Here is a 57671-nt window from a genome sequence, read left to right on the forward strand (position 1 = left end):
GCAGCAATTGCTGGAAGAGCAAGCCCGAACCAATCAAGCTTTAGTCGATTGGCAACGTCTCAGTAATGGCCGTGAGCCAACCGCATTGGTGTTGCGTGAGCCACAACTTGCCGCAGCAAGAGCGGCAATGTTGTCAAACCAGGCATCACTTGAAAAAGCCAACCTTGCGCTTGAGCGTACCCAAGTTGTCGCACCGTTTTCTGGCCGTATTTTAGAAAAGCATGTCGATGTTGGCCGTGTTGTTTCAACCAACGCCCAACTTGCGACAATTTATGCAACCGATTATGTAGAAATTCGCCTACCGATCAATAACAGCGATTTGGCCTTAGTCGAATTGCCTGAGCAAGGTAAGTCAGTGGTGGCTAAAGTTTCTTTTGAGTCTGATTTAATTGGACTACAAAAATGGGAAGGACAGCTGATCCGCACTGAAGGTGCGATTGATAGTAACTCACAGCAGCTTTATGTTGTAGCGCAAATCGATGACCCATTTGATTATCAAAGTAATCAAAAAATGCCATTGAAAATTGGCCAATACCTAACAGCAAACATTGCAGGTAAAAAGCTAAGTCAGGTGTTAGTTATTCCTACGAAATCGATTTATCAGGGCTCTTATGTTTATGTAGTCAATGATGGCGTGTTATTACGTAAAGACGTCTCAATCAGATGGCAAAATAGTCAAGACTCAGTTGTGAGAGCGGGGCTTAATAATGGCGACGAATTAGTCACCACTTCACTTGGTCAAGTCAGCTCTGGTACTCCTGTTACGATAATGGGCTCTGAGCCAACAACAAGCCGCCCTCAAGGTGGACCTAAAGCTAACCTTGATGGAAAGCGCCGCCCTAAACCTGACGGCAAACACAACAAACCAGCAGCGAAAGAGGGGGCACAACCATGATTGCTTGGTTTGCTAAAAATCATGTCGCAGCCAACCTATTAATGCTGATGCTGCTGGTATTGGGGTTAGGTTCACTATCGACTCGAATTCCTCTTGAAGTATTCCCAACGGTTGAATCTGAACGCGTTTCGGTCAGCATCTCGCTGCGTGGTGCAACGCCTGAAGATGTTGAGAAGGGTGTTACTATTCGAGTTGAAGAAGCTGTACAAGATCTCGAAGGTATCGAGAAAATTACTTCAAGCTCATCAGAATCATCTTCGCAAGTGACCATTGAAGTGGAAAGTGGTTATGACCCTCGTGAGATGTTGGCAGATATTAAAAGCCGAGTCGATGCGATTAATACTTTTCCTGTCGATGCAGAAAAGCCGGTTATTGCGTTGGCCCAACGTAAGCGTGAAGTGATTGCTGTAACGGTAACGGGTAAATACAGTGAAAAAGAAACCCTTGAATTTGCCGAAGTCGTGCGTGATGAGTTATTACGTCTTGAAGGTGTTACCCAGCTAGATTTAAGCGGGGTACGTAACTATGAAGTGTCATTAGCCTTATCGCAAAACAAGTTACGCCAATACAACCTAACGTTGAGCGAAGTATCAAAAGCCATTAATGCCTCCAGTACCGATATCTCTGCTGGTAACCTAAAAACCCAAGGCGGTGACATTTTACTTCGCTCAAAAGGCCAAGCTTATTATAAAGATGAGTTTGCCAATATTGCGATTAAATCAGCTGCCGATGGCACGATTATCCGCTTAGGCGATGTCGCTGATGTGGATGATGGCTTTGAAGAAACCCCAGTAAGAACAAGATTTAATGGCCAGCAAGCAGCATTTATTGATGTTTACCGTATTGGCCAGCAAAGCGCTATTGATGTGGCTGATAAAGTCAAAGGGTACATTGACTCACGACAAGCGACATTGCCAGAAGGCTATGGCTTAAGTTACTGGGATGATGATTCTGAAATCGTTAAAAACCGTATTGCAACCTTAACTGGTAGTGCGTTGCAAGGCGGTATATTGGTGCTGTTATTACTGACCTTGTTCTTACGCCCATCAATTGCCATTTGGGTGTTTATTGGTATCCCTGTGTCATTTATGGGGGCCTTCATTTTTATGCCATTTTTTGGCGTATCTCTAAATGTCATGAGCTTGTTTGGGTTTATTTTAGTGCTGGGGATTGTGGTGGATGACGCCATTGTGACTGGTGAAAATATATATACCCACTTAAAGACAGCACCAAGTGGCGAGCAGGCCGCAATTTTAGGTACTCAAGAAGTTGCAGCGCCTGTTACCTTCGGGATTTTAACCACTGTCACCGCCTTTTTACCTATGTTGTTTATTGAAGGCACACGTGGGGCGATATTTGGGCAGATTGCCATCGTGGTGATCCCCGTATTACTGTTCTCATTAATTGAGTCTAAGTTTGTATTACCAGCTCATTTAAAACACATTAAGTTGCGAAGTGAGAAAGAAAAATACAATCGATTTGAGATTTTTCAGCAGAAGTTTGCCGATGGGTTTGAGCGTGCGATTATTCAATTTTATCAACCCTTCTTGCGTGTTGCTCTAAAACATAAGACAGCAACTTTGAGCTTGTTTTTAAGTGTGTTGTTAGTCATAGCTGCTTTGTTAGCAACGGGCTGGACTAAGTTTACTTTCTTTCCACGTATTCCAAGTGAAACTGTGCGATTGAGTCTGACGATGCCTGCAGGCACGCCATTTGAAGTGACCAATGCGCATATTATTGGCATTGCCGCCAAAGCTGAGGCATTGCAGGAAAAGTATCGTGATGAAGACACCGGCGAAAGCGTCATTATTAATATTTTAGCCACAACGGGTGGCCGAGGTGGTACTTCAAATGCGGGTAGTGTTCGTTTTGAAATGACCCCTGCTGAAAAGCGTGAGTCTGATATCACATCTCGAGAACTGTTAACCGAGTGGCGAAAGAGTGTGGGTGAAATCCCTGGGGCAGAGTCGATGACCTATCGTGCTGAAATTGGCCGTAGTTCAGATCCAATTGATGTACAGCTCAGTGCAAACTCATTAGAGACGTTAAGCGAAATTGCAGATCAGGTTAAAGAACACCTCAAAACCTACCCAACAGTATTTGATATCGCAGATAGTTTATCTAACGGTAAAGAAGAGCTGTTAATTGAGCTAACAGAGCAAGGTAAAGCACTCGGATTGACTCGCCAAGAAGTGTCAAGCCAAGTGAGAAGTTTCTATTTTGGCTCTGAAGTGCAGCGCATCCAGCGTGGTCGTGATGATGTTCGGGTAATGCTACGTTTACCATTAAATGAACGCCAATCACTAGACGATTTGAAAAAAGTATTGATTACCACAAGCCAAGGTACGCAGGTTCCTCTTGGCCACGTGGCTAAAATGACCTCGGGTAAAAGTCCTTCTAGCATAAGACGTATCGATCGCTATCGCGTGCTCAATGTGACTGCTGATGTTGATAAAGACAATACCAACATGACCGTACTACAAGCCGACCTCAAAGTATTTCTTGATGGTTTAGTGCAGCAGTACCCTGGCGTAAGGCATTCACTTGAAGGCGAAGCGCGTGAGCAGCGTGACAGCTTTGGCTCGCTCCAATGGGGCTTAGTATTTGTGCTGTTTATGATTTATAGCTTACTTGCGATACCGTTTAAGTCATATATTCAGCCACTAATTGTTATGAGCGTCATTCCGTTTGGCTTGATTGGCGCGGTGTTAGGTCATTGGTTTATGGGCTCACCACTGACGATTTTCAGTATATTAGGTATGTTGGCGCTGGTTGGAGTCGTGGTGAATGACTCATTGGTACTGGTGGACTTTATTAATAAGAAACGTGCCCAAGGGATGGAAATCGCAGAGGCGGTATTAACCGCTGGAGCTAAACGTTTCAGACCGGTTATGTTGACCAGTTTAACCACGTTTATTGGGTTAATGCCTTTGCTACTAGAGAAATCGACTCAGGCTCAGTTCTTAATCCCAATGGCTATTTCATTAGGTTTCGGGATTATATTCGCCACCTTTATCACCTTGATATTAGTGCCAGTAAACTACCTTGTAGTTGAACGTATAAAAGGTAACAAAGTTGATATTAGTCACTTTGATAAGTCCTTAGGTGACACCTTTGGAATGGCGAAAAGTTAATAAAGCAATGAATACAGGGAAGGGTTAAAGCCAATTGCTTTAACCCTTTTTGTTTATGTGATTATCAATCGCGCAAGGCCATGGTTAGGTACTAACAAGTATGGACTTTGCCATTTAGTTTTATTTTATCAATTGTGTAATGTATGTACTGAAAACCGTGTCTTAGGTTAATTCAGTTGTTCTTTATCTAAACCATGAGCATCGCGGCTTATTTTATTAAAGGTAATATCAATGGCTTTAACGTTATTTTATGCTCCAGGAGCTTGCTCTGGTGTCACAATTAATGCGATCCAAGAATTGGGGCTAGAGTGTGATTTTAAGCGAATTAATCTTGCTTCTGGCGAACAAAAGTCGCCAGAGTATTTACAAATTAACCCTTTCGGCAAGGTGCCTGCGCTGGTAACCGAAGGTAAGTTATTAACTGAAAACCCAGCTATTTTACTGTATTTAAATAGTTTGGTTCCAGGCTCTAAATTACTGCCAGAAACTGAAGATGAATATCAAAAGTGTGTATATGCTTCAGATTTAATGTGGTTTTCCAGTACCGTTCACCCATCTGTGCGTCATGTCTGTATGCCCGCATATTACACCGTTAGTAAAGATGTCTGTGATGTCGTAGCCAGTGGTCGTAACATGTTAACCAGTCATTTTGAGAAGGCTGAAAACAGGTTGAAAGCGTCAAATTGGTGGTACGGAGAACAATGGTCAATTGTTGATGTATATCTGCATTGGTGCTACACAAGAGCGTTAAGAGGCGGTTTTTCTTTGGATGATTTTCCTGCGCTTTTAGCACATCAAAAAAGAGTAGAGTCAAAGCCAAGCTTTCAGGGCCGCTTAGCTATAGAGCAAAGCCAGTAAGGCTATTTCATTTCAAACGACATTTTCGAGTTCTATGAGGAATTATGTTCACTCATTTCTTGTCTGACACGCGCTTGTTGTAATAGAAGCCGTGATACTTCTTGTTATAGAAAGCCGTGATACTTCTTGTTATAGAAAGCCGTGATACTTCAATCATTCTGGGGTTAAGGGGAATAGTGCGAATCCCCTTAACACCCCCGCATTACCCTGATGTACTAGTTATTCTCTATGTACTTTGAAAATAGCTAACGTACCCGATGTGGCATTGGTTTTGTTTAAATATGGCCTTACGGCCAAGGTAGGTCGTGGCGCTTCGCCCACACCAGACCAAAAGGGTGTGAACTGCGACACCCTCTTGGAACACCCCGCAGCCCCGACGAAGTGTTGTTCCTCATGCTTATTTAAGTGCATTGACTACCGCCTCAGATTCGCCATCCATGGCTCTCTCTGAGGCTATGTCGGCGTCCTGCCTCCATCACGTCAATTCACTTAACGCATTCGGACACTTCCAACGGGGATTCATTCAGCGTTTGACCTCATTTGCATTGATTGGGTTTAGATTAAGTTTACTCTGACCCTGACGAATCCCCACAAAAAGAACTTAATAAATAATGAGATAGATAGAAAGTTGAGGAACATTCATGCCATTTGGTGATCAAATTTATCGCCAAACAAAAATTACCACGAGTCAATGCCATGAATGCAAAACAAGTTTTATCAAAATGCCTATTGCTTATCACCCCGCTTATGAACAAAATCCGCCGACAGAGATTGTTCTCTGCAATCTAGTTTTTGGGTCAGAGTAAACTAATCCAAAGACCGCCGCAGTCTCCAATATTCCCCATTCCAAGTTGCTGAAATACGGAGATGAAAATGCCGTATAGCCATCATGGATGATGGCTAAGGCTCAGGGGGACATGGATGTCCCATCTGAGCCGTTAGGTATTTTTATTGGAGTATGAGGCTTATTCGCTTTGAAAGAATAACTTGGTTGGGGCGGCAAGGGATATCGAAAAGGGAAATGCTGTTGTTTCCCTTTCGTCGGGTGTGGGCGAAGCGCCACGACGTTAATCAGCCGTTAGGCTGTAATGGCAGCGCCATCATCCAAACGAAGTTTAGAATCCTAATAAAGAGTAACCAAGTGATTACTCAACATCACTATCTATTCTGGATCACTCTTATTCAGGGTCATAGTCCAACACTGGTGCTAGCCAGCGCTCTGTTTCTTCAATACTCATGCCTTTACGAGCAGCATAATCTTCAACCTGATCTTTACCTACATTCGTTACACCAAAATAGCGTGATTTAGGGTGGGCAAAGTACCAGCCTGATACCGCTGCGGTTGGGAACATGGCGTAGCTTTCTGTGATGTTCAAACCAATAGTTTCATCAGGTTTGAGTAAATCCCACAGCAAGCCTTTTTCTGTATGATCTGGGCAAGCTGGGTAACCTGGAGCTGGGCGAATGCCTTTGTATTTTTCACGGATGAGGGCTTCGTTATCTAACACTTCATCTGCTGCGTAACCCCAAAATTCTTTACGTACACGTTCATGCATACGCTCGGCAAAGGCTTCGGCTAAACGGTCAGCTAAACATTTGAGCATAATCGCGTTGTAGTCATCATGGTTTGCTTCAAAGCGTGCCACATGTTCGTCGATACCGTGACCTGCGGTTACCGCAAAGCCGCCCATGTAATCGGCCACACCTGACTCTTTTGGCGCAACAAAGTCGGACAAACAGAAGTTGTCATTGCCTACACGTTCAAGCTGCATACGTAAGTGATGAGTGGTCATTTCAACTTCGGTGCGAGTCTCGTCTGTGTAAAGCTCAATGTCGTCATGGTTGACGGTGTTTGCAGGGAATAAGCCGATGACGGCTTTGGCCGTGAGCCACTTTTCACTGATGATGGTTTCAAGCATGGCTTTGCCATCTTTATAGAGTTTACGGGCTTCTTCACCGACGACTTTATCATCAAGAATGTCTGGGAAGCGGCCGTGTAGCTCCCAGCTTCGGAAAAACGGGGTCCAGTCGATACGATCAACTAAGTCTTCTAATGGGTAGTCATCAAATACTTGACGACCTAATACATTAGGTTTGAATGGTGTGTAGTTATCCCAATCATGCTGGCAGCGGTTTTCACGGGCAGCGGCAATTGACACTATGGTTTTACGCTTGGTTTGTGATAAGCGTTTTTCTCGCATCATGTCGTATTCGTTATACGCTTCATCAATAGTAGCTTGGCGTGTGTCATTACTGATAAGTTTAGACACCATAGGCACGGCGCGAGACGCATCAGCAATGTAAATCGCTCCTGTTGGTGAGTGTGGGGCAATTTTTACGGCGGTATGAATTTTTGAGCAAGTGGCGCCGCCAATGATGGATGGAATGGTTAAACCTGCTTTATGGAAGGCTTTAACGTTATGCACCATTTCATCAAGGCTTGGGGTAATCAGTCCCGACATGCCAATAATATCAACGTTTTCAGCAATGGCGACTTCGATGATTTTCTCAACGGGTACCATTACGCCTAAATCAATCACCTCATAACCATTACAAGCTAATACCACACCAACGATATTTTTACCGATATCGTGCACATCGCCTTTAACGGTCACCATGAGGATTTTACCGTTGGATTGACCTTCCACTTTTTCGGCTTCAATAAATGGGTTTAAATAGGCCACGGCTTTTTTCATCACGCGGGCGGATTTCACCACTTGCGGCAAGAACATTTTACCTGCGCCGAATAAGTCACCGACGACATTCATACCATTCATTAATGGCCCTTCGATCACATCCAGTGGACGGACTGCTTGTAGGCGTGCTTCTTCAGTGTCTTGGTCAATAAATTCGGTAATCCCTTTTACTAAGGCGTGGGATAAGCGCTCCTCAACAGGCCAACCTCGCCATGCTAAATCTTCTTTTTTCGCGACTTGCTTACCGTCACCACGAAACTTTTCAGCGACATCAAGCAGTTGTTCTGTATTGGTTGAATCAGCAACGGGGCAAGGTAAGTTTTGCACCACGTTTTCAACTTTTTCTTTAAGCTCAGGGTCGATATCATCATAAATGGCTAATTGACCCGCGTTAACAATCCCCATGTCCATACCTGCTTGAATCGCATGGTATAAAAACACCGCGTGTATGGCTTCACGCACTGGGTTGTTGCCACGGAACGAGAAAGACACATTCGATACACCGCCAGAGATCATCGCATAGGGTAACGTGGCTTTGATGTCTTTAATCGACTCAATAAAGTCGACAGCGTAATTGTCGTGCTCTTCAATTCCGGTGGCAATCGCAAAAATATTAGGGTCAAAAATAATGTCTTCAGGTGGAAAGCCAACCACATCAACTAATACACGATAAGCACGCGTACAAATTTCAGTTTTACGGGCTCGGGTATCGGCCTGGCCGTCTTCATCAAAGGCCATGACAATGGCAGCTGCGCCATAGCGTTTCACTAAGGTGGCTTGTTTGATAAAGGCTGCTTCGCCTTCTTTCATTGAAATTGAGTTAACAATGGATTTGCCTTGTACGCATTTAAGGCCTGCTTCAATGACATCCCATTTAGATGAGTCAATCATGATAGGCACACGAGAAATGTCTGGCTCTGAGGCGATTAAGTTTAAGAACTTTTTCATTGACTCTGCGCCATCAAGCATGCCTTCATCCATGTTGACGTCGATGATTTGCGCGCCGTTTTCAACTTGCTCGCGTACCACATCTAAGGCTTCTTCAAACTTTTCTTCTTTAATTAAACGTAAGAATTTAGCAGAGCCTGTGACATTCGCGCGCTCGCCAACGTTAACAAATAATGAGTCACCATCGATGGTTAACGGTTCAAGCCCAGATAAACGACACGCAACAGGGATGTCGGGGATAGTGCGAGGCGCGTGGGTGATAACGGCATCACGAATCGCGCTGATATGTGCTGGTGTGCTACCACAACACCCGCCAACAATATTCAGCATGCCTTCTGCTGCCCAGTCGATAATAACTTCGGCCATCTCTTCTGGCGTTTCATCGTAACCGCCAAATTCATTCGGCAGACCGGCATTGGGATGCGCTGAGACATGACATTCTGCAATGCGAGATAATTCTTCTACGTATGGACGTAACTCTTTAGGGCCTAATGCACAGTTAAGGCCAATAGAAATCGGTTTGATGTGGCGCAGTGAGTTATAAAAGCCTTCAGTGGTTTGTCCGGTTAATGTCCGGCCTGAGGCATCGGTAATCGTGCCTGATATCATTACTGGCAGGCGATCGCCTAAAGTATCAAACACGGTTTCAATGGCAAATAGGGCGGCTTTGGCATTGAGAGTATCAAAGATGGTTTCTACCATAATGATATCTGCGCCACCTTCAATTAATGCAGTGGTGGATTCGACATAGGCATCAACAAGCTCATCGAAACTGACATTACGAAAACTGGGATCATTCACATCTGGGCTAATCGAACAAGTACGGTTGGTTGGCCCTAGAACACCTGCAACATAACGTTTAATGCCTGTTTGTGCTTCTACTTCGTCAGCGGCGTCGCGGGCAACTCTAGCGCCTTCGAGGTTGATTTCAGCCGACAAGCTTTGCATGTCGTAATCAGCCATCGCAATGGTCGTGGCGTTAAAGGTATTGGTTTCAATAATGTCAGCGCCCGCTAACATGTATTTAGTGTGAATGTCTTTAATGATTTGGCGCTGGCTTAGTACCAACATGTCATTATTGCCTTTCACATCGCAATGCCAGTCTTTGAAGCGCTCGCCACGGTAATCTTCTTCTTCCAATTTATAGTCTTGGATCATTGTCCCCATGGCACCATCGAGGATCACGATACGCTCTTTTAGCGTATTGGTAAGTTGTTCAAGAACCTGACTGTAGGAAGTCGACTTCGCCATATTTGAGTACCTTTATTGCTATGCTAGCAGTTGCTATTAGCTATTTCTTATTATGTGAATATTCGAAACTTGAGAAATTAGCATACCTTGTTTTGCACTATATAAAAGGCGGCCTAAGTCAAACTCGCTTCGTAAAAGTATTCAGCATTAATATTTGTTTGGACATTTAAACGTATAGACGTCCATAATACGTGAAGTTTGTTTCCAAGAGCAAGTGTCAGAATGCACTAACTCAGTCCAGTATGATGAATAATGCTGAACTTGGTGCAGATAAAAGGTTTTGTGAACGGTGAACGTGCAGGAATGTATAAAAAGGGAGCCTAGAGTGACTAGATTATCACACGCTAAGATAGTATTACTGCGACACGGACAATGTGAAGGCGGCAATATATTGCGTGGAAAAACGGATGTTAATTTGAGCGAACTCGGTGCGGCTACGATGCTAAATCGTATTAAGCAGATTGATTTTGTGCCTCATTTTCCGAAAGTAAGCTTGATAAGCTCACCTTTACAACGCTGCCAGCATTTTACTCATGGGTTATTTACTGAGTTAAATACTGCTAACACTGCCTTAAGTGAAATGAATGATGAGGCTCATCAGTCAGTCAACACGCCATTACCTGCGGTGCAGTTGATGCCTGAGTTGGCCGAAATTGATTTTGGTGACTGGGATGGGGTGTCATTTGATTCTTTATACGAACAGTTTGGCGATAAGATTAATCAATACTGGGACAATCCTTGGCAGCATACACCACCGAATGCAGAGTCGATGAGTGAATTTGAAACGCGTGTCGCATCTGGTTTTAACAAGGTGTGTCAGCAATTACGTCAAGTGGCGAACAGCCCTGAGCTTAAAGGTAACAGCCCTGAGCTTAAAGGTAACAGTCCTGAGCTTCACGTAAATCGTTCTGAGTTAGCAAAAAATGCCCCTGAACCTTTGGCTATTATCGTCACTCATGGTGGTGTCATACGCACCATCATTGCTTTGGTGCTTGGTCTTGAACAATGCCAAGGCATATATAACACCTTATCCATTGATTACGCCGCGACGGTTTCTATTTCAGTTTTTTGGGCAGATGAAAGCAGCGAGCCTAAGTTTCAACTTCATTGGTCTGCATAGAGTCAATAATAGGGGGCGCATCAGCGCGTTTTTGCTGAACAAGCCCTTAATTTAGCGTACAATCTTTACATACTTTTTTACGTGTTATCTTAATCTGTAAGAAAGCATAAAATAGGTCGCGATAGCGGATGGATTATTGTCGCTATCGTTTAAGTATAAATAAAGTTAATCTGTTTTGTCATACTAACGGATGAATAGGGAATCATGGTTCAATTTGACTCAAGGTCAGATTGATTAGCATGAACTGTACCCGCAACTGTAATGTTATTTTTTACAAATAACTAAGTCAGATACCTAGCTTTTTTATGATGGTTCACAGCCTTTTACGCACTGCATTTATTCACTATCCAGTGCCTTTAATCAACCTGAGCGGGTGACTCAGGCGGAGAATTCATGTTTTATACCACTGTAATACATGGCGCTGCATTAGATTGCATTGCGTTTATGTGTCAGAACCTAGTTAGATTAGGTCATTGCTTGTCAGGTAACGTCGCATTAGATGCTCAACGCGTCAGTGTGTGTGCTTTACGTATTAAGTCTGCTTTTCTGGCGACGGCTTCATGACTCAAAATCAGCAGCAACGAGATGGCTCAATGGGTGAGGCGCTTAAGGTGGCTCGACTTTATTGGTCAGTGCAACAACAGGCGATTCTTTCCAATGTCAGCTTTTCACTGCAACAAGGTGAAATGCTGGGACTGATTGGTCCAAATGGCGCAGGCAAGTCCAGTTTATTGCGCTGCTTGTATCGTTATATCTCACCAGATAGAGGCCAGATCACCTTGTTTGGTGAAGATATTAGCCGCATCAGCCAAAAGCATTTAGCGACAAAAGTTGCTGTCGTTCAACAAGAGACTCCGCATTATTTTGCAATGAGCTGTGAACAAATCGTGGCAATGGGATTAACGCCTCATAAAGGGCTATTTGAAACAGATACTCAAGCTGATAAACATAATGTGATGCAAGCGTTAGATAAGGTCGGTTTGGCGTTAAAAGCAAGCCAACAATATGAACAGCTTTCTGGAGGCGAAAAGCAGCGTGCACTTATTGCCAGAGCTATTGTACAAAAACCGCAGTTGTTAATCCTTGATGAGCCAACAAATCATTTAGATATTCGTTATCAGATCCAAATTTTAGAATTGGTGCGCCAGTTGGGGATCAGTGTTATAGCGTCAATTCACGATCTGAACTTAGCCAGTGCAGTGTGTGATAGGTTGTTATTGTTAAATCAGGGCGCGTGTATAGCTCAAGGGTTACCAGATCAAGTGTTAACCGAGCAGATTATCGGCGATGTGTTTGGTGTTTGCTGCCAAGTTAATCGCCATCCCCAACATGGTAAGCCATTGATTACCTATTTTTACGGTTATCAAGATGAGCATCCCCATCATCAAACACGGCAACAAGATAACAAGGAGGGGATTTAATGTTTGCGACTTATTCCCTTCGCCATAAATGCTTATTGGCATTGACAGCATTGATGACCTTAATTACCCCAATTGCAGCAGCCAGTTTTGGTGCGGCAAATATTAGTTTCGGACAAGTTTTTTTACTTTTTACAGAACCCATGTTGGGCGCTTCTGCAAGCACTGATGGCGTAACGACAATAACTGAACGTATTGTGTTTGAGTTGCGTATGCCACGGATTATATTGGCGTTTATTGCTGGTGCCGGCTTAGCTTTGGCTGGCAGCGTGTTGCAAACTGTTACGAGAAACCCATTAGCTGATCCCTATTTATTTGGTATAAGTTCTGGTGCCTCTTTTGGCGCTGTGTTGGTGTTGAGTTTTTTCGGCACTCAAGGCTTAGTGCAGCAATGGCTTTCGCAGTCCGATAGCTTATGGGCTGGCGCGATTTACCGGTCAGGGTTATTTAGTCATGATGCGTGGTGGTCTTGGTCATCATTAAGTCTTCCTGTCGGGGCATTTATCGGTGCGCTTTTTTCAGTGCTATTAGTGCTGTCGTTATCGGGTTTTGGCAGAGCAAGTCAGGTGGAAAGAATGCTGCTCTCAGGGGTCGCTACCTCTTTTATGTTTGGCGCATTAACTAGCTTAGTGCTGTATTTCTCAAGCCCTCAAGCAGCGGCGTCTGTTTTGTTCTGGAGCCTTGGAAGTTTTGCCAAAGCCAGTTGGTCAGGTTTGATTATCCCAGCTGTTGTAGTGTGCTCAAGCGTGATAATTATTCTGGCGTTCAAGCGTCAAGTGATTGCGATACAAGCTGGGGATGAAACTGCCCACTCACTAGGGGTCAATGTTGCCAGATTAAGGCTATATATGTTGATTCTGTGCTCGCTGATTACAGCAACATTAGTCGCCAGTTGTGGCGGTATCGGCTTTGTAGGCTTGATGATCCCTCATACTGTAAGGTTACTCTTTCCTGGCCAGCAACCTATTTTTACAACAGTGTTTGTAGGGGGCTTATTTATGGTGTGGATTGATGTATTAGCTCGTTGTTTGTTGTCCAACCAAGAATTGCCTGTCGGTATAATTACTGCGGCAATTGGTAGTGTGTTTTTCTTATTTGTGTTACGTCACCGCCGCTAGGCGCATTTGGGAGTATGAAGTATGTTCGCAGTTGATCCCGTTAATCATCTTAATGATGAACAGATCCAACATAAAATAAACCAAAAAACCAAACCGCTAGGGGCATTAGGCTCACTTGAGTCGTTGGCAAAGCAAATAGCGCAAGTACAGTTAACTGAACCATTTAATAACCGCCAAAAGTTAGCCATTAATCAGCCAGCAATGTTGGTCTTTGCAGGTGATCACGGCATCGCAAATCACGGGGTGTCGATTGCGCCTAGTGCAGTGACTCAGCAAATGGTGAACAATTTTGCGAGTGGCGGTGCGGCGATTAATGTGTTTTGTCGTCAAATGGGATTGAATCTGGAAGTCATTGATTGCGGTATGTTAACCCCTAGCGACCACCCTAAAGTGACTGATCATAGGCTAGGAACCGGTACTCAGGCTATTCATCAAAAACAAGCAATGGATTTACTCGCAGTAAAAGATGGTTTTAGTTTTGCCAATGACCTAGTGCAGCGACATTTTGATTCTGGCTGCAATCTTATTGCATTAGGGGAAATGGGGATTGGTAATACATCTTCAGCGGCAGCCATAATGGCTGCGATGCTAAAATTAGATGTCAAAGAGTGTGTTGGACGTGGGACTGGCATTGATGATGAGTCCTTTGCACTTAAACGTGAGTTATTAACGGTTGCAATGAATCTTCACCGCGACAAAATTCATGATCCTGTAAATGTACTGGCTTGCTTAGGTGGCTTTGAAATTGTGCAAATGACTGGCGCAATTTTAGCGGCATCAGAAAAGAAAATGCTGGTGGTGATAGACGGCTTTATCGCAACGGCGGCAGCGTTAGTTGCGGTGGCATTACACCCAAGTGCTAGAGACTACCTTATTTTTGCCCATCAATCCGATGAGCAAGGCCACCAAAAAATGCTACAAGCGTTAGATGCTAAACCTTTATTGTCGCTGGGTTTACGTTTGGGTGAAGGCACAGGCGCTGCGTTGTCATTACCTATGATTCAAGCGGCGGTCAATTTTTACAATGATATGGCCAGTTTTGACAAAGCTGGTGTCAGTAATGTGGTTTAAGTTATGGCTTTGCCTGTGCTCAGTTAATGAAGCAACGCTAGCTAATTCAAGATTATACTTAACTAACAAAGGATGATGAATGTCGTTGCAATCAGGCTCTGTAAATCGTGCCAGTTGGTTGAAAAAACAGCTTAATCTATTGCTCATTGCGGTGAGTTTTTTTACCCGTATTCCTATACCTAATTGGGTTGAATTTGACAGTGAAAAGTTAAATAAAGCCAGTCGTTATTTTGGTGTGGTGGGGTTACTGGTTGGCGCAATGAGTGCGAGCGTGTTTTGGTTAAGCCAATTAGTGCTGCCTAATGGTGTTGCAGTGATCTTAGCGATTATCGCCAGCGTATTAATGACAGGAGGCTTTCATGAAGATGGCCTTGCTGATACAGCTGACGGCTTTGGTGGCGGCTGGAAAGTCGCTGATAAGCTACGCATTATGAAAGACTCTAGAATAGGGACTTATGGCACTTTAGCCATCGGATTAACCTTATTGTTAAAATGGCAACTATTGGTTGAAATTGCCCTATACAGCCCACTTAAAGCAGCAATTGCACTAATTGTAGCGCATCCTTTAAGTCGAGTTGTTGCAGCAAGCATGATTTTTTCTGAGCAATATGTCACCGAAGATGACGGCAGTAAGTCAAAGCCTTTGGCTCAATATCAGCACATTAATGATTTATTGATTTTATGTTTAAGCGGCTTTGTCGTGCTGGCTTGTTTAAACGGTGTATTGGCGTTTGTTCTATTATTAGCGTTAGTGGCCACAAGACAATTACTGGTATGGGGATTTAATCGTCAAATTGGTGGTTACACTGGCGACACGTTAGGGGCTGCGCAGCAAGTTAGCGAAATTGTCTGCTACTGCATTATTTTAACCATAGGTTTATCAACATGATACATCTAGTTTTAGGCGGAGCCCGTTCAGGGAAAAGTCGATACGGTGAGTCCATTGCAAAGCAGTATGCTGAGCAAGGTTTTCGTTGTGTTTACGTTGCCACTGCCACAGCCTTAGATGATGAAATGACGGCCAGAATAGCCAAACATCAGAAAGATAGAGTTGACTCCAATCTGCCATGGCAATTAATTGAAACACCAATGGCATTAGCCTCAACATTGCAAAACTACCACGCTGATGATTGCGTAATATTAGTCGATTGCCTCACCTTATATTTATCTAATCACTTAATTGCTAGTGAAGAAACGCACCGTAATGGCGTGGATGACTTATGGCAACAGCAAAAGCAAGCTTTGCTAGCTTGTTTACCGTCATTAAAAGGGCAGGTGATTTTTATCAGTAATGAAGTGGGTTCAGGGATTGTTCCGTTAGGGGAGTTAACTCGTCGTTTTGCTGATGAGGCTGGTTGGCTTAATCAAGCTATTGCTGCGCAAGCTGATAAGGTTAGCCTAGTGGTCGCAGGCATTCCCATATCACTAAAATAATGCGTCAACGTTAAATGACATCATGTCATCACTTACATAACCCAAATTTGAAGGATGATTGGCGTTAATGAGCAATCAAGAAAAGCCCGAAAGTCAGCAGCAACGCCATATGAACACTGCCCCCCAAGATGTGACTCAAGCTGATACTGATGATTCGGAGATACTACATCTGTTGAGTAAGCCCCATTCTTATCAAGCGGGTAAAGCGTTAACCTTAATGGTGCAAGGCACCACATCTGATGCAGGTAAGAGCACCTTAGTGGCAGGCTTATGTCGCTTATTTGCCAGAAAAGGCACGCAGGTTGCGCCATTTAAACCCCAAAATATGGCGTTAAATAGTGCAGTCACAGAAGACGGCGGCGAGATAGGTCGAGCTCAAGCATTGCAAGCGGTTGCATGTCAGCTTGAACCACATACTGACTTTAATCCTGTACTGTTAAAGCCAAGCTCTGATACGGGAGCGCAAATCATCATTCATGGTAAAGCACTGACTTCATTAGAGGCCAAAACGTTTTTTGGCCCAGAAAGTCGCCATTATAAAGCAACAGCGATGAATGCTGTTTTGCAATCATTTGAGCGATTAACGCATCAATATGACATGGTCATCGTTGAAGGTGCAGGTAGCCCAGCAGAGATTAATTTACGTGAGGGTGATATTGCTAATATGGGCTTTGCTGAAGCCGTTGATTGCCCTGTCATTATTATTGCAGATATCGACAAGGGCGGCGTTTTTGCACACCTTGTAGGCACTTTAGCGCTGTTAAGTTTATCTGAACAATCCAGAGTGAAAGGCTTTGTTATTAACCGATTTAGAGGCGACATTAGTTTGTTGCAGTCGGGAATTGACTGGCTTGAAAGTTACACTAATAAGCCAGTATTAGGGGTATTACCTTACTTACATGATTTACACCTTGATGCAGAAGATGCCTTGATTGATAGCCCTTTAAAAACGAGTGACGTTATCGAGCATCAGCAAAAAATCACTGTGCTTGTATTTGTGTTTCCCAGGATCAGTAATCACACTGATTTTGACCCACTTCGCTTACATCCACAGATTGATTTTCATTATATAAGTCAACAAACCCAAGCGAAATCGCTGCCGCCTGCCGCCGACTTAATTATCATGCCTGGCAGCAAAAATGTGCGCACCGATTTAGCTTTCATGCGTGAGCAAGGCTGGGACAAGCTGGTTAATAAGCACTTACGGTATGGCGGTAAAGTCATTGGTATCTGTGGCGGATATCAGATGTTAGGCCATCAAATTGATGACCCATTAGGCATTGAAGACGAAGCCGGCTCAAGCAAAGGTTTAGGCTTGTTAGCATTAAACACCACACTCACTAATGAAAAATTACTCACCATAGTAAGCGGTTACTTACAGCTTGATGACGATAAGGTAGCGGTGTCAGGTTATGAAATTCATTGTGGTGAAAGTCACTTATTGACTGAGGCTAACCTGAATCAACCTGTTGAAATATTTTATGAGCAAGCTGATACCAATGCTAATACCAGCGCTAAAAACAGCGCTAAAAGCAGCGTTAATAGCGTTGCTAATAAGAATATCGGCAATCACGAAGAAGATGAACAAACAGGGGTACCTTCGCTTCGTTTTGACGGACAAGTAAGTCATGATAATCAGATACTGGGATGCTATATGCACGGGCTATTTGACAGCCCCGATGCTTGCCAACTGATTTTACGCTGGGCAGGACTTTCATCTGCTGAGTCGTTGGATATTAATCAAATTCGAGAGCAACAATTAGAAAGATTAGCGGATGTGTTAGAAACACATCTTGATATGGAAAAATTAACAGGAAGTCTTTAATGGAAAAGTCTGAAAATGTCACCAATAACAGCGTTGAATCAACTGAGGTTAACCATGCTGATACTAAGGCGCAACGTCATAAAGCTCGCCAGCAAAAACTCAAAGAAGGTGTCGATGCAAAAATTGCTGCAGCTCAAGATGAAAAGGGCATTTTATTAGTGCTTACGGGCAATGGTAAAGGCAAATCAACGTCTGGTTTTGGTGCTGTGACACGTTGTGTTGGTCATGGACAAAAGGCGGCCGTTGTGCAATTCATTAAAGGTGGATGGGAGTGCGGAGAGCGTAATCTACTGGAAAAAGTTGGGGTTGAATTCTATGTCATGGGCACAGGATTTACTTGGGAAACCCAAGATCGTGAAAAAGACGTGGCTGCTGCGGAGTCTGCTTGGCAAGATGCCGAAAAGTTACTTAAAGATGAATCGATAAACCTAGTGTTATTAGATGAGCTAACTTATATGGTGACATATAAGTATATCGATTTAGCCCGTGTGATAGAGGCGCTGAATAATCGTCCACCAATGCAGCATGTGATTATTACTGGACGTGCCTGTCACCGCGATATTATCGAATTGGCAGATACCGTAAGCGAAGTACAACCGATTAAGCATGCTTTTAATGACGGTATCAAAGCGCAAATTGGTTTCGACTATTAATAAAAAAGCTGTCGATACATCATTGTGTTTATGGGCGGCTGTTCTACAGATTTGACTGTGCCGCCTAAATTAACGCTCAAACTTTCACGGGTAACCTTAGTATGTTTCCAGCTGCTCTTAGCTAATCACATTACCAGCCTTTCTTAACCTAGCCTCTCTTAACCTAGTCTCTCCTAACTTAGTCTCTCTTAACTTAGCCAATCAATTAACATCAGTCCCAACTCTGCGCATATCAAGCAGACTCTTCAATGCCTCATTTACGCTTTATAAATATACATATTCATTTTTAGCGGTATAACCTGGTGCGATTGATCTTCATCTTCTCGCTCTTGTTTTTGGCAAGACGCTAAATTGAATGAATCAAGAGCCTATTTGTTACTGGAAAGTAAAGTTAACCCCCTCGAGAAATTGTTTTACACTTCTAAATTAGATTTTTTGTGTTCTTTTTGTAACTAAATAACGTTGATTTTAATTTAACGTCGCATGTGATGAATATAAGTCTAACTAAATCGATTAAATAACAGTTTGTGTAAATTTGTATCTTATTTAATATTTGTTGAATTTTTATCTCTGTTTTTTATTTCGAACTATATTTGTAATATTACAATTTAAATATCTATCATTGTTTTTGGTTAAGTCTATGTTTGCTTGGTTTATTTTGTGATAGCTCGTAATTGTTGTTTTTATATGGCGCTGTTTTTATTAAAAGTCTCCTTCTTATATTCCTCTATTGTTTTGCAATACGGTTAATTATGTTTAGGTTCTTGTATCACTTGGTAGAAAGTTAAGTGCATATAATGTATAGGTTATTTCTCTTTTGTTAAACTTTGGTAGTGCTTATGTTTTGTGATGTGGATCTCTATCCGTGTCTTGCTATACATATGTAACTTGCTTAATATTCGAATGTTGATTGTGACGACTTCTTATATAAGTTAATCAAACAAATGTAATGACAATGTAAATGCTGAAGGTTTTGAAATGCCGCTTTAAATTGGGTGTTTTTTGTTCAATTCATTCCAGCTTTTTACAAGTTAATATTAACTGGTTATTAACAAATCGAGTGTTAACAGTGTTAATTCACCTCTGTTTTTGCTTGGTTTACATTTCTTTGAATATCTTTTGTTCGGTTTTTATTAATAAGTTTTTTAAATATGAAAACGCTTCCAATATGTTCATCGTCAATAAGTCAACCTCACACAAATAATAAATAAGTCAGAATTCAGCCTTCAAATGAAGTCACTGAAGTTTACTAATGGAAATAAACGCGATGCTTAAAAAAACAACAGTTGCAATCGCATTAGCCTCTTTGTTTTGTATGACAACTGCCAGTGCAGTGACATTACAACAAGAGGACAATGGGGATTACCTTGACCTTTATGGTGAAGTGGGTGTTGGTGGCCATTTTGGTACTAATTCAGATTACAACCATGACGAGTTTTATGACACCAAAGGGTATGTTGATGACAGTTTTGCAACCTTGGGAGTAAAAGGACAGCGCTCAAACTACATATACAGATTGGAGTTGGATTATCAACGTCGCAATTGGCTAGGTGGTGACGGCGAATTTGAACTTGCTATCGACAAAATGTATGTCGGTTATATGTTTGATGATCATCATTGGATTGAACTTGGTTTAACGGATACCGCTTTTGATGAATACGATCATTTCGGTGATTTTACATTTAATAAGTCTGTTGAAACTGGTGAAGCGGGCGATCAAGAAAACACGGTTAAGTACGAAGCTAAGTTCGATCATCTGCTTTACGGCGTTTCTTATTCTTATGAAGGAAAGCATAAGAATGGTTCACCTCAAGGTGACATTGTAAATGGCTACGTCGGTTGGATGTCAGACATTGTTTCTGTTGTTGCTGGTGTTGAAGCGCGTGGCGGTTCAGAAGGTGAATCTAAGTATGGCGAACAGCAATTATTTGGTCTTGGGATGCGTGTTCAAGTGACCTCTGATATTGCATTAGGCTTAAATGGTTTTATTGAAGATGAAGATCTTGCAACACGTAAAAGTGGCGATGTGTATCTCGCTTATGAAACGTTCCGCAATTATGGCCTCACGTTAAGCGGTAAATACCAACTGAATGAATCTTGGGAATTTATAGCTTCAGCTAACCATGAAGAGTATGAGAGTTGGGATGTTGAAAGCCCGAACTATGACTTCACGGAATTACCCGCTGAATATGGCAAAGATCGTCGCTGGGCAAGCGTAGGTTTTAATTACCGCCCAGCAAGAGACATTGTGTTGTCTGTTGAAGGTCGTGTAGGCGAAGCGCCAGAAGCCGGCTATGCATACGTACGCATGTACTTCTAGTTTCATTTTCAGTTAAACAATTATCGAGTTTACTATGAAGAAAAGTTTCCTTTCACTGGCAATCGCCAGTGTCATCAGTGTAGGTGCCAACGCTGGCGTCAACGATCTACTGATCACCGAAATGGTGCAAAAAAATTATGGCGCTGAAGTTGGCTCTGTAGAAATTACGAATACTCACGCAACTGAATCTTTCACTTTTACCGATGAAACTGCCGCATTTATGTGGGGTAATGGTAAATACGAAAATCAAATGTTAACAGCTGAAGGTGAGCCGCTATTAACCGGTATCACAGTTGAAGCGGGTAAATCTGTTGTTGTACTTAATTCGGCTGCGAGTGACGAGTACAAACAAATCATTACTGATAATGGCGGAGCGTTCGTTATTGGTGAAGGTAATGGTAACTACAGTGATTTTTACTTAAGCGGTAATGACGGTTTTTATATTAAAAACGGTGATGTGATTATTGACCGAGTTGGCGCTGCGGATAATACAAGCGTATGGGCTGAAGACACAACTTTACGTCGTCGCCAAGACAGTGAAGGCAATGCGCCAGCTCCGTCAAGTGACTTTGATGCATCGCAGTGGGAAGTGATTACGCCACTGGATATGAGCACAGTTGGTGCGCCAAATCTTGCTGAATCATATGTTCCATTCGTATGTGAAAACTTAACCCGCATCAGTGACATTCAAGGTACTGGTGGCGAGTCTCCACTAAAAGGTGAAGCGGTTGCAGTGCAAGGTGTGGTAACTGCTGTTGTTGACCTACCTAAGAAAGGTTTCTATCTACGCGATGAAGTTGCAGATGGTAATCCATTAACGTCTGACGGTATTTTTGTTGAAAGTGGCAGCGCTGATAGCCAACTTGTCGGCCGCACCGTTTGTTTAGGTAGTGATGTTGCTGAAAGTTATGGTCAAACTCAGTTAAGTGCCGAAAACTGGGAAATCACTAACAGTGACTTTACTGCGACTGTTGCTACAGATATCGAAATACTCGATTCTGATGGTGGTTCTTTTGAAACCACATTAGCACGCTACGAAGGCATGGTGGTTAATTTACCAGAAGACTTGAATCCTCAACAAGAGGGTAATCAAGACATGCGTGTTTCTCGTAGTTTCAGCTTTAACTACGACAGTTTCCGCAACAATATGACGTTGGCTTATATGCGTCCTAACATGCAGCCAAATCAGTTAAATGTTGCTGGTACACCTGAGTCGATTGCAGCTGCAGCGCAAAATAATGACTATCGCTTAGTGATTGAAAGCGCGACACAGGCAAGTAATGACAATATCCCTTATTACCCTAATTTTTCAGTTGCACCTGAAAATAATTACATTCGCATTGATGACAGTGTAGTGGGTATGGAAGGTGTGATTAGTTACAGCTACGGCGACTACACCTTAACAGTTACCAATGAGCTAACGAGCAATAACTTTGTTCACAACCTGCCAAGAACTGATAGCCCTGATATTGATGAAACAGTAGCCGATGATGAATTTGCTATTCGTATCGCAAGTCAAAACCTATTCAATTACTTTAATTCGCCATTTGGCGGTGATCAAAACCAATTCGGCCAAAGCCGTGGTGCTGATACCTACAATGAATTCATCCAACAGAAAACTAAGTTAGTTGAAGCTATTCGTGCACTCGATGCTGACGTTGTTGGTTTGATGGAAATTGAAAACAATGGTTATGGACTAAAAAGTGCGATTGCAGATTTAGTCAATGAAGTTAACGTTTACTATAACGATGAGTATGCCGATAACTTTGATAAGCCTTACTCAACAGAGAACCGTTATGTGTTTGTTGGTTTCGACCACAACGGTAACCAAATGCTTGATGAGTTAGATGCTTTAGGTTCTGATGCAATTGCAACGGGTATTATTTATCGCCCAAGCAAGCTGAGTATTGAACGCACACGAGTTGTGACAATGCCACAACAAAAAGCGCCTACCATTGTTAATGACAACAACGAAGTCATCAAGGACAACAACGATGAGATCCTAGAAAGTGGTCAAAACTATCATCGTGATGCGCTAGTTGTCACCTTCATGGTAAACCAAACAGGTAAGCGTTTAACCTTAGCGGTTAATCACTTTAAATCTAAAGGGTCAACCTGTTGGGAAGACTGGCAAGGTGTTGAGTTTGGTGATGCCACTAAATGGACTGATGATGCGCCAGATCTTGATTACCAAGGTTCGTGTTCTGAGTTCCGTATTTCTGGTGCAGTACATTTAGCTGAAGAGTTAAAGTCTGTTGAAGGCGATAGCATCATCTTAGGTGATTTGAATGCTTACGCTAAAGAGGATCCGTTACTGGTTCTGACCGAAAATCCACGTAATAAAGCCTTGATGACAGCAAGCCATACTTTTGTTGGTACTAAGCCGCAATTTAATAGCGATGGGTCACCTGTGGCAATTACACAAAGCTACGGTTACATCGATATTATTTCTAAAGTCTTTGAAGAAAAAGGCAAAACACCTTGGAGTTATTCTTATAACGACGAAGTGGGCTCATTAGATCACATCTTAATTTCTCCATCGCTTGAAGATCGTGTGATTGATGCATCGGATTGGCACATTAATGCTGCTGAATCTAGCTTGTACGATTACAACAATGAATACAAAGGCGACTACGATAACGAGTACAACAAGTTTTATGCCGAAGATCACTTCCGCTCGTCGGATCATGATCCAGCGCTTGTGACACTAAGTTATTTACCGGGTGAAGCTGACTCAAGCACGCCTATCTATCTAACCAAGCTTAATAAGTTGATTAAAGTGCCATATCAGATCCCTGAAGCTGCAGGGGCTATGGCGGGTGATATCGCTAAGATTAAGCTCACACCAAAAGATGATGAAGCTAAATTAGACATGAGCCAATTGGTTGAACCGAATGTGGTATTAACTCAAGACGGCGAAACCTTGGTGAACTTCGAAGTGTTTGGTGCTCCATCTGCTCGTTTCACTGCCAAGGTGACACTGGAACGTGACGGAACAGTGGTTGATGGTTCTACGGTTTCATTAGATATCGAAGTCGCAAGTCGTGATGCATTAGTGGCTGATATCAAAGAAGAAAAACATGATGGCAGCGGCGGTAGCACCGGACTTATCAGTCTACTGAGTCTGTTGGGATTATCGGCATTACGTCGCCGTAATCGTTAATAAGTTCAACCCCAAAGTGAGGTGTTAGCGCTAGCTGCACCTCACTTTCTAATAAAAAGATACGACTATGAATAATAAAATTAACGCAGTCGCAAAAGCAGTTACCCTACTGTTAGCTGCAGCGTCAACAGCTGCCAATGCTGATCTTGTCATTACCGAGTATGTTGAAGGTGGTGGTAGTAATAAAGCTGTTGAAATTTCAAACTTAGGCACGAGTGCAGTAGATTTAGATGCTGCTCAATACGCGATTACACTTTACTCGAATGGCTCAACTGAAGCGGGTAACTCGTCAATTCTCACCGGTACATTAGCTGCTGGCAGTAGTATTGTTTACCACAATGGCAGTGCCGATGACGCTTTTAAAGTGGGTATTGAATCAACTGTAACCTACTTTAATGGTGACGATGCGTTATTGCTGACAAAAGACGGCGCCATTATTGACCGTTTTGGCAAGCTTGGCGAAGACCCAGGTTCTGAATGGACCGATGCAAACGATGCTAACTTTTCGACTAAAGATAAAACGTTAAGACGCAAAGCTAGTATCACTACAGGTGATACCAATGCCTCAGCTGATTTTCCGGGTACTGATAACCAGTGGCTAGTATTCGATAAAGACACCAGTGATGGCTTAGGTTGCCCTGGTGAAGGTGCTTGTACTGCTGAACCTGGTGTATTAATCATTACCGAATACGTAGAAGGTGGTGGCAATAATAAAGCTGTTGAATTATCTAACGTAGGTGGCAGTGCAATTGATTTAGATGCTGCTGTATACACGTTAAGTTTATATGGCAATGGCAGCACTGATGCGGGTAATACCGAAACACTAACAGGTATGCTGGCTGCTGGTGAAAGCATTGTTTTCCATAACAGCAGTGCCGATGACGCATTCAAAGTGGGCACGGCTTCAACTGTTACTTATTTTAATGGTGATGATGCACTGGTTCTTTATAAAGATGATGTGGTTATCGACCGTTTAGGTAAGTTAGGTGAAGATCCTGGTTCTGAATGGACGGATCCGAACGATGCAAACTTTTCGACAAAAGATAAAACGCTACGTCGCAAAGACAGTGTCACCGCTGGTGATACTGATGCAACAGCAGCATTTCCTGGTGATAACAATCAGTGGGTGACATTTGATAAGGACACTGCTGATGGCCTAGGTTGTGCTGGGGAAAGTGCATGTGGCGAAACGCCAGTTGAGCCAGACCCAGATACGCCTTGCTCAGGTTGTGAAGAGTTAACTCCTGTTGCAGACCCAAGCACCTTTGACGGTAACGTTTATTATACTAACGTGCTGACGGGGAGTTTTGATGATGCTGAAGCAATGAAAAATGCCATTTCTGTTGCCATTACAGCAGGTCATCAACAGCTAACTTACAAGCAAGTTTGGACTGCACTGTCTTATTCTGATGAAGATCCTGCTAACAGCAGTAATGTTATTGAGCTTTACACTGGCCTATCTGTGTCTAAGCAAAATAATGGCGGCAATACCAGTGACTGGAACCGTGAACACGTTTGGGCTAAAAGCCATGGATTCCCAAGTGAGTCGCAATTAGGTTACACCGATGCGCACCATTTACGTCCAACGAATGTAAAGGTAAACTCAACTCGCAGTAACTATGACTTTAATGAGTGTAGCGATACTGGAACTGAGGTGGCTGACGCTCCAGGCAATTACCTAGATACTGCGGCACGTTGTTTTGAGCCTCGCGATCAAGTTAAAGGTGATGTCGCACGTATGATCCTTTACATGGATACACGTTACCAAGGCAATGACAGTAACATGCCTGACTTAGTTGCAGTGGATCGCATCACTACGGCTGATGAAGTCAGTAATAACGACCCACTGCATGGCAAGCTATGTACACTTTATGCTTGGCATCAACAAGATCCAGTTGATGCAGCTGATACACAGCGTAATGATGCCGTGTATAAGTATCAAGGAAACCGTAACCCATACATTGATTACCCAGAGTGGGTTCAACAAGTTTATGGTGACCAATGTGGTGATCCAGCTAATCCGAGCTTAGATGTTGACGTAATTATCGATGCACCAGAGCAAGTGAACGAAGCTGAAACACTGGTTATTGATGCATCAGCTACGGTTGCTGAAGATGGTTCAGAGCTTAGCTTCAGTTGGGAGCAAACAGCTGGACCAGCGTTAACCTTTGATGGCACTAAGGCTATATTATCTGTAACCGCACCAGAGGTGACAGCAGATACAGCAATAGCGTTTACTTTAACGGTCAGTGACGGTGTACTGGATAAAACTCAAGTGGTTAATGTGTCTGTTATCAATGTGCCATTAGCTTTTGATGTTAGCTTTAGTGGTAACACTGAACTAAATGAAGGTGAAAGCACGACGATTACTGCTGCTATAGCTGATGAGCCTGAAGGGTTAACATACACGTGGAAGCAAGTGTCAGGTGCCGCTGCTGAGTACAGTGCAGATGGTTTAGTATTAACGGTAAACTCCCCTGAAGTTTCTGTTGATCAATCGCTTGTATTTGAACTTGTGATTAGCGATGGTGAAGAGCAAGTGACATCTTCAGTTAGTGTAAATGTTAGCAACACTTTAGAAGATGGTTGGAGCAAACCAGAAGGCGCCGGTAGTTTGGGTGCTGGTTTACTGATGCTGCTACCGTTACTTTGGCGTCGTCGTCAATCATAAGCGTTTGTCTTGATTCATGGCGTAACCATTAATATGAGTTAGTCATAGTATTTAGTTTTATAAAATGAGTGACTAACTCACATAAAACCAGCTGAGCATAGAGTTGCACAGCTGGTTTTTTTATTGCTAAATTCAGTGTTGTTATTGATATGGATTGCAATAGTGCGTTATCTACATAATAGTAATTTGTAGGCTTGTTTTATGCTGTTTACTGGTGTGATATTAGGGATAAGTGATGAAAACAATGACATGTAAGCAATTAGGCGGCGCTTGTGATGAGCGTTTTCAAGCTGACAATTTTGAACAAATACAAACCTTGAGTCAGGCGCATGGAAAGCTGATGTTTCAGCAGCAAGAGCCTGCACATATTCAGGCGATGACGGCAATGTCTGATTTAATGCAAAACCCATCAGCATTACAGGCTTTTATGGAAGAGAAACGGGCTTTATTCGAATCGTTACCTAATGATTAATTAGTTGAATAAAGGCAACTACGAGGGGGATGGGGAAACACGACTAAGTGCTAATTATTAGTGCTAGTTACTAGTTTTAGTTACTCTTTTTAGTTATTAGCTTTAGTTATCAGCTTTAGTTATTAACTTTAGTCACTCGCTATGAGCCAGTAACTACCTAAGCAAACACCCAATCGTTCAAATCACAAAAATAGAAAGGATTCATAGTGAATGTAGCGCTATTAAGTCATACCGATACCGCCAATGCGAGCAAGGCATTAAGGTATTTTATCAATGGACTTTCAAACGATTTAAAATCACTACCTGTGGTTTATATCGCTTCAGAACCTGATGCACAAAGGCAATTTTTTAATCCTATTGCCGATTGTTATCGTCAACTTGGGTTTAATACTGTTCAGTATGTGGAACTAGAGCAGGACTTTGATGCTCAAGCAACGTTAAAGGTTTTAAGAGCGGCTGGTTTGGTTCATTTATCGGGTGGCGATACGTTTCGATTTCTATATTGGCTAAAGCAACGAGGGCTTGATAAACAGCTTTATCATTTAGCTGAAAATGGCTTACCGATTGTTGGAGTCAGTGCTGGTGCAATGATATTGACGCCAGATATCAGTAGCGCCATATTATGTGGCGATACAAATTCAATTGGGTTAGCTAACACATCAGCGCTTAATATAGTGCCTTTTCAATTTGTACCACACGTTAAAAACCCGCAAGAACCCACTGCTCAAATAATGGATTTTGTTGCCCATACCCAACAAGACTTATTATTGTGTTCAGATGATGATGCGGTAGTACTTCACAGTGGCTTGTTAATGACTGAATCTAGCTTAATACCAAAAAACATACATTACTTCGGCCAACCTAATTTAGTACAGCAAGCCTAAAAAAGTGGGGCATTAAGCCCCACTAACATGATATTTATGGCTTGCTAATATGGCCTAAAACTTAGGTTTATATTCAAAAGCTGCTTGGGCTTTAGTGTCAGTAAATACTTCAATAACCTGCTTTTTGTTAAACAAGCTGTTGACGATATTGTTAGGGAAAGCTTGAATACAGTTATTAAAATTAGCCACATTTTGGTTAAAAATACGCACTGCAGCACCGACATTTTCTTCTTGCTCAGTAATTTCCCCCATAAACTTGGCGAAAGACTCAGAGGCTTTAAGTTCTGGGTATGCTTCCACAGCGACATTGATGCCTTTGATTAATTCTTGTGATGCTTTATCAACCTGGCTTTGCAGTTTCGGGTCAATATTATTATCTTGCAGCGCATTAATACCTTGACGTAATGCGGTGATTTTAGGCAGCAAATCACTTTCGTAATCTTTGTGCTCTTGCAGAACACGATCAAGCTCAGGGATGATTCGGCTACGTTGTCTTTCTTGCGTTAACACATCAGCCCAACCGCGTTGCACAGCGTTATGCTCTTTAACAATGGCATTGTAAATGGTGAGCATAATAATCGCGATAACAACAATGACGGCTAATATCACATACGACATTTCCATATTGGTTCCTTATTTCCTAGGTTAGGTTGTGTGTTTAATGATTTGGTTAACGAAGCCAAAGATACTATTCACTGTGAACAGAGAAGTGTCATTAAGCAACTCTTGTTTAAATTTTTCTGGTTCAGTGATGTCATAATTCATAGCAGGATTGAGTAAGTTAGTATTGTGTTGATTAATTAATAAGCTTCCATCATGAGCAAATTCAATGGTGAGATTTTTTAGCTTATTATTGAGTTGTTCACATGCCACTACGACAGCAGGCTCCAGAAACTTAGCCGCATCGAACTCAGATTGTGCTTGAACATGGAAGGCTTTTTCAAACTCTCTTGATGCAGGCATAAAGCGTTGTGACCAGCGTTTTGATAATCTCGACTCACTCATCACTAGGTGGGTGGTTTTATTGATAGGTGGAATGATGACACCTTGTCGATAGTAATGATCGTATACGGTTCTAGTACGTGTTCGAGTGCCACCTTTACCGTCAGATTCAGTATAGGTTTCAGTTCTTCTATCTACATAATGATGATAAACCACAGATGCTCGGATTAACCCGCTTTCTGCATGAAAATCAATTTCTTTACCCCATTCTACTTTTTGTGAGTAATTACCTCGATTAAAGTCGACAAACTTGTTTTCTGCATCCTTTAAAAAACTGCCATCGCAATCTCGCATATTGTATAGGTGTTTTAAGGTTTCGTCCCTTATCAGGGTTGAGACTTTTTTAATTTGGCTGCGGCGGTTAAAAAACTGCCAAATTGGTATAATTAGTGTGATGATACAGACTGCGAAAACGGCATAATCCAGGTCAGTATAGCGGTAGTAATAAGTTAACTGCTCTAGGTAAAACCAATATCCAATCCCGCTAAATAAGGCTATAGCGATAACAATGAATAAGTTAGTATTGTTATAAGACAATTGGTTTGGGTAATGAATTGCTGTATCTAATGCGTCTTTAATGACATCAATAGAGCTTGAGTGGCTAACTTGGCTTTTGAGTTGCTTTAAAAATTGACTTAGAGATTGGTTATTTGCAGGCTTCTCAGTGGTATTTTTAGGCGTATCGACTGGCGACTCTTGAGGCATTTGACATCCTTGTAGAATTTAATATCCATATATTACTCAGCCATTTTAAACTGTAAAGTATTGTTTTATATAAATTTGAGATACATTCGTTTACAAAACGCTACCCTTGCCAATTCATCTATTTATTTTAAAGGACAGTCAATGCCAAAGCTTCAATCATTTGACCATATCCATATTTACGTTAAGAATCGACAACAAGCAGTGAAATGGTATCAAGCGGTTTTAGGTTTCTCTGTTGTTGAGTCATTGGCGTTTTGGGCTGTTGATAAAGGGCCATTAGTGGTTGCACATGAGGATTTGCATTTAGCTTTATTTGAATCTGAACTTCAAAAAAGAACCACGGTCGCTTTTGGTGTTGATGCGGCAAACTTTTTATTATGGCAACAACATTTAACTACTCATGAAGTGACATTTGTGGTGAGCGACCATGATATTTCATGGTCGCTTTATTTTAGCGATCCTGATGGAAACCCATTTGAGATTACAACTTTTGACTATGAAAACGTCGTCAATAACACCTCTGCTAAAAAAGAGTGATAAATCAGATTAGCCACTAAGTTACGTCAGTCCAATTAGCGAGTAAGGTAAAAGCGTAGAGGAATACATGACCCCTGCAATTAATTTATTGGAAAGAGAAGGGATTAGTCATCAAGTGCTTAGCTATCAACATGAAGCTAGTGCACAGTCATATGGCGACGAAGCGGTAACTAAGTTAAACCTGTGTGCTGAGCAAGTTTTTAAAACCTTGGTGGTGCAGTTAGATAATGGAACATTAGCTGTCGCTATTACGCCCGTTTCTTCAAAGCTTAATTTAAAACAAATGGCTAAGAGTGTTAGGGTTAAAAAAGTTGTGATGGCAGATAAGCAACGGGTTGAGAAAACCACAGGTTATGTCCTAGGTGGGGTAAGCCCGTTAGGGCAAAAGAAGCGATTACCGACTGTGATTGATGTGAGCGCTGAACAATTTGATGTCATTTATGTCAGTGCAGGTAAGCGCGGTCTAGAAATCGGTTTATCGCCAATATCACTTTGTGCGTTAACTCAAGGTTCTTTTGCGAGTATCACGCAATAATCGTTATGTTATTACAATAGCTTGAAAGATTTTTAATCGCCAAATGGCAGTGCTTTACTTTTAGGAATGGAATATGAATTTAGATAAATCAAGAAAGAGAATCGCTAAAAAAGTAAAAGCAGGTTTTAAAGGTTATCCGCAAGTTAATATCATCTATCAGGGGAAAACCCAAGATATCGCTGACGAAGTGATAATTGAGTTTGTATTAGATGAAGGAGCTGAGCCGCAGCAGCAATCTTTTAAGAGTAAAGTCGATGTAAGAGAAGATGAGGTGATTCAAACCACACTGGTTAAGATTATCGATCGTGCTGATGCCAAAACGGTAACAGAGGCGTCAAGGTTGATTGCTGCTAACACTTGATCGTTAATGCTCAATTGATTACATAAAGCCAATGGAAATATGTTATCCGTTGATAAAGTCGCTAAATGGCAATATTGAACAATAAAAAAGGCTTATCGTTTAGATAAGCCTTTTTTCAATCAATTCATTTAGCATTTTACAAAGTAAAACTTAGAAACTAGCGCCGCTCTGATATGCAGAGCAATGCCATATTTAGCTAAGTATTAAGAAGCAATGTAATGAGTGCGTCTTCTACGACGTCTCATTCTACCTTCTTTATCACCATCGTCCGATTCGTTATTAGAATCGTTTGCTGAATCATTAACTGCAGTTTCACCAGATTTTTTGGTCTTAGCGGTAGCTTCGTTACTTTGCGCCAGTTGAGCTACATCATCCGGCGTTTCGGACTTTTTTTCATTTCTCTTAGTGTCCCCCTTGAAGACGGACTTGATGATGCTTGTTACGCCATTAATGCCGGCTGCATCTTCAGCTTGCTTGTCTTCAGAGATATCTTCAGAGAATTCAATTTTGTCAATTTTTGGTTTTGCTTTCTTCGGAGATACGGCTACCGGGTCAAGGCTTTTTGCTGCACTTACTGTATTAGCGGCTGTAAGCTCTTCTGCTGCAGAGTCTTCCGCGGCTGATTTAAGCATACTTTCTGCCAGTGCTTTTTGAATTTGATTACTGATTTCAGAAACATTGTCAGGAGAAAGGCTAGAGCTTGATGCTTTCTCTGGCGCAGGTGCTGCTGGTGCTACAATTGGCGCACTTACTGGGCTATTCGTATTCTCAGCAGCTTGCTTAGCAACGCGTTGATTGAAGTCAGTAGTGACCTCATTAACTTCAGTCTTGGCAATTGATAATGCAGAAATTAGCTCATCAAATGACCCTTTGAAAGAGTTGTACTTGCTTTCAAAAGGATCAATATTTGATTTAACTTCATCAGTTAAGTTAATTGTCAGTTTTTTGTATGTGTTAATTTCCTGCTCAAACTCAACCAGCACGCCTTGAGTTGCTGCCACGCTTTCTTCCATGCTCGCGACTTTAACTTGAAGTGCTTTTTCCTTGGCAGTAAATTCTTCAATAAGATCTTGAGGAATCAATGCTGGCGGTGTGATGACAGGCACAAGGTGGGCAAATTCTTTAATGCAACTTACCGGCTTCCACTGTGTGAATGAAGGGTGCCAACCGTAACAGTTGCCATCTTTCATTAAAAATTCTTTTGCTTCAACTTCGTTTAACGGCCCTGTTACTTGACCATTCTTGGAAAAATACCATTTTTTCATAGTCGTATTCTTTTTATTTAGTTAACAACAATTGTTATATGCCACTCAGATTTAATCAGTTTTTAAGTCGGGTAAAACTTAATTAACTCACACCTGATAAGGTTTTCTGAAGAGCGGCATATTGTTCATTAACGCTACGAAGCGTCGCTTCTACTTTTTCATTCAACTCTTTTGTTGTGACCTTATAACGGCTTGAGTCACGTCCAATATCTGACATTGAAGAATTAATCGTTTTTAGCGTGGTGTCGATTCGGCCAAGGGCTGAATTCAACTCACGTTCCTTAGCGGTAAATCGCTCGATTAACTGTTGTGGGATCTCCGCAGGAGGCGGTGGCGGAGACACTGTAATATCAAATTCTTCAACGTGGCTAACTGGTACCCATTGGGCATAAGACGGGTGCCACGCATAAACATCAGGGTTCGATGCAATAAATTTATTCGAATCAGCTAAGCCTAACGGTCCGCTGATCTCACCATTATTTGAGAAATACCACTCTTTCATAGTCCACTCTTATCCTTAATCGTGTAGTAAGCTAAAGTTTTATGAATACAATCAACAGCTTTGGTGATTTCAAAATATAACGAAGGAAAACGTCAGCTTGCAGGGTTAAAAAAAATTAAACCGCATATCATACGAACTGGTTACATTAACCTATATTCGTTAACATATCTACTTCGAAATAGTTAAATTTTCAAGTTTTTATTGCTGGGTAATTTAGCAGGAGCTAACATTGTTTAAATGAGTGTTTTAAACGATTGTATTATTCGAAGTCGGCATTAACTTCAAATGTCATTGCTACATTGGTGTGTGGGTGGGTAATAGATAATAGTTGAGCGTGTAAATGTAACCGCTGTTCTGTTTTACCATATAAATCATCACCTAAAATTGGCATGTTTAATCCCAGATGATGTGCACAATGTACTCTTAATTGGTGGGTACGCCCAGTTTTAGGGTATAAATGTAATAAACTCTTGCCACTTTTTGTGGTGACTTTTTGCCAAAATGTCTCTGCGTGCTTCCCATGTTCATCACAGACGAGCTGTTTTGGGCGATCATCAAGATCTACCCTTAGAGGTAAGCTGATAGTGCCACTATCTTCGGTTACGTCACCGTCGATTTTTGCGATATAGCGCTTGGTGACTGTTCGAGCAATAAATTGTTGTACTAAGTGTTTATTAACCTCTTTTGATAACGCGATTACCATTAAGCCCGAAGTTGACATGTCTAACCGATGCACAATCAATGGTCCAGTTGCATTTGGAAAGCGTTGTTTCATTCTGCTGTATACCGAGTCAGTAATATTTTTACCTGGTACCGATAAGAAGTTAGCTGGCTTATTAACAATCACAATATAGGGATCTTGATATAAAATTGGCAGCTCAACCCCTTCGGCGGGATTGTTAAGTAATGGGTTTTCATCTACGTTCATACCATCAAGCATATGACCTAAAATAGGCCTACATTTGCCATGGCATGCAGGATAGTAGTTTTTATGTTGTTTGATTTCTGACTTGGGTGATTCGCCCCACCAAAACTCTGCCATCGTGATGGGAGTGAATTGTTGTTGAAAAGCATATTGTAGTAGTTTAGGCGCAGCGCATTCTCCTGCTGCCGCGGGTGGCTGCTGGTTAGGTGCATCTTTAAATATATGGGTTAAATCTCGGCTTTCACCACGTATATTTAAAAAACGATATTGGGCGAATAGTTTGTGTTGCAGTGTATTCGATACTTGCTTTCGCTGCTGTTTGATAGAATCAATTTGATTTGTCAGTGCGTCTAATTGCTGCTGCACCAAGCCACATTTGTGCTCCCAGCTTGCTTTAATGCTGTTGAGTTGATGCTTATCTTGTACGCTTTGTCGACTCAATTCTATCGACAGTGTTTTTTGCTCATCTTCCGTTAGATTGGTCAGACTACTGCGCTTTGTTTTACGAGTTTTACGATTCTCAATCATTTGCTGACGAAACTGTGCAATCTCTTGCTCGGCTTTTAACATCAGCAATTTAAGGTTTTCAGTCAAAGACGCAAGGTTAGGGTCGCTTTGTAAAACAGTCAGCTGATGACTTAATGTGTTGACTGCCTCATATTCCTCTTTAAAAAAGCTATCTTGGCTGAGCATGTCAAATACCGGTGGCACAAAATATGGAAGAATATTTTGGTCGGCGACTTTTCCTGAAAATGCGGCCAGAAACCCGAGTTGATTATGAGCATCTTTAACCACGAGAACCCCAAACATTTTGCCAATAACAGGCAATGATTGCAGCGCTTCAGGAGCATGACTTTGCGTCACTCCGAAGTTATGTTGCCAATCAGTCTGGTGCATCAAGTGTTGCTGAAGCTGCTCAGATGCCTTAATGGCTAGTGGGTGTGGCTGATAAAAAAATGGGAAGGTGAATTTTTCTGGTAAAGGGATATCAGCAACCGATTCGTTGAATTGGATGAAACGGGGATCGAGTTCAGACATGGATAACCTTTTACAGAATAAACATCAAAAGTATTGAGAAATAGTCAGGTACCATCATCGCTCATGCTCTCACTTATTAAGCGCAAACATTTTGTTCATTTAATAATAGAAAAATGAGTTTAACTATAACAATGACGGGCATTGTTAATTTTACCTTGAATGCAACACAAGTGCATCAGTTAACCATAGGATCATCAGTAATAGTGCTGATTGTATATCGATTGCCCAAGCTGATAAGAATATGGCGCCTCATAGGGCGCCATTAAAATGTATACCTCAGCATCATTAAGCTTACTTATGCCGTGAGCAGTTAAGAAGGTTAAGGACGATAAAGCACGCAAACTTTATTACCTGCAGGGTCTTTAAGGTAACCTAAATACAATTTAAAGTTTGGCCCCTGTCTGTAACCTGGAAGATCTTCACAACTTTCGCCCCCATTTGCCAAACCCGCAGCATGCCACTCGTCAGCTTGCTGTTCATTTTTCGCCGCAAAACCGATTGTTGAGCCATTACCATGACTGGCTGCTTCACCGTTAATTGGCTTGGTTAATGCAAAAACACCTGTATCAGTAAAATAGAAACAGCGGCCTTTTGCGTCAATTTGACCTGGTGCATGACCTAATGCTCCTAACGCAGCATCATAGAATTTTTTCGACTTCTCGATATCGTTTGCACCAATCATAATGTGACTGAACATGTGTATCTCCCTATAGATTTAATAGTAATAATTTACTGAGGTAATTGTTAATGCGCCGCATGTTGTTCAAGTAGCTTGATTGTGTGATTCAATAAATCACCTGTACCAATGTCACCATGACCTGGTAATACTTGTTCGCTATCGGCAAATTGAACTTGTAACTGCTTAATTGAGTTTGGCCAAGCAATCAGATCGGCTTCACCGTAGTAACCAAGGGTTTTACTCGAAAGGCTTTTAACTAAACAGCCTCCATAAAGCAGTTTTGATTCAGGGAACCAGACGACAAGATTATCGTGAGTGTGGCCAGCACCGACAAAGTAAACTTCGATTTTCTGGCTTAAAAAGTCGAACTGACCGGGCGTAAACTGTTGCTTTGTCTGTGGGCGGCCTGCTTTTTCTAATAGTTGGTTAGTGTGCGTCGATGCGTAAGTGTCAACGCCAATGCTATTGAGATAGCCCACACCTGCAGTTCTGTCCTCATGGGAATGAGTCGATACACTTGCTGTTAATGTTAAGCCTTGATGTTCAACCCATTGCACCAATTTAATTGTGTCTGCTTCACTCCAAGGAGTATCAATCAAGTAGGCATCTTTGCCATCGACAAAAATTAGCCCATTTGAGCCTACAAACCCAAACTGCTTGGTTTGCATGAAAGACTCATGCAGGTAAAGATTGTCTGATAATGCCGATATTGACAGTTCACCATGCTGGCTTGGTTTTAATGCTAAAGGCAACGTTGGATCTGAACCGTTAAGGGAGGCTGCATTTGCTTTAGTGGCCATTGTGGGCTGATTGACTTGTTCGGCGAAAGTGGGCTCTGCGAGTATTGAGCTAAGCAGGACAATCAATATTAGAATGCCATGGATAATTGGGGTCATAGTTAAAATGCCATTATTGATAACGCTTTATTAGCATGAAATAAAATGACCTTTAGCTTACCGTTTTTAATCTAAAACAACAGCTCATTATTGATGAGCTAAAAACAATTTTTTTACATCGACTTTGGCTTGTATTCTTGAGGCGAGTAAATAAATGCCTGCAAGTTTACGATGAACAAAAATAGCGTCAGTTGGCGGGGTATGCCATTCATCTTGTTTGGTACTTAATGACTTGGCTGCATCAGTAATACGTTTAGCAAGATTGCTACTGGCAAAATCGTATGGACCTTCACTTCGCAATGGCTCGCAAGCTTGATAAAAAATATCAACGATAAAGGCTTGTTGCTCTGGAGTGATACTGTCTTGAAAAAAACCAATTGATTCGGCTGCACTTGTCATGAGCGCTTTATCACTTGTCATTGCACCTTGCATCAGCATTCGGTACCCATTAGACAGTGTCTTAGTAATTTTTCTGGTGGCACCGAAGTCGAGTAATACAATGCTACCTGTCTCTTTTTGGTACATAAAATTGGCAAAATTGGGGTCGGTTTGCACCAAAGAAAAAGTAAACAGTTCATCTAAAAACAATGCTAATAGATCAGTCGCGACTTTATCTCTGTCTAGCTGCGGTAATTCGCTGACGGATTCAATCGGTACACCTTCGACAAACTCCATAACAAGAATACTGTCAGTGCTATGTTGTTCATATAGTTTAGGAACGATAAATCGTGTGTCGTTAGCGACCCATTGTTGATACTCTTTTAGCAATCTTGCTTCGTAGCTGTAATCAGCCTCGTGATGCAATTGTGCTTTGGCTTCAGTCAGTAATTTATCAAACTGCACATTGTCGGGGACCAGCTGTGCTACTTTGAGTAGGGAGGCAACGTTATCAATGTCGCTGTCAATGCTGTCTTTAATACCTGGATATTGGATTTTTACCGCCAGTTTTTCACCTGAATCAAGATATGCTTGATGCACTTGGCCGATAGACGCAGCTGCAAATGGGCGCAACTCAAATTGAGCAAATGGCGCAAGCCAATCATCACCCCATTGCTGCTTTAGCGTAGCAACCAATTGCTTGTGAGGCATTGCTTTAGCATCATCACGAAGTCTAGCCAGAATGTCGCTGAGTTCTTTGGGAAGTAAATCGCCAGTATCCATTGAGATCATTTGGCCAACTTTCATGGCAGCCCCTCGAAGCTGCGCTAGCTTTTCTGCGACTTGAGTCAGGTTGTTGGGGGTAAGTACCAGTTGTTGTAATGTTGGCTTTTGCCCTTTACTCAGCTGTTTTGCACCTTCCACGAATACATTGCCTGCAAGGCGAGAGGCTAGCCCGCCTATTTTGGATAGTCTAGATAACCGACTGCTGGGAACACTGGCAACTTCTTTAGACATAGTGACAACTCATGTAATTAATGGATTCAGCTGCAACATCAACTTAATGATGCTGACACTGTATCAAGAATGGGGTACTCAATGTCTATCAACATGCAGTTTAATAGCTCATGAGTCTTTATTTAATTATAAATAACAATACGATTATTAGTGAATTTAGATCAATCAGTTAATCGTAGGGAATTGGGTGAGGTAAATAAGACGGTATAAATAAAGCCAAGCTAACACCTATGAATAAGCTGTAACCCTGATCAAGAGATAATTGCTGGTCTGCAGTGAAATGAGGAGTATCGAAAGAGGTAGGTAATGATAATGATGAATACGAATGACAATAGCGATTAACATACCCAGCATAAAAGCCGGGGGCAACAAAGAAGGTTTTGTTGCCCTAAGCTATTGATTAAAAGTCTATTGTGTCTTGCCAACCTAAAAGGACACTTTGTAAGCCATGCTTTTGCTCATAGCGTTCAAGTTTTTCAGGGCTTGCGTCACTTAATGCCAATTCTCGATACTTTTTGGCAAATTTAAGGGTGCGTAGAAGCTCTTGATAAAAGTGTTTTCCTAAATCTCGGCGTATGGCATCGGCTAAGGTTTCAGGTAGTTGAGATAATGCGCGTTCAGTATGGTTTTTAATCGACTCAGTGCTAAACCATTGCTCATTAAGCTCTATTTTACGTAAACGCTTTTTCATGTCTTCACGTACTTTGGCATCATCAAACATGATGCGGTACAAGACGGCTTCAGCCAGCACACTTTCAAGACCTAAACTGAACAGCGGATCGAGCTCAGTTTTAGCATAAAAGGTTTCAAGTAACACTTTGGTGGCTTCTTGGCTGCGATGATCTTGTAGCGCTGATTGATAATCTTGCCAACCTAGCCATTCTTCTGTGTCGGGTGGTGTAGAGATTTTCTCTAACAACAGTGGATTAATATCACCATAAAGCGATTTATCACTACCGTGCATGTGTTTGCTGACAACGGTCAACATGCTCCAGCCTTTTTGAAAACACTTCAACACACCATCAGGTGTTTGTAGCAAGGCAACTGAGCCTGCAGGCTCTTGGCCCGTCAGTGCAATAAGTCCAAGGCTCACAACTCCAATAACATCATGGCCTGCTTGCTCAAGTAGATGCATTTTATGCTTGTTATAAAACTTATCAGCCAGTTTTAAACTCATTAAAATCGCTTTGGATTTTATTTGAGTGATGTGCTCATCAGTTAATCTTTCTTCTGTGCGCCCATATTCTAGTACTCTACTAAAGTAAGGGCCTTGGTTATTATCACGTAATGCTAATTGCATTAACTCGATTCCTTAATCAAGAAAAGTAAACATATCGTCGACTTCGGCGTATTCATCAGCCACTTCGTTTTTCTCTTTAGCTTGCAGTACAAGCTCATTAACGAACTTACCAATAATTTGTTCCCATCCAGAACTTTCATTACGGAGTAAGTTTTTAATCGAAGAGGCCACATCTGGCGCAATTTGTTTAATTAACGCAAGCAAGCTACGCGGATCATCAATCGCTAAACTATGTGCTTCTTCATCTGCCTGCCAGTTGCTATAACCAACGGTTTCGCCGTCATCTTCATCGTCAAAGCTTTCGTAAATACTGTTGGTATCTTGCTCGGCTGAAGGCGATAAAATTAACTCGATAAACGGAATAGAGAGGTAGAATAAGCCTGCAGGATCTTCTGCAATACATTCTAAAATCGCCGCTTGTTTTTCTTCGGTACCCTGAATACGGATAAGGTAAGTTAAAAACTCAAATGTATGATGCATAAGCTCATCAGCATTGGTTTTAATTTGTTCTTCCCAATATAAAGGTTGCTGACAAACGATGTCGCGAATTTGTTCAGGCGTCATTAACTCCGACATAATTGACGGACATGAAATATCATGATGACTGTTAATCTGCGTTAATGTCACAATGTCCATATGTTCAATAACATCAACAAGTTGATCGTCTGACATCGTGTTTGCAATGATTTCGAATCGCTTACTGGCTTGTTGTGGCTCGACGTCAGCTAGATCTTTTATCTCTGCTGCGGTGAGTTCAATAAGATTGTTCATTATCGCTCCTCGTCATCATATTGGTCGTAATAACCTTCTTCATCGCTGTCATCATAGTCCCCATCATCATTGTAGGGGTCATAGCCGTCATCATTAGTGTCACTCGCTTCATTGGCACTAAAAGATTTACTTGGAGCAACCACATTATCTTGAGTATTCAGCAGGTAAACCACTGCGCAGCTTTCTATTAATAGCTCTTCAGAATATTTTCGTACCGCTAACACTAACGGGACATCAGCGTTATTAAATTGAATCGTTACCTTAAACTCATCCCAGCTAGGTAATTCAGCGTTAGCAATCCATGACGCCCATTTGGTTTTGGCTTCATCTGAAAAGCGAACACGATTGAATAGTGCAACAGGCAAATATTCTGGCACAGCTGCTAACATCGATGGATCGGCTAATAAAATCTCTTTCATCGAATCGGTGAATTTTGCTAAAGCTTCAGGGCTATCGGGATCGTTATACGATTCGATATTATCGAAGGCATTATTCTTTAACTCATTAATACGAGAGATATTAAGTGGTTTGCTCATGGGTTTCTCAAGAATAAAATTGGTCCCACAGCTCGGTCATAGCAGCTGTTGGGTTGGTCACGATGACATTATTAAAATCTTTAATAAATGCCGTTCTTAATTTTTTATCAGATAACACATCGTAGGCATTTTTAACCCGGTGCAGTTGCTCGGCTGCATGATGTTTTTCTTCTTCTGAAGCATTAATCAGTTTATCGGGATGGTACTTATTTGATAAACGTTTATAGGCTTTTTTTATTTCGTCTTCTTTGGCACTGGCTTTAACACCGAGGACTGTGAAGTGGTTAATCATATTTTTACCTATGGCGATTGAACTTGGATAGACTGATGCTATCCCACTAAATTATGATTATTTGGTTAGAAATAATAACAGAAATACAATCATTTCCATAAAACTATCAGCTAGTTTAGCTTAATTCAAAATACAGCGGGTAATATTGAATGAAAATAATACAAAAAGTGCTGTTATTGCTTTTTGTGAATAGAAAGCTGAGGTTATTAAAGTGCGTTAATACAGCTCTTCTTGAATAACGTAAATTGAATTAACGCATGTAAGGTGTGGGGAGTTTATACATCAAAGCGCACTTGGCGCTTGATGATGTATTAAGATTACTGCTGGTGCTTGGTTGAAGAGTCACTTTGCTGGTTTTCAATTAATGCCATTAATACTGGTACTAACTGGTTAACGATTCCTACGCAAAGGCTCAGTGCTGCAACATGTTCCCAACCCATTTTATGCTCCTTATTGACTGCCATTAGTCACTATTTGTGATGGATATACCAAGCTAGTTTGCTTTGGCTTTCCTTGAATTCACAACCAGAATATAAAACGTTGGATAATGAGATAAGTGAGCTTTGTCATGAGTGTCAATGACATTTGTCATGAGGTCGTTCGTTGCCGTTGAACCTGAGTTTATTCAAGCTTTATCTGAAGCACTACTTATCTAGCCTAAGCAATAATTAATGTTCAAAACTTAACTCAAATTCACATTACTTTATGAGTTTGAGTAACGCCTTGAAACGCTCACCTGTGGCTTGATGTTGCAGCTCAAATAAACATGATTCGGTATTGGTGAGAAAGGCGCCTTTTTGCTGCATCATTTGTAGGCCTAATTGTTTATTGTCTTGGCTGCGAGATGACACCGCATCGGCAACCACATGAACTTGATAACGATTAGCCAATAAGTCTTGGCAAGTTTGATACACACAAACATGGGTTTCGATGCCTGCTAAAATAATATTGTTACGATTGAGCCTTGCTAGTTGTTGCTGAAACTCATGACAATGCCAAGCACTAAAGTGCGATTTAGGGATAGCTTGTGTTGTTTTAGTTAATAGTGAAGCTAATGACTCGGTGGTCGGGCCTAATTTATCTGGTAGTTGTTCGACCCATAAAATGGGAATATCAAATAACTGTGCCCCCTGGATAAGCGTTTCAAGTTGCTGATGTAATTGGGATGACTGCTGCATGATTTGTGCAAGTTTGCCTTGAACATCAATAATGACCAATACTGACTTTTCACTTGTTAACATAAAAATCCCTCAGGTTAATCTGCCAATGTGCACCATTGTTTTGGCTATTCTTGCACCAGTAAACGCTAATTTTTGTGTTTCGCCTATTGTCGATAAGTCGAAGGAAGGAATCAGTCTAGGATGATATTGAGCTTGCTGCATTAGTGTTCATTTTGGGTTATTAATATTGATAAATAGCGGAGTCTTCAAGGATTAGGTAATGAAAAAACGTATTGTAATTTGTGCTGATGGAACTTGGAATCGGCCGGAAAAAAACCAAGATGATTACCCGACTAATGTGCTAAAAATGGCGAGAGCAATAAAACCTATCGCTGAAGACGGAACACCTCAACAAGTTTTTTATGATTGGGGTGTTGGCTCGTATTATGACTCGTTTTCCGGAGGGGTTACCGGTAAAGGCGTTCATAAAAACATTATGGATAACTACCGCTATATCGTTCAAAACTATCAAGATGGTGATGAGATATATTTATTTGGCTTTAGCCGTGGCGCTTATACCGTAAGGTGTTTATGCGGTTTGATTAATAATTGCGGTATTTTAAAACGTCCTGATGCTAACTTAATTCAACAAGCATTTAATCATTACAAAACCAAAGCTAAGGCCTATAAACCTAGCGGTGAAAAATCAATTCAATTCAGAAACAACCACAGCCACCCATCTAGAGAGGTCAAGTTTGTCGGTGTGTGGGATACTGTGGGGGCGATGGGAATTCCATTTTCATTTCTAGGGTTATTTGATGATAAAGATGAGTTTTACGACACTAAGTTAGGCCGTAACGTTAAAGTCGCAAGGCATGCCATGGCTATTGACGAAATAAGGAGTGACTTTGAACCCACCATTTGGGCAAACAACAATGATATTGATATTGAGCAAGTTTGGTTTGCTGGGGTTCATTGCGATGTGGGAGGCAGTTACTCGCCAGATCAAGATCAGACGTTATTGAGTGATATATCCCTACAATGGATGATTACGCAAGCAAATTTGCAATCCCTTAGTACGGAACCGCACTTAACGGATTCGCTTAATCCTAACCCCCAAGCAAGTAAACACAACTCGAAGAAGCACGTCTATCGGATCCGTGGTGAGTATATACGTGGCATTGATAAGGCTGGTTTGCCGGCCCAAATACATGAGTCGGTTAAGGTACGTTGGGAGCAAGATAGTCAATATCGACCGAAAAATTTAGTTAACTACATCAAGCAACACGGCTGGCCGATAAATTTGGTTGACTAAATAGTGAAATAACCTCGGTCAGCATGGCGTAATTAACCACCACATTATTTTCCGAAGTGAGTTAGTATAATGGGGCGATGACTTCGCGAATGTTGTTAATAAATATCATAAGGGTACCCATGTTGTTTCTTACTAAATTGAGCCGTATTTGGGCAATAACGGCACTCGTATTGATGACGTCAGTAACACTCAATACAGCCAATGCAGCACAAGAAACACATCTGTTAGGCAAGGCAACAAGCAAGGTCATAGACACCGCTACCCCCCAGAAAACAGCTAAGCGTGTCATTGCCTTATCTCCTCATGCAGTAGAAATGTTATTTGCCATTGGTGCAGGCGAGACAATAGTTGCAACCACGGACCATGCTGATTTTCCTGAAGAAGCCAAAGCGATTCCGAGTATTGGTGGTTATTACGGTATTCAAATGGAGCGCGTTATTGAGCTGAATCCAGATCTTATTGTTGTTTGGCAAAGCGGTAATAAGCTGGATGATATCAATCAATTAACCCAATTAGGCTTTAACGTGTTTAATAGCGATCCTAAGAGTTTAGATGATGTCGCCAAAGAGTTATTGCAACTTGGTGAGTTAACTGGCCATCAAGAAAAAGCACAGCAAGCCGCTGATGAGTATCGATTACAGCTTAGTAAAATCAAAAAAAGTAACGCCCAAAAACCAGCAATAAAGGTATTTTATCAATTATGGTCTACGCCCTTAATGACAGTATCTAAAGGCAGTTGGATTGAACACATTATTAGTGCATGTCATGGCGATAATGTGTTTCTTGATGCTGCGAGTGAATACCCACAAATCAGTGTTGAAAATGTATTACTCACCGATGCAGAAGTGATTTTACAAAGCCAAGATGAAGGCAATATTATTGGTGTCGATTGGTCAAAGTGGCCTGAATTACCAGCAGTTAAAAACAATCATATCTACCAGCTTAATGCAGACTTACTGCATCGAGCCTCCCCCAGAGCCATCTTAGGTGTGCAAGCATTATGTGCAGCCTTAGACAACGCCAGAGTCAACTGATGTGAAAAAAGCGTTCTATTCCATTTAGCTCCAACAGTCATCCCTTCTTTTGAAAAGTGTCCACTCGGACACTTTTTTGTTTTTCGGACACTTTTAAAGGTGTCCGCGGACACTTTTATGAAATTAAGTTATTACTACAATTGCTTAAGTTATTGAAATTAATCAATATTTAATTGTTGGCATAGCTTGTGCTCTATAAACGTCATACATTCAACGATATCGTGAGTGACCGAAAAGCGGACAACCTTTGTGTCCATTTATTTTGCTAAGGCCACAGCAACGAATTTCAAGGAACTGAAATGATTAAAGATACAAGTGCTCAAGACACAGTGGTGACACCGACAATGGGTCGTAAGCTTCGCCTACCTATGGTGCTAGGGCTTGCTGGATTACTAACGAGTGCATTGGTGTGGGCAAGCTTAGGTCACGATAGCAGTATTCGCTCTGTTGATAGTAAAGACTTACGCATGGCGACAGTCACTCGTGGCACCTTAGTCAGAGACATTGCGACCACAGGTAAAATCGTTGCCGCCAATGCCCCAGTGCTATACAGCACAGAGCAAGGTGTGGTCACTTTATTGAGTCAACCAGGTGATGAAGTAGAGCAAGGCCAAGTGGTTGCTCAAATTGATAGTCCGAAACTTCGCAGTCGTTTTCAGCAAGAACAATCGGTCTTTGCAGCAATGGAAAGTGATTTGGAACGTGCCAAGTTAGATGCACGACGCGAGCAACTTCGAGTTAGCCAAGTGCTTGATATGGCGAAAGTGGACTTAGAAGCGGCAGACAGAGAAAGTCGCCGAGGTGATCAACTGATTGAAAACAGCCTGATTAGCCGAATTGATTTTGAAAAAGGCAAAGATGAGCTGCATAAAGCCAACTTACTGCATCAACATGCATTACAAGAAGTTGATTTAATGCGAGATACGCTGACATTTGAATTGAAAAACCGTGCACTAGAAGTCGACAGACAAGCCTTAGTGGTAACCGAGCTTGCCCGTCAAATTGCGGCATTGGAAATTAAAGCACCAGTAAAAGGCATTATCGGTAATTGGCTGGTGGAACAAAAAGCCCGTATTGGAGCGAGTCAGCCAATGTTAACTGTGGTGGATTTAAGTGCTTTTGAAGCAGAACTTGCAGTACCGGAATCATATGCTGATGACTTAGGTATAGGAATGGATGTTGAACTGAGTTTTGGCAGCGTCACCGTAATGGGGCATTTATCGTCTATTTCACCGGAAGTCAGAAATCGTGAAGTAACAGCAAGAGTGCGCTTTGAAGCGATTGATAGTTTGTCATTACGTCAAAATCAACGCTTATCAGCAAGAGTGTTACTTGAAAATCGTCCTAACGTATTGATGGTTAAACGAGGGGATTTTCTTAATCGAGGCGGTGCTACTGCGTTTGTCATGAATGACGACATGGTGCAAAGAACAGCAGTGACTTTAGGTGCACGAAGCATGAGTGAGATTGAAGTTATCGACGGGGCTAAAGAAGGTGATGTATGGGTTATTTCAGGCACCGAAACCTTCAAAAATGATACACAAATTCAAATTAGATAATCACAGATAAGTGACTTGGACTGTACAAGTAAGGATCTCAGGATGAAATTATTACAAAGTAAACCAATGACAGGCTTTATTGCTCTGATGTTATTGAGCTTAGCGGTGAGTTATCGCATTGATGAAAGCTTCAATTGGTTGTCATTTAGTTTCCACATTATCGACTTAACGGATCAACTATCAGAGCAAGTGAGTTATGGTCTCACGAATGACATGGTAAAGATTTTATTTGAATTAGATTTTCCAACAGCACTGCAAATCATAGTGCATTTTTAAGCGCGAATTCACCGATTAATTGAATAAACAAAAATTGGCAAAACACAGAGCCAATAAGACAAGGACAGACTCATGTTATCAATGAAGAATATTAGCAAAGTGTTTAAAACGGACTTAGTAGAAACCCACGCATTGCGTGACTTTAATCTTGAAGTGAAAGAAGGCGAATTTGTTGCAGTGACTGGCCCATCAGGTTCAGGTAAAACTACCTTTTTAAATATCGCAGGTTTGCTTGAAGGCTTTACATCGGGGGAGTTCAGTTTAGACGGTGAAAACGTGTCTAATTTGAGCGATAACCACAGTGCTAAAGTTAGAAATGAAAAAATAGGGTTTATTTTTCAGGGCTTTAACTTAATTCCTGACTTGAATCTTGCTGAAAATGTTGAAGTGCCATTACGCTACCGTGGTTTTAATGCAGCTGAACGTCAACGCCGTGTGAAATCGGCACTCGAGCAAGTGGGTTTAGGCGCAAGAATGAAGCATTTACCGACGCAATTATCGGGCGGACAACAGCAACGTGTGGCCATCGCTAGAGCGTTAGCAGGCGAGCCACGTTTTTTGTTAGCAGATGAGCCAACAGGTAACTTAGACAGTTTAATGGCTAGGCAAGTGATGGAATTACTTGAAGATATTAATCAACAAGGTACCACCATCATTATGGTGACCCATGACGCAGAGTTAGCAAGACGAGCACAGCGTAATATTCAAATTGTAGACGGTCAGGTATGTGACTTTTCTATGTATCAAAAGGCTGACCAATCTGTTGTTGCTGATCTGCAGCAAGTTGCCAACGCCAGTCGCTAATTGAAGCAGGAGAGAAGCTTATGTTTTTTTATTATTGCGATCTTGCTTGGCGCAGCATCAAGAAAACCCCAATGTTATCCATGTTAATGGTGCTGGCCATTTCCATCGGCATTGGCATAACGATTACCACCTTGAACGTGTATAAAACGATGTCGCATAACCCTGCAGGTGATAAGAGTAGTCAGATAAATTCGATTCAGTTGTGGAGTCAAGGCCTGGATACCTGGGATGACTTTCATTCAAATCTTACTTACACCGACGTGATTAATCTGCGGAACAACAATCAGCTGGAATTAAAAGCAGCGTCGTATCGTACAGGTCTTGCGGTTCAATCTGAGAATCCTGATATTCAGCCGTCATTAAAAAGTGTGCGAATTACTGATCGTGACTTTTTTAACATTTTTGATGTGCCGTTTTTATATGGGCAACGCTGGGATAAAAGTGTCGATAGTCAGCCAGCTTATCAAGTGGTGATTGGAGAGACCCTTAATCAAACATTCTTTAATGGTAACAACAGCGTCGGTGAAACCTTGTATTTGAATCGTAAACCCTACCAGATCGTAGGGGTGATTAAAGATTGGAATCCTCAGCCTAAGTATTACGACCCGACCAATGGAGCATTTAATGATGCAGAAGAAATTTTCATTCCATTTTCACTAAATGAGCAAGAAGAGTTTGATGTGTGGGGAAACACCAGTGGCTGGCGTTTCGAGCCGATGCTTACTTACCAAGACCGATTAAACTCAGAAAAAACGTGGATCCAATTTTGGACATTTCTTGCAACAGATGATGACAAATCTGAGCTCGCGACTTGGCTTACTCATTATGTCGAGCAACAACGCAATTTAGGGCGATTTACTGACACGGCAAAAAGTGCAGCCGAGGCGTTTCAAATTAGTGATGTTGCCTTATGGCTTGAAAATAATGATGTCGTGCCAAGAGATAACAAGATTCTCGTAGGATTAAGTGTACTGTTTTTGAGTGTATGTTTGGTCAATATCCTTGGCTTATTACTGACTAAGTTTTTAAAACGTGCTCCCGAAGTCGGCGTTCGCCGTGCTATTGGAGCAAGTAGAGCGCAAATCTTTAGCCAATATATGGTTGAGGTTGGTTTAATTGGCTTTATTGGTGGAATTATCGGTTTGCTTTGGGCGTGGGGCGCATTGACTGTCCTTCATGCTGAATTCAACATGGAGCAAAGCGTTACAGGGCTTGATAGCAGCATGTGGATTATTACGCCATTAATTGCCATTTCTACCGCTGTATTAGCAGGGGTGTATCCAGCTTGGGTTGTGTGTCGTACTAAACCCAGTGTGTATTTAAAAGCTCAGTAGTAGAGAAGGAATTCAACATGTTACATATTAAGCCAATATTATCGAGTTTAATGCGCAGTAAAAGTGGGCCTGTGCTGTTGTTATTACAAATCGTGTTATCGGTCGCCATTGTTGCCAATGCGAGTTTTATTATCCATGAACGCTTAACCATGATGCAGCGTGATTCTGGTTTACTTGAGGAGCAAATTTTAACCTTTAACGTTTATAACTTTGACCCTGCAATTGATAATGTGCTGCAAAACGAAGTTGACCAGCAAATTTTACGTAGCTTGCCCAATGTCATAGAGGCAAGCTCAACTAACATGGTGCCACTGAGTGGCAGTGGTTGGATGGACCGCTATGTTGATAGTGCAGATGAAAATACAGCAGAAAGTATGCCTGGATTTGCTTTGTATTTAGGTAATGAGCACTTACTGAATGTTATGGGATCTAAACTGGTAGATGGGCGTAATTTTCGTCCTGAAGAAATTAATACTCAGTTAGATCAAAGTGGCATGCTCGCAATAGTCTCAAAACCTTTAGCGGAGGCGTTTTGGGGGGATGAGTCCCCTGTGGGGAAAACCATGTACCAAGGCAAACAGACGATCGAAATTATCGGCGTGGTGGATAAATTACAAGGCGCCTGGGTGAATCATGAAAACTTTGAATACAGTGTGATTCAAAATATTGATTTTGGTGGCGGGTTTAAAAACAAAACCTATATGGTGCGTGCGCTTCCTGAGCATATTCCCGCTCTGGAAGAAGTGATAATAAAGGCATTTCATGCAGAAAACCCAAACCGTGTAATTGATGGCTTTTCATCACTAAGCGAGACCAAAAAAGGCGCTTATAACAATCATAGATTGATGGCGACATTATTAAGTATGATGGTGATATTGTTACTTTTGATTACCGCGCTCGGATTAACGGGTATGGTTATGTTTAATATTCAACGCCGCACGAAACAGATTGGAACTCGTCGCGCTTTAGGTGCTAAAAAGCGCGATATTGTTAATTACTTTATGGTTGAAAACTACCTTATTTGTATAGCGGGTGGACTGATTGGGGCCATGCTGGCATTGCAGTTAGGTCAACAATTAATGAGTTTGTATAATTTACCTATGCTGCCAGTCACTTATCCTATTGCAGCGGTGATAGGTTTATTGCTGGTGACCACATTAGCGGTAATGCTTCCAGCATTAAAGGCGGCTAAGATTTCTCCAGCGATGGCGACGCGCAGCGTTTAATTTGATGTCGCTAAATTAGCCTGCTCGTATCTTGGTAAGATATAGGTTAGCGTATTAACTCGATAATTTAGCTCGATAAATAAGAATGATGGGAAGTATGGACAGTATTTTAGTCGTAGATGATAACAGTTCAATTTGCAGCGCATTAACGTTAATGTTGGACATTCATGGCTATAAAGCACTGAGCTGTGAAACGCCAGAACAAGCACTGGCTATTGTGGAAAAACAAGATATTAGCTTAGTGATTCAAGATATGAATTTCACCCGAGATACGACCTCGGGTGAAGAAGGCAAACAGTTGTTTTATACCTTAAGACAGCAGCAGCCTAATCTGCCGATTATTTTGATGACTGCATGGACGCAACTTGAAACCGCAGTTGAATTAGTTAAAGCCGGCGCTGCAGATTACATGGGTAAACCATGGGATGATGCCAAGCTGCTCACGAGTATCAATAACTTACTGTCCATTTATCATCTTTCTAAACAAAATAATCAGCTTGCTAGAGTTGACTCAGAGCGCATGAGTGTGATTAATAACGCTGATTTATGCGGCATGGTGTTTGGTAGTGGAGCTATGCAGCGCTGCATAGACTTGGCCTTACAAGTTGCCAAATCAGACGTCTCGGTGATGATTACCGGGCCTAATGGCGCAGGTAAAGACAAAATAGCCGATATTGTTCAAGCCAACTCTTTATTAAATAAACAACCCTTTATTAAGGTCAATATTGGTGCATTACCAATGGATCTATTGGAAGCTGAACTATTTGGGGCTGAAGCTGGAGCGTTTACAGGCGCGAATAAAGTCAGAATAGGGCGTTTTGAAGCGGCAGATGGCGGCACTTTATTCTTAGATGAGATCGGTAATTTACCCTTATCTGGGCAAGTTAAGTTGTTACGAGTGCTGCAAACAGGCGAGTTTGAACGACTTGGCAGTCACCAAACTCGCAAAGTGAATGTGCGGGTTATCAGTGCGACGAATGCTGATTTAGCCGACGATATTGCCAAAGGGACTTTTCGTGAAGATTTGTTTTATCGGCTCAATGTGATTGAGTTACCTTTGCCGCCATTGAATCAGCGTATTGATGATATTTTGCCGTTAGCGCAGCATTTTGTGGGTGATGGATTTACGTTTGAAAAAACCGCTCAACAGGCCTTGTTAGCCCATGCTTGGTCAGGCAATGTAAGAGAGTTAGAAAACGTGTGTAAAAGGGCGGTGCTACTTGCTACCAACGCTGTTTTAACGGTGGATGACTTGGGGCTATTACCTTCAACAAACTCATCGCTTTCGAATGTGAAAACAAGTGAACCTGTAACAACATCGACTTTTACACCTAAGCAAGGGGTACCATCACAGGAAAATGGTGAGCATACTCAGCAAGCCCCTCAACAAGTGAGTGCCGCTCAAGTTGAGCCTGATAAACAACAGATTGAGCAGGCGTTGCAGCATCACAATGGTGTTATCGCCAGAGTGGCAAAATCCTTAGGGTTAAGTCGCCAAGCGCTTTATCGCAGGATGGATAAGTATGGTTTATCCTCAAAATGATATTCCATAAGCGCTGTGAACATCATAAAAAAGTAAAACGGATGAATAATAAGAGTGAACCGATAAATGAGATACACGCTACAACTGCGCAGTAAGTTAGTACTTGGTAACGTGTTTTCCGTTGCGTTAAGCGGCTTATGCGGTTGGTGCGTGTGGTTTTTTCTTGGCAGTGAACATGTTTGGCTAGCGCTGCTAACGAGCTTGGGCTTGTGTTTTGTGTTAAGCATGTGGTTAACAACTGCACTCAATGACAGCCTGAAAGCATTAGAAGTGGGCTTACTTAATTTTAAAGATAATGAGTTTAGTGTGTCGTTGCATGGTTATGGAGAGCCTCAGTTAGATGCCATTGCTGAGCTTTATAATCAAGCATCCCAAAAGCTGCGAAACGAAAGGCAATTTATTTATCAGCGTGAATTAATGTTGGACAAAGTGATTCAAAACTCGCCCAATATTATGTTGTTAGTTGATGACAATCAAAGGATTATCTATGCAAATGACGCCGCTAGGCATTTATTTAATCAAGGCGTACGTATAGAAGGAATGCTGTTAAATGCACTTATCGCCGAGCTGCCGAGTGCATTAAAGCACGCATTGAATAGTCAGCATGAAGGATTGTTTTCAATTGATGTGAACAATGAGCAATTAACATCGGACGGCAGCGGTAATGAAGAGCTGGAAACCTGGCATATTTCTCGTGGCAGCTTTACTCAAAATAACCAACAGCATCATTTGATTCTACTAAAACAGTTAACTAAAGAGCTTAACCGTCAAGAAGTGGCTGTGTGGAAAAAAGTGATTCGAATTATCAGCCACGAGTTAAATAATTCTGTCGCGCCAATTGCGTCTATGGTTAACTCTGGGCGAGTGTTAACCAAAGATCTTGATAATGAAAAGTTGGCACTTATTTTTGATACCATCGAAAACAGAACCGCTCACCTAAGTCAGTTTATTTCTCATTATGCACAATTTGCTAAGTTACCTTTGCCACGTAAAACCACAGTAGATTGGTCGCAATTAGTCGATCAGTTAGCTGAGCAATACCCGTTTAAACTCACCTCTACTTTGCCAACGTTGAACATTGCGCTCGACAGTGTTCAACTTGAGCAAGTCCTGATTAATCTGCTTAAAAATGCCCATGAGTCAGGCTCAGATACACAGCATGTCACTTTGGATATCGATGAAGTCACTCATCCTGTATCTGGTATTTTGATTGTAGTGGCAGATCAAGGTAGCGGTATGTCCAGCGAAGTGTTGTCTCAAGCCTTATTACCTTTTTATTCAACCAAACAATCTGGTACGGGGATCGGTTTGCCTCTGTGTCGCGAGATTATCGAAGCGCATGGCGGTCACATTACCATGCAAAACAAAGTTGAAGGCGGACTGAGCGTTAAATTATGGTTACCTAAAGAGTCATAGTAAGATTCATTTATGGCAGCTGTTAGTTAGACAGACTTCTGATCATGCCTTTTTTAAACCAATCTTGTAAGGTCTGTAATACCACTGCGGGTGCGCTGTGTTCATCATACCAATTAAGCATCAACTCGCACTGTTGAGCGAAGTTTTGACCGGCAATAAATCCGGTAAGCAGCGCGTGCTGGCTAACCGTTAAGGACTCAAATTGAGTTAGCCTTTCGCTATTTCGCCACAGTAACCAATGACGTTCTCGCTTGTAGTATGGTGCATCTGGATGGGTGTCGGCTTTTAATGCTTGCCAGCTTTCAACTGCGTTACTTTGGCAACTGAAAACTTGAACACTCGGATGAAAACGTAATTGGCAGTTTGGCCAATATTCAGGTGGTAAATGTTGTAACGCTTCAAAACCTATTCTGTCTGCATCTGCAGCATCAAAAGCAACCAGTAAGCGACGTTCAAATTCTGCTATGTCAGCTAAAATAGGATACTGGCTAAAAAATGCATCTTGGCGTAAATATTCAGTCAAGTTATTGCAAAAATGCCTTAATGAGCTGGTGGCTGATGGGTGTGTTTGAATGTACTCTTTCGATAACTTATCGAACAATTCATCACCTAAATATAACGCTAATATTTGATGGTCAGTTTCAAGGGTTTCAGTAAGGCGAGTACGATAAGCATTAGCGTAAATTTCCAAACGATGTTGCGCTGAAATCCCCGTTTGTTGTGCCACTCTGTGGGTTATACTTTGCGGATGTTCAGGAGAGGCCTCAAAGAGCAGATACTGCATAAATTCTTGTTGAATTTTAGCTAGTTTACTCATACTGCAACCTTTCTTTTTGGCAATAACGATTGGGTCTGAAAGGCTGCTGTAGTATGAGAATCTAACCCCGTGGGGGTTAATGATGAACAAGCCAGTGCAGGGTGACCAGGTAAAGTTAATTCAGCAATTTTTTGAGCTTCTAATAATTCTTGGTATAACACTGGAAAATCAGGAATATTGGCATCTCGCTCAATCATGGTACTTATTGGACCAAAGCGTTCAAGTGCGGCTTGATATAGTGTCCACACACTCGGTGGGACTTCGTTGTCATGAGTATCAATCACATATTCGCCATGATCCGAATGGCCAGCTAAGTGAAATTGCTGCACTCGTCTAGGATCTATTTTATTTAAATAATCAAGCGGGTTAAAACAATGATTACGCGCACTGACATAGATATTGTTGATATCCAGCAATATTAAGCAGTCTGCTTCTTCAGCAACTTGAGATAAAAACTCCCATTCGTCCATTGTCGAGTCTTTATAGGATAAGTAACTCGAAACGTTTTCGAGTAATAAACGGCGACCTAAAAAGTCTTGCACGACGTTTATACGTTCAACTACGTGCTTTACGGTTTCCTCTGTATATGGCAAAGGTAATAAGTCATGGCTGTTAACACCATGAATTGAGGTCCAACAAATATGATCAGAAATCCACTTCGGATTAATGTCATTACTGAGTTTTTTGAGAGACTTGAGGTAATCCATGTCTAATGGATCTGTGCTGCCAATCGACATAGAAACACCATGCATCACGACAGGGTATTGCTCAGCGATCGCTTCAAGGTAATAACGAGGTTTACCCCCTGCAACCATGTAGTTTTCTGATAGTACTTCAAACCAATCTATGACTGGTTGATGCTGCAAGATGTACTCAAAATGATCTGTACGAAGCCCTAAGCCAAAACCAATAAAGTCTTGCGTAATTTTCGAATCTGACATGGGCTTTCCTTAGGTTAGTCATAACCTTCATGCTGGTGGAAGACGGATGTTGACTTGCTTGTTATCGAATGAATTTAAGCAAAATAAACGGCTTGGCAATAAGGAGACGAATCTTACCAAGCCATTATTACAACTCGTGTTGTCGATTATGCTTAAAAGTTGTTCAGGCTTGAACGTTAGCCGGTTTTACCGCCGATATCGGCGCATGATTTTGCGGTTGTATTCACAAAGCCTGTGCCTTTACAGCTTGCTTTACCGCCACAGGCATTGTCAGCACCTTTACAATCATTGTGCCCTTTACATACGTTAACACCGTAACAATGGACCAAATCAGCTTTGGTTATTTTACCAACCCAATCATCTTTTATTTTCCCGCCAACATCGCTACACGCTTTAGACGGCATAGCAACAAAACCTGTGCCTTCACAACTCACTTGACCCTTACAAGCATTGTCAGCTGTACCGCAGTCATTGTGTCCTTTACAGATGTTGACGTCATAACAATGGACTAAGTCAGTTTCACCCGCTGTAACGGGAGAGGTATCTGATTCACCTGCAACGACTTGACCAGATAACCCAGCCATTGCCATGGCTAGCGCTGCACCTGATAGTGCGGTTTGTGCTTTAGTATTCATGATATTTCCTTGCATTAACTCATCAGTACAAATTGAGACTTTGATGAGTTAGTGTTTTGCTAATGAGTAAGATCGTAGACACTTCCATGCCTTCCTTTGACTATCTTCCTACTTGTTAAACGATACTATCCGCGGTTATCTGTCTTAATAGCAGGTAGTTATATTGACCGTGGTGGCGTTACAGATATTTCATAAAAATTAATTTGTTATCGAAGAAATAAGGTAAATGACAAGAAAGGATTTTCGTTATTTGCTGATTTTAAATAACTTTTTATTAACAATGCTTGGTTAAACTTTTTCAACTAATGAAGCCCAATTGCTAGGATCTTAGCTAATGAATATCCAATTAAGCCGTCATTGTGGTTAGGAGAGCTCCAATATTGGCCTTAGACCTATTTGTTGTTGGATTAACTGATGAGATTAATTGAAGTCGCTGCGATGAGCTGAAATGGGTTTTTATACGTATAAAAAAATGTTTTACTATCCGCTCATTGATTACTGCAAGCTAGGAAGCACCATGCAAACATTACTTATTTGTCTTTTTATCGCCTTATTATTGCCTTATTTTGCTAAAGGCCCCGTTGCTGTTGCGATGGCTAAACTAGGTGGGTATGACAATGCACATCCTCGCGCGCAGCAATCCCAGCTAACAGGACTCGGTGCTAGGGCGCTTGCCGGGCACCAAAATGCATTTGAATCACTCATTGTGTTTGGCATTTGTTGTCTAACGGCAATTGCTACAGACAATGTTAATTCGACAGTGAGTACGTTAGCCATAGTACATGTGGTCGCAAGAGCGGCCTATCACATCTTATATATCAAAGGTTTATCGACCCTTAGATCGCTTTCTTGGTTTGTGGCTATTTTCAGTTCGTTCGGGATTTTTTGGCAGGCGTTTTAGTCGGCACTAAATTCAATTTAGATTAGATTAGCGGATCAATATTGCCAATATGTTAAGTTAAAACAACTTACTTAATTGAACTGATTCAGGTGGCAATGTACTGGTTTTGTTCTCGCTTAAATGATCTCCGTCATCAATGGCTAAGAATGCACATTATCAAATGTTCATAGCAATTTAGCTAAGCCTAGTTGTTTGCACTTTATCAATATCGACAGCCTAGATAGTGGTTAGTTAAAAACGAAAAAGCCGTCAACATTATTGACGGCAAATACTGCAATGGGGTGGTGGCTTTATTCGTATTCAGAAGAGTAGGTTTCAGAATAAGAATGAGAATATAACTCGAATAAAGTACCGAATGGATCTTCTAAATAAACCATTTTATAAGGCTTGCTGTCATCTTCTGGATGATATCGCATGGTTTCCATTCGAGTCTTGCCACCATATTGTCTTACGCGTTCAATGACACCTTCAAAATCATCTGTTTCCAGAGAATAATGAAATAAACCAATTTTTGAGAAGTCGACATGATGACGCTCTTCTCTGTCTTTCATTTCAAATAGTTCGAAACCGACTCCGTCAGTGGTTACCAGGTGGGCAATATTAAAGCCTTTAAACCCTTCGCCAAATACAGCGATACACATGGCTCCAATGGCGGTTTCTTTTTCTTCGATGACAGCAGATTTTCCCATTACGACTTTTAGTCCCAATGCTTTGGTATAAAACTCAATCGCTTTATCCATGTCGCTGACCATAATACCTACATGACTCATTTTCATTTGCTTCACCTTAATAATGTTTGGTTCGTTTTGATGAGTGAAGTATATGGCGATATCGCACTGATTAAAAATTATCAAATTTTATATTTTTAATAATTTTTTGTTATTGATTAGTGGGGAGAGTGGATGATTCACGCCAAAAAACTCACTCACCTTTAAAGATGAGTGAGTGTGCTGTTATGACGCAGTTGGGTAATCAATATAACCAACTTCATTTCCACCATATAAGGTTAATCTTGCATCGGCATCAAATTCAGCGAGTGGCTTGTTGTGTTTAAAGCGTTCCACTAGGTCAGGGTTTGTGACATAAGGCGTGCCAAAAGCAACCAAATCGGCATAGCCTTTGGTTAATAATGTTTGTGCGCTTTCTTGTGTCAGTTTACCAGCGACCATAATGGTATGAGGATATATGGCTCGCATCTCTTGTCTAAAGTGATCTGTTGCTTCTGTGTATTCACCAATATTTTCAGAAAAATGCACATAAGCTAAATTAAGTGGGGCAATTTCTTTAAGCAGCAACTTTGTGACGTCAATAATATCACTGTCAACTTCACTAAAGCCTTCACCTACCAAAGGCGATAAGCGTATTGCGACTTTATTGGCACCTATGGCATCAGCAACAGCGTTGATAATATCCACTGTCAATCTAATGCGGTTTTGTTGACTGCCGCCATATTGGTCCTGTCGCTGATTACTGACTTTACGCATGAATTGGTCGAGTAAATAGCCATGTGCACCATGAAGTTCAATACCGTCAAACCCCGCTTCTATTGCGTTTTTTGCTGCTTGGACAAAATCCGCAACGGTTTGGTCGATATCAGTTTGCGTCATAGCACGAGGTACTGAGGTTTCAACCATGCCATATCCCCCGTCAGCGAGAGGACCATAGACTTTATCTGCTTGTTTTATCGCTGAAGGAGCAACAGGTTGCTCACCAGCAATATCAGTATGAGAGCGTCTGCCAACATGCCAAAGTTGAGTAAAAATTTTACCGCCTTTTTGGTGTACGGCATCGGTGACTAACTTCCAGCCTTCTATTTGCGCTTGTGTATAAATGCCAGGTGTCAGTGAGTATCCTCTGGCCACTGCTGAAACTGGCGTTCCCTCTGAAATAATTAACCCCGCACTGGCTCGTTGCTGATAGTAAGTTGCCATCAATGCGTTAGGCACATCGCCAGGCTGACTGGTGCGTGAACGTGTCATTGGTGCCATAGTCATGCGGTTAGCAAGCCTTGAACCTGCTAAATCAAATTCGGTAAATAAC

Annotated in this window: 50 protein-coding genes (1 of these 50 running past the window's edge); 30 read left to right on the forward strand and 20 right to left on the reverse strand. The window is 41.7% G+C overall.

What is annotated here, in order from left to right; translation table 11 throughout:
- From AN944_RS05610 to AN944_RS05620, 3 genes are all read left to right on the forward strand, one after another.
- Positions 1-895, forward strand: an 895-nt coding sequence (locus AN944_RS05610; RefSeq protein ID WP_144430146.1) for an efflux RND transporter periplasmic adaptor subunit, incomplete at its 5' end; no start/stop codon positions are given.
- Positions 892-4029, forward strand: a complete 3138-nt coding sequence (locus AN944_RS05615) for an efflux RND transporter permease subunit (protein WP_055023626.1) — start codon at positions 892-894, stop codon at positions 4027-4029. The genes AN944_RS05610 and AN944_RS05615, both read left to right, overlap by 4 nt.
- Before the next feature lie 231 nt (positions 4030-4260).
- Positions 4261-4887, forward strand: coding sequence for a glutathione S-transferase family protein (locus AN944_RS05620; protein ID WP_055023627.1), 627 nt, complete (start codon positions 4261-4263; stop codon positions 4885-4887).
- A gap of 1178 nt (positions 4888-6065) precedes the next feature.
- On the opposite strand, the gene metH is transcribed toward AN944_RS05620, so the two are convergent.
- Positions 6066-9782 carry a methionine synthase gene (metH, locus tag AN944_RS05625; RefSeq protein ID WP_055023628.1) on the reverse strand — a complete coding sequence of 1239 codons (3717 nt, stop codon included), beginning with the start codon at positions 9780-9782 and terminating at the stop codon, positions 6066-6068.
- A 325-nt stretch (positions 9783-10107) separates the two neighbouring features.
- Between metH and AN944_RS05630 the strand changes: the two genes are divergently transcribed.
- The 14 genes from AN944_RS05630 to AN944_RS05690 all read left to right on the forward strand — a co-directional run bounded on the left by AN944_RS05630 (position 10108) and on the right by AN944_RS05690 (position 27931).
- The gene (locus AN944_RS05630) at positions 10108-10902 is read left to right on the forward strand and encodes a histidine phosphatase family protein (protein WP_160319080.1); all 795 of its coding nucleotides are present in this window, start codon (positions 10108-10110) and stop codon (positions 10900-10902) included.
- Between the two features lie 393 nt (positions 10903-11295).
- Complete coding sequence (locus AN944_RS21620; protein WP_160319081.1) at positions 11296-11466, forward strand: hypothetical protein; 171 nt, start codon at positions 11296-11298, stop codon at positions 11464-11466.
- Positions 11463-12323, forward strand: a complete 861-nt coding sequence (locus AN944_RS05635; RefSeq protein WP_055023630.1) for an ABC transporter ATP-binding protein — start codon at positions 11463-11465, stop codon at positions 12321-12323. The genes AN944_RS21620 and AN944_RS05635 overlap by 4 nt, the downstream gene beginning before the upstream one ends.
- Positions 12323-13438, forward strand: a complete 1116-nt coding sequence (locus AN944_RS05640; RefSeq protein ID WP_055023631.1) for an iron ABC transporter permease — start codon at positions 12323-12325, stop codon at positions 13436-13438. The genes AN944_RS05635 and AN944_RS05640 overlap by 1 nt, the downstream gene beginning before the upstream one ends.
- 21 nt (positions 13439-13459) lie before the next feature.
- Positions 13460-14509 (forward strand): nicotinate-nucleotide--dimethylbenzimidazole phosphoribosyltransferase, encoded by a 1050-nt coding sequence (cobT, locus tag AN944_RS05645; protein ID WP_055023632.1) that lies wholly within the window; start codon positions 13460-13462, stop codon positions 14507-14509.
- A gap of 79 nt (positions 14510-14588) precedes the next feature.
- On the forward strand, positions 14589-15398 hold the full coding sequence (locus tag AN944_RS05650) for an adenosylcobinamide-GDP ribazoletransferase (protein WP_055023633.1): 810 nt from the start codon (positions 14589-14591) through the stop codon (positions 15396-15398).
- The gene (gene cobU / locus AN944_RS05655) at positions 15395-15943 is read left to right on the forward strand and encodes a bifunctional adenosylcobinamide kinase/adenosylcobinamide-phosphate guanylyltransferase (protein WP_055023634.1); all 549 of its coding nucleotides are present in this window, start codon (positions 15395-15397) and stop codon (positions 15941-15943) included. Before AN944_RS05650 ends, cobU begins: the two co-directional genes overlap by 4 nt.
- A 217-nt stretch (positions 15944-16160) precedes the next feature.
- Positions 16161-17768 carry a cobyric acid synthase gene (locus AN944_RS05660; RefSeq protein ID WP_144430150.1) on the forward strand — a complete coding sequence of 536 codons (1608 nt, stop codon included), beginning with the start codon at positions 16161-16163 and terminating at the stop codon, positions 17766-17768.
- Positions 17768-18421, forward strand: coding sequence for a cob(I)yrinic acid a,c-diamide adenosyltransferase (gene cobO, locus AN944_RS05665; RefSeq protein ID WP_055023635.1), 654 nt, complete (start codon positions 17768-17770; stop codon positions 18419-18421). Before AN944_RS05660 ends, cobO begins: the two co-directional genes overlap by 1 nt.
- A 1267-nt stretch (positions 18422-19688) precedes the next feature.
- On the forward strand, positions 19689-20741 hold the full coding sequence (locus tag AN944_RS05670) for a hypothetical protein (RefSeq protein ID WP_055023636.1): 1053 nt from the start codon (positions 19689-19691) through the stop codon (positions 20739-20741).
- Between the two features lie 34 nt (positions 20742-20775).
- The gene (locus tag AN944_RS05675) at positions 20776-23904 is read left to right on the forward strand and encodes an ExeM/NucH family extracellular endonuclease (RefSeq protein WP_055023637.1); all 3129 of its coding nucleotides are present in this window, start codon (positions 20776-20778) and stop codon (positions 23902-23904) included.
- Between the two features lie 67 nt (positions 23905-23971).
- On the forward strand, positions 23972-26575 hold the full coding sequence (locus AN944_RS05680; RefSeq protein ID WP_055023638.1) for an endonuclease: 2604 nt from the start codon (positions 23972-23974) through the stop codon (positions 26573-26575).
- Positions 26576-26810: 235 nt separating this feature from the next.
- Positions 26811-27047: a hypothetical protein gene (locus tag AN944_RS05685; RefSeq protein WP_055023639.1), complete on the forward strand. Its 237-nt coding sequence runs from the start codon at positions 26811-26813 to the stop codon at positions 27045-27047.
- Between the two features lie 206 nt (positions 27048-27253).
- Positions 27254-27931: a Type 1 glutamine amidotransferase-like domain-containing protein gene (locus AN944_RS05690; RefSeq protein WP_055023640.1), complete on the forward strand. Its 678-nt coding sequence runs from the start codon at positions 27254-27256 to the stop codon at positions 27929-27931.
- A 54-nt stretch (positions 27932-27985) separates the two neighbouring features.
- Here AN944_RS05690 and AN944_RS05695 read toward each other — a convergent pair whose 3' ends face one another.
- Both AN944_RS05695 and AN944_RS05700 read right to left on the reverse strand, forming a co-directional pair.
- Positions 27986-28555: a LemA family protein gene (locus tag AN944_RS05695; protein ID WP_200913362.1), complete on the reverse strand. Its 570-nt coding sequence runs from the start codon at positions 28553-28555 to the stop codon at positions 27986-27988.
- 21 nt (positions 28556-28576) lie between these two features.
- Entirely contained in the window at positions 28577-29638 is a 1062-nt protein-coding gene (locus AN944_RS05700) for a DUF3137 domain-containing protein (RefSeq protein ID WP_055023641.1), read from the reverse strand.
- A gap of 141 nt (positions 29639-29779) precedes the next feature.
- Between AN944_RS05700 and AN944_RS05705 the strand changes: the two genes are divergently transcribed.
- The 3 genes from AN944_RS05705 to AN944_RS05715 all read left to right on the forward strand — a co-directional run bounded on the left by AN944_RS05705 (position 29780) and on the right by AN944_RS05715 (position 31071).
- Complete coding sequence (locus tag AN944_RS05705; RefSeq protein ID WP_055023642.1) at positions 29780-30175, forward strand: VOC family protein; 396 nt, start codon at positions 29780-29782, stop codon at positions 30173-30175.
- A 67-nt stretch (positions 30176-30242) separates the two neighbouring features.
- Positions 30243-30710 (forward strand): Cys-tRNA(Pro) deacylase, encoded by a 468-nt coding sequence (gene ybaK, locus AN944_RS05710; protein ID WP_055023643.1) that lies wholly within the window; start codon positions 30243-30245, stop codon positions 30708-30710.
- A 73-nt stretch (positions 30711-30783) separates the two neighbouring features.
- Positions 30784-31071, forward strand: a complete 288-nt coding sequence (locus AN944_RS05715) for a hypothetical protein (protein WP_055023644.1) — start codon at positions 30784-30786, stop codon at positions 31069-31071.
- Positions 31072-31274: 203 nt separating this feature from the next.
- On the opposite strand, the gene AN944_RS05720 is transcribed toward AN944_RS05715, so the two are convergent.
- The 12 genes from AN944_RS05720 to AN944_RS05770 form a co-directional block, all read right to left on the reverse strand.
- Entirely contained in the window at positions 31275-32336 is a 1062-nt protein-coding gene (locus tag AN944_RS05720) for a DUF4339 domain-containing protein (protein WP_055023645.1), read from the reverse strand.
- Positions 32337-32418: 82 nt separating this feature from the next.
- Complete coding sequence (locus AN944_RS05725) at positions 32419-32838, reverse strand: GYF domain-containing protein (RefSeq protein WP_055023646.1); 420 nt, start codon at positions 32836-32838, stop codon at positions 32419-32421.
- 259 nt (positions 32839-33097) lie between these two features.
- Positions 33098-34801 (reverse strand): RluA family pseudouridine synthase, encoded by a 1704-nt coding sequence (locus AN944_RS05730; protein WP_055023647.1) that lies wholly within the window; start codon positions 34799-34801, stop codon positions 33098-33100.
- Between the two features lie 319 nt (positions 34802-35120).
- Positions 35121-35498 (reverse strand): VOC family protein, encoded by a 378-nt coding sequence (locus AN944_RS05735; RefSeq protein WP_055023648.1) that lies wholly within the window; start codon positions 35496-35498, stop codon positions 35121-35123.
- 47 nt (positions 35499-35545) lie between these two features.
- Complete coding sequence (bla, locus tag AN944_RS05740) at positions 35546-36376, reverse strand: subclass B1 metallo-beta-lactamase (protein WP_082419923.1); 831 nt, start codon at positions 36374-36376, stop codon at positions 35546-35548.
- Between the two features lie 87 nt (positions 36377-36463).
- Positions 36464-37771 carry an AarF/ABC1/UbiB kinase family protein gene (locus tag AN944_RS05745; RefSeq protein ID WP_055023649.1) on the reverse strand — a complete coding sequence of 436 codons (1308 nt, stop codon included), beginning with the start codon at positions 37769-37771 and terminating at the stop codon, positions 36464-36466.
- 400 nt (positions 37772-38171) lie between these two features.
- Positions 38172-39071 carry a hypothetical protein gene (locus AN944_RS05750; RefSeq protein WP_055023650.1) on the reverse strand — a complete coding sequence of 300 codons (900 nt, stop codon included), beginning with the start codon at positions 39069-39071 and terminating at the stop codon, positions 38172-38174.
- A 12-nt stretch (positions 39072-39083) separates the two neighbouring features.
- Positions 39084-39842 carry a hypothetical protein gene (locus tag AN944_RS05755; protein WP_055023651.1) on the reverse strand — a complete coding sequence of 253 codons (759 nt, stop codon included), beginning with the start codon at positions 39840-39842 and terminating at the stop codon, positions 39084-39086.
- Positions 39842-40378: a hypothetical protein gene (locus AN944_RS05760; RefSeq protein ID WP_055023652.1), complete on the reverse strand. Its 537-nt coding sequence runs from the start codon at positions 40376-40378 to the stop codon at positions 39842-39844. Before AN944_RS05760 ends, AN944_RS05755 begins: the two co-directional genes overlap by 1 nt.
- A 7-nt stretch (positions 40379-40385) precedes the next feature.
- A complete protein-coding gene (locus AN944_RS05765) occupies positions 40386-40670 on the reverse strand; it encodes a DnaJ domain-containing protein (protein WP_055023653.1) in 285 nt (94 codons plus the stop codon).
- Positions 40671-40987: 317 nt separating this feature from the next.
- Complete coding sequence (locus AN944_RS21950) at positions 40988-41110, reverse strand: hypothetical protein (RefSeq protein WP_263863652.1); 123 nt, start codon at positions 41108-41110, stop codon at positions 40988-40990.
- 258 nt (positions 41111-41368) lie between these two features.
- On the reverse strand, positions 41369-41911 hold the full coding sequence (locus tag AN944_RS05770) for a hydrolase (RefSeq protein WP_055023654.1): 543 nt from the start codon (positions 41909-41911) through the stop codon (positions 41369-41371).
- A gap of 199 nt (positions 41912-42110) precedes the next feature.
- Between AN944_RS05770 and AN944_RS05775 the strand changes: the two genes are divergently transcribed.
- The 9 genes from AN944_RS05775 (at position 42111) to AN944_RS05815 (ending at position 52337) form a co-directional block, all read left to right on the forward strand.
- Positions 42111-43145 carry a DUF2235 domain-containing protein gene (locus AN944_RS05775; protein ID WP_055023655.1) on the forward strand — a complete coding sequence of 345 codons (1035 nt, stop codon included), beginning with the start codon at positions 42111-42113 and terminating at the stop codon, positions 43143-43145.
- Between the two features lie 119 nt (positions 43146-43264).
- A complete protein-coding gene (locus tag AN944_RS05780) occupies positions 43265-44179 on the forward strand; it encodes a cobalamin-binding protein (RefSeq protein WP_235530861.1) in 915 nt (304 codons plus the stop codon).
- 299 nt (positions 44180-44478) lie between these two features.
- Positions 44479-45738, forward strand: coding sequence for an efflux RND transporter periplasmic adaptor subunit (locus AN944_RS05785; RefSeq protein WP_055023656.1), 1260 nt, complete (start codon positions 44479-44481; stop codon positions 45736-45738).
- 42 nt (positions 45739-45780) lie between these two features.
- Positions 45781-46014 carry a hypothetical protein gene (locus AN944_RS05790; RefSeq protein ID WP_055023657.1) on the forward strand — a complete coding sequence of 78 codons (234 nt, stop codon included), beginning with the start codon at positions 45781-45783 and terminating at the stop codon, positions 46012-46014.
- A gap of 72 nt (positions 46015-46086) precedes the next feature.
- Positions 46087-46818 (forward strand): ABC transporter ATP-binding protein, encoded by a 732-nt coding sequence (locus tag AN944_RS05795; protein WP_055023658.1) that lies wholly within the window; start codon positions 46087-46089, stop codon positions 46816-46818.
- A gap of 20 nt (positions 46819-46838) precedes the next feature.
- Positions 46839-48152 (forward strand): ABC transporter permease, encoded by a 1314-nt coding sequence (locus AN944_RS05800; RefSeq protein WP_055023659.1) that lies wholly within the window; start codon positions 46839-46841, stop codon positions 48150-48152.
- Between the two features lie 17 nt (positions 48153-48169).
- Complete coding sequence (locus AN944_RS05805; protein ID WP_055023660.1) at positions 48170-49378, forward strand: ABC transporter permease; 1209 nt, start codon at positions 48170-48172, stop codon at positions 49376-49378.
- A gap of 97 nt (positions 49379-49475) precedes the next feature.
- The gene (locus AN944_RS05810; RefSeq protein WP_055023661.1) at positions 49476-50921 is read left to right on the forward strand and encodes a sigma-54 dependent transcriptional regulator; all 1446 of its coding nucleotides are present in this window, start codon (positions 49476-49478) and stop codon (positions 50919-50921) included.
- A 66-nt stretch (positions 50922-50987) separates the two neighbouring features.
- Positions 50988-52337 (forward strand): PAS domain-containing sensor histidine kinase, encoded by a 1350-nt coding sequence (locus AN944_RS05815; protein WP_055023662.1) that lies wholly within the window; start codon positions 50988-50990, stop codon positions 52335-52337.
- A gap of 22 nt (positions 52338-52359) precedes the next feature.
- On the opposite strand, the gene AN944_RS05820 is transcribed toward AN944_RS05815, so the two are convergent.
- The 3 genes from AN944_RS05820 to AN944_RS05830 form a co-directional block, all read right to left on the reverse strand.
- A complete protein-coding gene (locus tag AN944_RS05820) occupies positions 52360-53154 on the reverse strand; it encodes a DNA-binding domain-containing protein (RefSeq protein ID WP_055023663.1) in 795 nt (264 codons plus the stop codon).
- Positions 53151-54095: a DUF692 domain-containing protein gene (locus AN944_RS05825; protein WP_082419925.1), complete on the reverse strand. Its 945-nt coding sequence runs from the start codon at positions 54093-54095 to the stop codon at positions 53151-53153. Before AN944_RS05825 ends, AN944_RS05820 begins: the two co-directional genes overlap by 4 nt.
- Positions 54096-54271: 176 nt before the next feature.
- Entirely contained in the window at positions 54272-54730 is a 459-nt protein-coding gene (locus tag AN944_RS05830; RefSeq protein ID WP_055023664.1) for a hypothetical protein, read from the reverse strand.
- Between the two features lie 517 nt (positions 54731-55247).
- Here AN944_RS05830 and AN944_RS05835 point away from each other — a divergent pair.
- Complete coding sequence (locus AN944_RS05835) at positions 55248-55631, forward strand: MAPEG family protein (protein ID WP_055023665.1); 384 nt, start codon at positions 55248-55250, stop codon at positions 55629-55631.
- Between the two features lie 290 nt (positions 55632-55921).
- On the opposite strand, the gene AN944_RS05840 is transcribed toward AN944_RS05835, so the two are convergent.
- On the reverse strand, positions 55922-56407 hold the full coding sequence (locus tag AN944_RS05840; protein ID WP_055023666.1) for a VOC family protein: 486 nt from the start codon (positions 56405-56407) through the stop codon (positions 55922-55924).
- Positions 56408-56584: 177 nt separating this feature from the next.
- Positions 56585-57671: the 3' portion of an alkene reductase gene (locus AN944_RS05845; protein WP_055023667.1), read on the reverse strand. It continues 2 nt past the right edge of the window; only the last 1087 of its 1089 coding nucleotides appear in the window; the start codon is cut by the window's right edge — 1 of its three bases falls inside, at position 57671; the stop codon is at positions 56585-56587.

The organism is Shewanella sp. P1-14-1 (genome assembly GCF_001401775.1).
GTDB classification, from domain to species: Bacteria; Pseudomonadota; Gammaproteobacteria; order Enterobacterales; family Shewanellaceae; genus Shewanella; species Shewanella japonica.

What these genes read in the sequence shown, in the direction of transcription:
- AN944_RS21950 (WP_263863652.1), bottom strand. Translation starts at nt 41,110, where the DNA reads ATGGGTTGGGAACATGTTGCAGCACTGAGCCTTTGCGTAGGAATCGTT.
- cobT (WP_055023632.1), top strand. Translation starts at nt 13,460, where the DNA reads ATGTTCGCAGTTGATCCCGTTAATCATCTTAATGATGAACAGATCCAA.
- AN944_RS05700 (WP_055023641.1), bottom strand. Translation starts at nt 29,638, where the DNA reads ATGCCTCAAGAGTCGCCAGTCGATACGCCTAAAAATACCACTGAGAAG.
- AN944_RS05775 (WP_055023655.1), top strand. Translation starts at nt 42,111, where the DNA reads ATGAAAAAACGTATTGTAATTTGTGCTGATGGAACTTGGAATCGGCCG.
- bla (WP_082419923.1), bottom strand. Translation starts at nt 36,376, where the DNA reads ATGACCCCAATTATCCATGGCATTCTAATATTGATTGTCCTGCTTAGC.
- AN944_RS05720 (WP_055023645.1), bottom strand. Translation starts at nt 32,336, where the DNA reads ATGAAAAAATGGTATTTTTCCAAGAATGGTCAAGTAACAGGGCCGTTA.
- AN944_RS05735 (WP_055023648.1), bottom strand. Translation starts at nt 35,498, where the DNA reads ATGTTCAGTCACATTATGATTGGTGCAAACGATATCGAGAAGTCGAAA.
- AN944_RS05650 (WP_055023633.1), top strand. Translation starts at nt 14,589, where the DNA reads ATGTCGTTGCAATCAGGCTCTGTAAATCGTGCCAGTTGGTTGAAAAAA.
- AN944_RS05800 (WP_055023659.1), top strand. Translation starts at nt 46,839, where the DNA reads ATGTTTTTTTATTATTGCGATCTTGCTTGGCGCAGCATCAAGAAAACC.
- AN944_RS05835 (WP_055023665.1), top strand. Translation starts at nt 55,248, where the DNA reads ATGCAAACATTACTTATTTGTCTTTTTATCGCCTTATTATTGCCTTAT.
- AN944_RS05685 (WP_055023639.1), top strand. Translation starts at nt 26,811, where the DNA reads ATGAAAACAATGACATGTAAGCAATTAGGCGGCGCTTGTGATGAGCGT.
- AN944_RS05755 (WP_055023651.1), bottom strand. Translation starts at nt 39,842, where the DNA reads ATGAACAATCTTATTGAACTCACCGCAGCAGAGATAAAAGATCTAGCT.
- AN944_RS05680 (WP_055023638.1), top strand. Translation starts at nt 23,972, where the DNA reads ATGAATAATAAAATTAACGCAGTCGCAAAAGCAGTTACCCTACTGTTA.
- AN944_RS05745 (WP_055023649.1), bottom strand. Translation starts at nt 37,771, where the DNA reads ATGTCTAAAGAAGTTGCCAGTGTTCCCAGCAGTCGGTTATCTAGACTA.
- AN944_RS05675 (WP_055023637.1), top strand. Translation starts at nt 20,776, where the DNA reads ATGAAGAAAAGTTTCCTTTCACTGGCAATCGCCAGTGTCATCAGTGTA.
- cobU (WP_055023634.1), top strand. Translation starts at nt 15,395, where the DNA reads ATGATACATCTAGTTTTAGGCGGAGCCCGTTCAGGGAAAAGTCGATAC.
- AN944_RS05830 (WP_055023664.1), bottom strand. Translation starts at nt 54,730, where the DNA reads ATGAATACTAAAGCACAAACCGCACTATCAGGTGCAGCGCTAGCCATG.
- AN944_RS05635 (WP_055023630.1), top strand. Translation starts at nt 11,463, where the DNA reads ATGACTCAAAATCAGCAGCAACGAGATGGCTCAATGGGTGAGGCGCTT.
- AN944_RS05750 (WP_055023650.1), bottom strand. Translation starts at nt 39,071, where the DNA reads ATGCAATTAGCATTACGTGATAATAACCAAGGCCCTTACTTTAGTAGA.
- AN944_RS05705 (WP_055023642.1), top strand. Translation starts at nt 29,780, where the DNA reads ATGCCAAAGCTTCAATCATTTGACCATATCCATATTTACGTTAAGAAT.
- AN944_RS05810 (WP_055023661.1), top strand. Translation starts at nt 49,476, where the DNA reads ATGGACAGTATTTTAGTCGTAGATGATAACAGTTCAATTTGCAGCGCA.
- AN944_RS05765 (WP_055023653.1), bottom strand. Translation starts at nt 40,670, where the DNA reads ATGATTAACCACTTCACAGTCCTCGGTGTTAAAGCCAGTGCCAAAGAA.
- AN944_RS05805 (WP_055023660.1), top strand. Translation starts at nt 48,170, where the DNA reads ATGTTACATATTAAGCCAATATTATCGAGTTTAATGCGCAGTAAAAGT.
- AN944_RS05820 (WP_055023663.1), bottom strand. Translation starts at nt 53,154, where the DNA reads ATGAGTAAACTAGCTAAAATTCAACAAGAATTTATGCAGTATCTGCTC.
- AN944_RS05770 (WP_055023654.1), bottom strand. Translation starts at nt 41,911, where the DNA reads ATGTTAACAAGTGAAAAGTCAGTATTGGTCATTATTGATGTTCAAGGC.
- AN944_RS05695 (WP_200913362.1), bottom strand. Translation starts at nt 28,555, where the DNA reads ATGGAAATGTCGTATGTGATATTAGCCGTCATTGTTGTTATCGCGATT.
- AN944_RS05780 (WP_235530861.1), top strand. Translation starts at nt 43,265, where the DNA reads ATGTTGTTTCTTACTAAATTGAGCCGTATTTGGGCAATAACGGCACTC.
- ybaK (WP_055023643.1), top strand. Translation starts at nt 30,243, where the DNA reads ATGACCCCTGCAATTAATTTATTGGAAAGAGAAGGGATTAGTCATCAA.
- AN944_RS05730 (WP_055023647.1), bottom strand. Translation starts at nt 34,801, where the DNA reads ATGTCTGAACTCGATCCCCGTTTCATCCAATTCAACGAATCGGTTGCT.
- AN944_RS05615 (WP_055023626.1), top strand. Translation starts at nt 892, where the DNA reads ATGATTGCTTGGTTTGCTAAAAATCATGTCGCAGCCAACCTATTAATG.
- AN944_RS05670 (WP_055023636.1), top strand. Translation starts at nt 19,689, where the DNA reads ATGCTTAAAAAAACAACAGTTGCAATCGCATTAGCCTCTTTGTTTTGT.
- AN944_RS05825 (WP_082419925.1), bottom strand. Translation starts at nt 54,095, where the DNA reads ATGTCAGATTCGAAAATTACGCAAGACTTTATTGGTTTTGGCTTAGGG.
- AN944_RS05795 (WP_055023658.1), top strand. Translation starts at nt 46,087, where the DNA reads ATGTTATCAATGAAGAATATTAGCAAAGTGTTTAAAACGGACTTAGTA.
- AN944_RS05620 (WP_055023627.1), top strand. Translation starts at nt 4,261, where the DNA reads ATGGCTTTAACGTTATTTTATGCTCCAGGAGCTTGCTCTGGTGTCACA.
- AN944_RS05785 (WP_055023656.1), top strand. Translation starts at nt 44,479, where the DNA reads ATGATTAAAGATACAAGTGCTCAAGACACAGTGGTGACACCGACAATG.
- cobO (WP_055023635.1), top strand. Translation starts at nt 17,768, where the DNA reads ATGGAAAAGTCTGAAAATGTCACCAATAACAGCGTTGAATCAACTGAG.
- metH (WP_055023628.1), bottom strand. Translation starts at nt 9,782, where the DNA reads ATGGCGAAGTCGACTTCCTACAGTCAGGTTCTTGAACAACTTACCAAT.
- AN944_RS05715 (WP_055023644.1), top strand. Translation starts at nt 30,784, where the DNA reads ATGAATTTAGATAAATCAAGAAAGAGAATCGCTAAAAAAGTAAAAGCA.
- AN944_RS05790 (WP_055023657.1), top strand. Translation starts at nt 45,781, where the DNA reads ATGAAATTATTACAAAGTAAACCAATGACAGGCTTTATTGCTCTGATG.
- AN944_RS05640 (WP_055023631.1), top strand. Translation starts at nt 12,323, where the DNA reads ATGTTTGCGACTTATTCCCTTCGCCATAAATGCTTATTGGCATTGACA.
- AN944_RS05840 (WP_055023666.1), bottom strand. Translation starts at nt 56,407, where the DNA reads ATGAAAATGAGTCATGTAGGTATTATGGTCAGCGACATGGATAAAGCG.
- AN944_RS05725 (WP_055023646.1), bottom strand. Translation starts at nt 32,838, where the DNA reads ATGAAAGAGTGGTATTTCTCAAATAATGGTGAGATCAGCGGACCGTTA.
- AN944_RS05815 (WP_055023662.1), top strand. Translation starts at nt 50,988, where the DNA reads ATGAGATACACGCTACAACTGCGCAGTAAGTTAGTACTTGGTAACGTG.
- AN944_RS21620 (WP_160319081.1), top strand. Translation starts at nt 11,296, where the DNA reads ATGTTTTATACCACTGTAATACATGGCGCTGCATTAGATTGCATTGCG.
- AN944_RS05760 (WP_055023652.1), bottom strand. Translation starts at nt 40,378, where the DNA reads ATGAGCAAACCACTTAATATCTCTCGTATTAATGAGTTAAAGAATAAT.
- AN944_RS05660 (WP_144430150.1), top strand. Translation starts at nt 16,161, where the DNA reads ATGGTGCAAGGCACCACATCTGATGCAGGTAAGAGCACCTTAGTGGCA.